60 protein-coding genes and 2 riboswitches (1 of these 62 running past the window's edge) are annotated in these 57,671 nt (G+C 39.3%); of the genes, 9 read left to right on the top strand and 51 right to left on the bottom strand.

Annotated elements, in window-relative coordinates; translation table 11 throughout:
* The 3 genes from VCHSUH04_RS02760 to yedE all read right to left on the bottom strand — a co-directional run.
* On the bottom strand, positions 1-779 hold the start of the coding sequence (locus VCHSUH04_RS02760) for a 1-deoxy-D-xylulose-5-phosphate synthase (protein WP_105085246.1). It extends 979 nt beyond the left edge of the window; only the first 779 of its 1,758 coding nucleotides appear in the window; it begins with the start codon at positions 777-779; its stop codon lies off the left edge, out of view.
* A gap of 194 nt (positions 780-973) precedes the next feature.
* Entirely contained in the window at positions 974-1,222 is a 249-nt protein-coding gene (locus VCHSUH04_RS02755) for a DUF3343 domain-containing protein (protein WP_105085245.1), read from the bottom strand.
* A gap of 17 nt (positions 1,223-1,239) precedes the next feature.
* Complete coding sequence (yedE, locus tag VCHSUH04_RS02750) at positions 1,240-2,301, bottom strand: YedE family putative selenium transporter (protein WP_105085244.1); 1,062 nt, start codon at positions 2,299-2,301, stop codon at positions 1,240-1,242.
* A gap of 120 nt (positions 2,302-2,421) precedes the next feature.
* Between yedE and VCHSUH04_RS02745 the strand changes: the two genes are divergently transcribed.
* Positions 2,422-3,579 (top strand): aminotransferase class V-fold PLP-dependent enzyme, encoded by a 1,158-nt coding sequence (locus tag VCHSUH04_RS02745; protein WP_105085243.1) that lies wholly within the window; start codon positions 2,422-2,424, stop codon positions 3,577-3,579.
* A gap of 48 nt (positions 3,580-3,627) precedes the next feature.
* Here the strand turns inward: VCHSUH04_RS02745 and VCHSUH04_RS02740 are convergent, their stop codons facing one another.
* The 9 genes from VCHSUH04_RS02740 to VCHSUH04_RS02700 form a co-directional block, all read right to left on the bottom strand.
* Positions 3,628-4,458 (bottom strand): radical SAM protein, encoded by an 831-nt coding sequence (locus tag VCHSUH04_RS02740; protein ID WP_105085242.1) that lies wholly within the window; start codon positions 4,456-4,458, stop codon positions 3,628-3,630.
* Between the two features lie 2 nt (positions 4,459-4,460).
* Positions 4,461-5,267, bottom strand: coding sequence for a 4Fe-4S binding protein (locus VCHSUH04_RS02735; protein ID WP_009351942.1), 807 nt, complete (start codon positions 5,265-5,267; stop codon positions 4,461-4,463).
* Positions 5,260-6,123 carry a substrate-binding domain-containing protein gene (locus VCHSUH04_RS02730; protein ID WP_105085241.1) on the bottom strand — a complete coding sequence of 288 codons (864 nt, stop codon included), beginning with the start codon at positions 6,121-6,123 and terminating at the stop codon, positions 5,260-5,262. Before VCHSUH04_RS02730 ends, VCHSUH04_RS02735 begins: the two co-directional genes overlap by 8 nt.
* A gap of 330 nt (positions 6,124-6,453) precedes the next feature.
* On the bottom strand, positions 6,454-6,684 hold the full coding sequence (rpsR, locus tag VCHSUH04_RS02725; RefSeq protein WP_004693795.1) for a 30S ribosomal protein S18: 231 nt from the start codon (positions 6,682-6,684) through the stop codon (positions 6,454-6,456).
* Between the two features lie 39 nt (positions 6,685-6,723).
* Positions 6,724-7,122 carry a single-stranded DNA-binding protein gene (locus tag VCHSUH04_RS02720; protein WP_004693797.1) on the bottom strand — a complete coding sequence of 133 codons (399 nt, stop codon included), beginning with the start codon at positions 7,120-7,122 and terminating at the stop codon, positions 6,724-6,726.
* A 19-nt stretch (positions 7,123-7,141) separates the two neighbouring features.
* Positions 7,142-7,426, bottom strand: a complete 285-nt coding sequence (gene rpsF, locus VCHSUH04_RS02715; RefSeq protein ID WP_004693799.1) for a 30S ribosomal protein S6 — start codon at positions 7,424-7,426, stop codon at positions 7,142-7,144.
* A 142-nt stretch (positions 7,427-7,568) separates the two neighbouring features.
* Positions 7,569-8,753: a multidrug effflux MFS transporter gene (locus tag VCHSUH04_RS02710; protein WP_105085240.1), complete on the bottom strand. Its 1,185-nt coding sequence runs from the start codon at positions 8,751-8,753 to the stop codon at positions 7,569-7,571.
* A 464-nt stretch (positions 8,754-9,217) separates the two neighbouring features.
* Entirely contained in the window at positions 9,218-10,393 is a 1,176-nt protein-coding gene (locus VCHSUH04_RS02705) for an MBL fold metallo-hydrolase (RefSeq protein WP_105085239.1), read from the bottom strand.
* 2 nt (positions 10,394-10,395) lie between these two features.
* Positions 10,396-11,481, bottom strand: coding sequence for a hypothetical protein (locus tag VCHSUH04_RS02700; protein ID WP_105085238.1), 1,086 nt, complete (start codon positions 11,479-11,481; stop codon positions 10,396-10,398).
* Between the two features lie 215 nt (positions 11,482-11,696).
* Here VCHSUH04_RS02700 and VCHSUH04_RS02695 point away from each other — a divergent pair, with 215 nt between their 5' ends.
* Together VCHSUH04_RS02695 and VCHSUH04_RS02690 are read left to right on the top strand one after the other, a co-directional pair.
* The gene (locus VCHSUH04_RS02695; protein WP_105085237.1) at positions 11,697-12,926 is read left to right on the top strand and encodes an LL-diaminopimelate aminotransferase; all 1,230 of its coding nucleotides are present in this window, start codon (positions 11,697-11,699) and stop codon (positions 12,924-12,926) included.
* Between the two features lie 218 nt (positions 12,927-13,144).
* On the top strand, positions 13,145-14,119 hold the full coding sequence (locus tag VCHSUH04_RS02690; protein WP_105085236.1) for a diaminopimelate dehydrogenase: 975 nt from the start codon (positions 13,145-13,147) through the stop codon (positions 14,117-14,119).
* A gap of 194 nt (positions 14,120-14,313) precedes the next feature.
* Here VCHSUH04_RS02690 and VCHSUH04_RS10420 read toward each other — a convergent pair whose 3' ends face one another.
* Positions 14,314-14,391, bottom strand: coding sequence for a putative holin-like toxin (locus VCHSUH04_RS10420; protein ID WP_227721402.1), 78 nt, complete (start codon positions 14,389-14,391; stop codon positions 14,314-14,316).
* A 245-nt stretch (positions 14,392-14,636) separates the two neighbouring features.
* Here VCHSUH04_RS10420 and ychF point away from each other — a divergent pair, with 245 nt between their 5' ends.
* Positions 14,637-15,743, top strand: a complete 1,107-nt coding sequence (gene ychF, locus VCHSUH04_RS02685; RefSeq protein ID WP_105085235.1) for a redox-regulated ATPase YchF — start codon at positions 14,637-14,639, stop codon at positions 15,741-15,743.
* A gap of 79 nt (positions 15,744-15,822) precedes the next feature.
* On the opposite strand, the gene VCHSUH04_RS02680 is transcribed toward ychF, so the two are convergent.
* The 7 genes from VCHSUH04_RS02680 to VCHSUH04_RS02650 all read right to left on the bottom strand — a co-directional run bounded on the left by VCHSUH04_RS02680 (position 15,823) and on the right by VCHSUH04_RS02650 (position 19,722).
* Positions 15,823-16,059 carry a CsbD family protein gene (locus VCHSUH04_RS02680; protein WP_024064791.1) on the bottom strand — a complete coding sequence of 79 codons (237 nt, stop codon included), beginning with the start codon at positions 16,057-16,059 and terminating at the stop codon, positions 15,823-15,825.
* A gap of 65 nt (positions 16,060-16,124) precedes the next feature.
* Entirely contained in the window at positions 16,125-16,364 is a 240-nt protein-coding gene (locus VCHSUH04_RS02675; RefSeq protein WP_009351847.1) for a GlsB/YeaQ/YmgE family stress response membrane protein, read from the bottom strand.
* A gap of 152 nt (positions 16,365-16,516) precedes the next feature.
* On the bottom strand, positions 16,517-17,227 hold the full coding sequence (locus VCHSUH04_RS02670; protein WP_105085234.1) for an NAD(P)H-dependent oxidoreductase: 711 nt from the start codon (positions 17,225-17,227) through the stop codon (positions 16,517-16,519).
* Positions 17,228-17,339: 112 nt separating this feature from the next.
* A complete protein-coding gene (locus tag VCHSUH04_RS02665; protein WP_009352053.1) occupies positions 17,340-17,597 on the bottom strand; it encodes a DUF3343 domain-containing protein in 258 nt (85 codons plus the stop codon).
* 111 nt (positions 17,598-17,708) lie between these two features.
* Entirely contained in the window at positions 17,709-18,308 is a 600-nt protein-coding gene (gene yedF, locus VCHSUH04_RS02660; protein WP_105085233.1) for a sulfurtransferase-like selenium metabolism protein YedF, read from the bottom strand.
* A gap of 169 nt (positions 18,309-18,477) precedes the next feature.
* Positions 18,478-19,509 (bottom strand): selenide, water dikinase SelD, encoded by a 1,032-nt coding sequence (selD, locus tag VCHSUH04_RS02655; protein WP_105085232.1) that lies wholly within the window; start codon positions 19,507-19,509, stop codon positions 18,478-18,480.
* A 9-nt stretch (positions 19,510-19,518) separates the two neighbouring features.
* Entirely contained in the window at positions 19,519-19,722 is a 204-nt protein-coding gene (locus VCHSUH04_RS02650; protein WP_105085231.1) for a DUF951 domain-containing protein, read from the bottom strand.
* A 603-nt stretch (positions 19,723-20,325) separates the two neighbouring features.
* On the opposite strand from VCHSUH04_RS02650, the gene rbr reads away from it, so the two are divergent.
* Entirely contained in the window at positions 20,326-20,871 is a 546-nt protein-coding gene (gene rbr, locus VCHSUH04_RS02645) for a rubrerythrin (protein WP_105085230.1), read from the top strand.
* 194 nt (positions 20,872-21,065) lie between these two features.
* On the opposite strand, the gene thiM is transcribed toward rbr, so the two are convergent.
* From thiM to thiW, 3 genes are read right to left on the bottom strand one after another with little or no spacing between them, the layout of a single operon-like run.
* On the bottom strand, positions 21,066-22,583 hold the full coding sequence (thiM, locus tag VCHSUH04_RS02640; RefSeq protein ID WP_105085229.1) for a hydroxyethylthiazole kinase: 1,518 nt from the start codon (positions 22,581-22,583) through the stop codon (positions 21,066-21,068).
* Positions 22,584-22,587: 4 nt separating this feature from the next.
* Positions 22,588-23,430 (bottom strand): bifunctional hydroxymethylpyrimidine kinase/phosphomethylpyrimidine kinase, encoded by an 843-nt coding sequence (gene thiD, locus VCHSUH04_RS02635; RefSeq protein ID WP_105085228.1) that lies wholly within the window; start codon positions 23,428-23,430, stop codon positions 22,588-22,590.
* Positions 23,430-23,909, bottom strand: coding sequence for an energy coupling factor transporter S component ThiW (thiW, locus tag VCHSUH04_RS02630; RefSeq protein ID WP_105085227.1), 480 nt, complete (start codon positions 23,907-23,909; stop codon positions 23,430-23,432). The genes thiD and thiW overlap by 1 nt, the downstream gene beginning before the upstream one ends.
* Before the next feature lie 63 nt (positions 23,910-23,972).
* Positions 23,973-24,067: riboswitch (TPP riboswitch) on the bottom strand.
* 81 nt (positions 24,068-24,148) lie between these two features.
* Positions 24,149-24,254: riboswitch (TPP riboswitch) on the top strand.
* Positions 24,255-24,306: 52 nt separating this feature from the next.
* Here thiW and cytX point away from each other — a divergent pair.
* Positions 24,307-25,500, top strand: a complete 1,194-nt coding sequence (gene cytX, locus VCHSUH04_RS02625; RefSeq protein ID WP_105085226.1) for a putative hydroxymethylpyrimidine transporter CytX — start codon at positions 24,307-24,309, stop codon at positions 25,498-25,500.
* A 262-nt stretch (positions 25,501-25,762) separates the two neighbouring features.
* On the opposite strand, the gene VCHSUH04_RS02620 is transcribed toward cytX, so the two are convergent.
* From VCHSUH04_RS02620 to modA, 3 genes are all read right to left on the bottom strand, one after another.
* Positions 25,763-26,392: an ATP-binding cassette domain-containing protein gene (locus VCHSUH04_RS02620; protein ID WP_105085225.1), complete on the bottom strand. Its 630-nt coding sequence runs from the start codon at positions 26,390-26,392 to the stop codon at positions 25,763-25,765.
* Between the two features lie 8 nt (positions 26,393-26,400).
* Complete coding sequence (gene modB / locus VCHSUH04_RS02615; RefSeq protein ID WP_105085224.1) at positions 26,401-27,069, bottom strand: molybdate ABC transporter permease subunit; 669 nt, start codon at positions 27,067-27,069, stop codon at positions 26,401-26,403.
* 119 nt (positions 27,070-27,188) lie between these two features.
* Positions 27,189-27,977, bottom strand: a complete 789-nt coding sequence (modA, locus tag VCHSUH04_RS02610; protein ID WP_105085223.1) for a molybdate ABC transporter substrate-binding protein — start codon at positions 27,975-27,977, stop codon at positions 27,189-27,191.
* A gap of 285 nt (positions 27,978-28,262) precedes the next feature.
* Here modA and VCHSUH04_RS02605 point away from each other — a divergent pair, with 285 nt between their 5' ends.
* Complete coding sequence (locus VCHSUH04_RS02605; RefSeq protein ID WP_105085222.1) at positions 28,263-29,252, top strand: AEC family transporter; 990 nt, start codon at positions 28,263-28,265, stop codon at positions 29,250-29,252.
* Positions 29,253-29,401: 149 nt separating this feature from the next.
* Here the strand turns inward: VCHSUH04_RS02605 and VCHSUH04_RS02600 are convergent, their stop codons facing one another.
* The 9 genes from VCHSUH04_RS02600 to glmS form a co-directional block, all read right to left on the bottom strand.
* Positions 29,402-29,692: a metalloregulator ArsR/SmtB family transcription factor gene (locus VCHSUH04_RS02600; protein WP_024063797.1), complete on the bottom strand. Its 291-nt coding sequence runs from the start codon at positions 29,690-29,692 to the stop codon at positions 29,402-29,404.
* Between the two features lie 180 nt (positions 29,693-29,872).
* The gene (locus VCHSUH04_RS02595; RefSeq protein WP_005387768.1) at positions 29,873-30,319 is read right to left on the bottom strand and encodes a universal stress protein; all 447 of its coding nucleotides are present in this window, start codon (positions 30,317-30,319) and stop codon (positions 29,873-29,875) included.
* A 169-nt stretch (positions 30,320-30,488) separates the two neighbouring features.
* On the bottom strand, positions 30,489-31,760 hold the full coding sequence (locus tag VCHSUH04_RS02590) for a hypothetical protein (RefSeq protein ID WP_105085221.1): 1,272 nt from the start codon (positions 31,758-31,760) through the stop codon (positions 30,489-30,491).
* Between the two features lie 8 nt (positions 31,761-31,768).
* Positions 31,769-32,527 carry an amino acid ABC transporter ATP-binding protein gene (locus tag VCHSUH04_RS02585; RefSeq protein WP_060923854.1) on the bottom strand — a complete coding sequence of 253 codons (759 nt, stop codon included), beginning with the start codon at positions 32,525-32,527 and terminating at the stop codon, positions 31,769-31,771.
* A 113-nt stretch (positions 32,528-32,640) separates the two neighbouring features.
* Positions 32,641-33,297 (bottom strand): amino acid ABC transporter permease, encoded by a 657-nt coding sequence (locus VCHSUH04_RS02580; RefSeq protein WP_005387763.1) that lies wholly within the window; start codon positions 33,295-33,297, stop codon positions 32,641-32,643.
* A 123-nt stretch (positions 33,298-33,420) separates the two neighbouring features.
* Positions 33,421-34,233, bottom strand: a complete 813-nt coding sequence (locus VCHSUH04_RS02575; protein ID WP_105085220.1) for an amino acid ABC transporter substrate-binding protein — start codon at positions 34,231-34,233, stop codon at positions 33,421-33,423.
* A 199-nt stretch (positions 34,234-34,432) separates the two neighbouring features.
* On the bottom strand, positions 34,433-34,909 hold the full coding sequence (locus VCHSUH04_RS02570; protein WP_105085219.1) for a hypothetical protein: 477 nt from the start codon (positions 34,907-34,909) through the stop codon (positions 34,433-34,435).
* 36 nt (positions 34,910-34,945) lie between these two features.
* Complete coding sequence (trpS, locus tag VCHSUH04_RS02565; protein WP_060923857.1) at positions 34,946-35,932, bottom strand: tryptophan--tRNA ligase; 987 nt, start codon at positions 35,930-35,932, stop codon at positions 34,946-34,948.
* Between the two features lie 58 nt (positions 35,933-35,990).
* On the bottom strand, positions 35,991-37,823 hold the full coding sequence (glmS, locus tag VCHSUH04_RS02560; protein WP_105085218.1) for a glutamine--fructose-6-phosphate transaminase (isomerizing): 1,833 nt from the start codon (positions 37,821-37,823) through the stop codon (positions 35,991-35,993).
* Between the two features lie 520 nt (positions 37,824-38,343).
* Between glmS and VCHSUH04_RS02555 the strand changes: the two genes are divergently transcribed.
* A complete protein-coding gene (locus VCHSUH04_RS02555; RefSeq protein WP_369819979.1) occupies positions 38,344-39,828 on the top strand; it encodes a hypothetical protein in 1,485 nt (494 codons plus the stop codon).
* Positions 39,829-39,970: 142 nt separating this feature from the next.
* On the opposite strand, the gene VCHSUH04_RS02550 is transcribed toward VCHSUH04_RS02555, so the two are convergent.
* The 13 genes from VCHSUH04_RS02550 to VCHSUH04_RS02490 form a co-directional block, all read right to left on the bottom strand.
* The gene (locus tag VCHSUH04_RS02550) at positions 39,971-41,077 is read right to left on the bottom strand and encodes a hypothetical protein (protein WP_105085216.1); all 1,107 of its coding nucleotides are present in this window, start codon (positions 41,075-41,077) and stop codon (positions 39,971-39,973) included.
* Positions 41,078-41,392: 315 nt separating this feature from the next.
* Positions 41,393-42,745 carry a phosphoglucosamine mutase gene (gene glmM, locus VCHSUH04_RS02545; RefSeq protein ID WP_105085215.1) on the bottom strand — a complete coding sequence of 451 codons (1,353 nt, stop codon included), beginning with the start codon at positions 42,743-42,745 and terminating at the stop codon, positions 41,393-41,395.
* A gap of 166 nt (positions 42,746-42,911) precedes the next feature.
* Positions 42,912-44,510: an NAD(P)/FAD-dependent oxidoreductase gene (locus VCHSUH04_RS02540; protein WP_105085214.1), complete on the bottom strand. Its 1,599-nt coding sequence runs from the start codon at positions 44,508-44,510 to the stop codon at positions 42,912-42,914.
* A 273-nt stretch (positions 44,511-44,783) separates the two neighbouring features.
* Positions 44,784-45,704 (bottom strand): YbbR-like domain-containing protein, encoded by a 921-nt coding sequence (locus tag VCHSUH04_RS02535; protein ID WP_105085213.1) that lies wholly within the window; start codon positions 45,702-45,704, stop codon positions 44,784-44,786.
* Positions 45,701-46,513 carry a diadenylate cyclase CdaA gene (gene cdaA / locus VCHSUH04_RS02530; protein WP_105085212.1) on the bottom strand — a complete coding sequence of 271 codons (813 nt, stop codon included), beginning with the start codon at positions 46,511-46,513 and terminating at the stop codon, positions 45,701-45,703. Before cdaA ends, VCHSUH04_RS02535 begins: the two co-directional genes overlap by 4 nt.
* 187 nt (positions 46,514-46,700) lie before the next feature.
* The gene (locus tag VCHSUH04_RS02525; protein WP_012863865.1) at positions 46,701-47,015 is read right to left on the bottom strand and encodes an XdhC family protein; all 315 of its coding nucleotides are present in this window, start codon (positions 47,013-47,015) and stop codon (positions 46,701-46,703) included.
* Positions 47,005-47,733, bottom strand: coding sequence for an XdhC family protein (locus VCHSUH04_RS02520; RefSeq protein WP_105085211.1), 729 nt, complete (start codon positions 47,731-47,733; stop codon positions 47,005-47,007). The genes VCHSUH04_RS02525 and VCHSUH04_RS02520 overlap by 11 nt, the downstream gene beginning before the upstream one ends.
* The gene (yqeB, locus tag VCHSUH04_RS02515; protein WP_105085210.1) at positions 47,717-48,529 is read right to left on the bottom strand and encodes a selenium-dependent molybdenum cofactor biosynthesis protein YqeB; all 813 of its coding nucleotides are present in this window, start codon (positions 48,527-48,529) and stop codon (positions 47,717-47,719) included. Before yqeB ends, VCHSUH04_RS02520 begins: the two co-directional genes overlap by 17 nt.
* On the bottom strand, positions 48,526-49,248 hold the full coding sequence (locus VCHSUH04_RS02510; RefSeq protein ID WP_105085209.1) for an NTP transferase domain-containing protein: 723 nt from the start codon (positions 49,246-49,248) through the stop codon (positions 48,526-48,528). The genes yqeB and VCHSUH04_RS02510 overlap by 4 nt, the downstream gene beginning before the upstream one ends.
* Positions 49,249-49,254: 6 nt before the next feature.
* The gene (gene yqeC, locus VCHSUH04_RS02505; RefSeq protein ID WP_105085208.1) at positions 49,255-50,013 is read right to left on the bottom strand and encodes a selenium cofactor biosynthesis protein YqeC; all 759 of its coding nucleotides are present in this window, start codon (positions 50,011-50,013) and stop codon (positions 49,255-49,257) included.
* 41 nt (positions 50,014-50,054) lie between these two features.
* A complete protein-coding gene (locus VCHSUH04_RS02500; RefSeq protein ID WP_199176429.1) occupies positions 50,055-52,349 on the bottom strand; it encodes a xanthine dehydrogenase family protein molybdopterin-binding subunit in 2,295 nt (764 codons plus the stop codon).
* Complete coding sequence (locus tag VCHSUH04_RS02495; RefSeq protein ID WP_005387739.1) at positions 52,349-52,804, bottom strand: (2Fe-2S)-binding protein; 456 nt, start codon at positions 52,802-52,804, stop codon at positions 52,349-52,351. The genes VCHSUH04_RS02500 and VCHSUH04_RS02495 overlap by 1 nt, the downstream gene beginning before the upstream one ends.
* Positions 52,804-53,586 carry a xanthine dehydrogenase family protein subunit M gene (locus VCHSUH04_RS02490; protein WP_105085206.1) on the bottom strand — a complete coding sequence of 261 codons (783 nt, stop codon included), beginning with the start codon at positions 53,584-53,586 and terminating at the stop codon, positions 52,804-52,806. Before VCHSUH04_RS02490 ends, VCHSUH04_RS02495 begins: the two co-directional genes overlap by 1 nt.
* 154 nt (positions 53,587-53,740) lie before the next feature.
* Here VCHSUH04_RS02490 and VCHSUH04_RS02485 point away from each other — a divergent pair, with 154 nt between their 5' ends.
* Positions 53,741-54,616: an epoxyqueuosine reductase gene (locus VCHSUH04_RS02485; protein ID WP_105085205.1), complete on the top strand. Its 876-nt coding sequence runs from the start codon at positions 53,741-53,743 to the stop codon at positions 54,614-54,616.
* Between the two features lie 467 nt (positions 54,617-55,083).
* Here VCHSUH04_RS02485 and yfbR read toward each other — a convergent pair whose 3' ends face one another.
* The 3 genes from yfbR to VCHSUH04_RS02470 are packed head-to-tail and all read right to left on the bottom strand — an operon-like array spanning position 55,084 to position 57,512.
* Positions 55,084-55,674: a 5'-deoxynucleotidase gene (yfbR, locus tag VCHSUH04_RS02480; RefSeq protein ID WP_105085204.1), complete on the bottom strand. Its 591-nt coding sequence runs from the start codon at positions 55,672-55,674 to the stop codon at positions 55,084-55,086.
* A gap of 26 nt (positions 55,675-55,700) precedes the next feature.
* Positions 55,701-56,558, bottom strand: coding sequence for a D-alanyl-D-alanine carboxypeptidase family protein (locus tag VCHSUH04_RS02475; RefSeq protein ID WP_105085203.1), 858 nt, complete (start codon positions 56,556-56,558; stop codon positions 55,701-55,703).
* Positions 56,559-56,582: 24 nt separating this feature from the next.
* Positions 56,583-57,512, bottom strand: a complete 930-nt coding sequence (locus VCHSUH04_RS02470; protein WP_105085202.1) for a mechanosensitive ion channel family protein — start codon at positions 57,510-57,512, stop codon at positions 56,583-56,585.
* Positions 57,513-57,671 lie beyond the last annotated feature (159 nt).

The following is a 57,671-nucleotide window of genomic DNA, read 5'->3' as shown; positions in this document are numbered from 1 at the left end:
CAGTGGAACTTTTCTTTATTTTGCTCTGCAATGGTATAGCCCTTACCTTTTTGAGTAACAATATGTAACACAATTGGGTGATCAATATCTTTTACATCCTTAAACACATCAATTAATGTTTCTAAATCATTACCGTTTGCAACAAAACGATAGTCTAAACCAAGAGCTGTGAAAATATTGGTGGAACTTTCACCATTAGTTTCACGTAATTCTCGAAGACCACGGTATAAACCACCATGATTTTCTGCAATGGATTGGTCATTATCGTTAACGATGATAATCATATTACTATCTAACGTAGCTGCATAATCGAGACATTCAAAGGCTTCCCCACCAGATAAGGAACCATCACCAATAATAGCGATAATATTTTCAGAGTCCCCTTTTAAATTACGAGCCGTTGCTAAACCAGATGCTAAAGAGATAGATGTGGAGGTATGACCAATGTTGAAGAAATCGTGCTCACTTTCAGTAGGATCTGTATAACCTGTTACATCATCATAATGATCATGGTCTAAAAATGCTAAGGCACGACCTGTGACCATTTTATGTACATAAGACTGATGAGATACGTCATAGACAATCTTATCTACAGGTGAGTTAAATACATAGTGCAAGGCCATAATCATTTCCGCTGCACCCATAGGAGGGCCAACATGACCGCCGTGTTCAGATACCTTTGTCATGAGGGCTTGACGAGCTTGTGCCGTTAAATCTGTTAATTCAGCAAGGGATAAGCCTTTTAAATCGGCTGGAGATTTTATATCAATTAAATGCATGAGTTTCCTTTCTTTTCAGCCTCCATTGGCATTTTATTAAAACCATGAGACTTTCTGTATTGCATACTCTTGATAATATATCTAATTACAATTTTATATCAAAATATGAGGAAATCCAATGACATATACAGTTGGCGAAATCGAAAAAAATACAGCACCATATAAATAAGAGGAGCTCTCCAATATGAGTCTTTTTATTTGTTTGGACTTTCATATATAGTTTTATAACCGCCCTCTGTAACAGCTACAATTTGTTCAATTTCATCCGTTGGATCTTCTGTAAAAGTAAAACTTTCACTAGCATCAAAGGATGCACTCGTTCCACAAGAGGAACTCAAATCGCGCGGCACCGGACGGAGTTCTATATTTGTTACCCCTTCAGGGGCTTCACGGTTGAAGCGAATCGCTCCAAAATGAGAGTAAAAGGTTGCAATATATTTCATAGTCACTCATTTCTAATCTACGCATTTGCCCGTTTTGTATTAACGATAGCAATGATGAGAGCCACTACAAAGCCAATACCTACTGCGATTTGACCATTTAATGTAGGGCCAGCACCAGAGGCAGCTAAACCAAAATTATGAGCGAACGCCGCACCAGCTGCAAGACCAAGTACTGTTACAGCAGAATCAGAATTACCTTCACCAGTCATAATCAATTGACGTAATGGACAACCACCAAGCAACACGCTACAGAAACCGGCAAGCGCCATACCTAGGAAGTTCCACAACCCATCTGTATGTGCAATCGGTTGGTTTTCAAAGCCAAGATGGAAGTTACCAAAACTAATATTTACAACAAATACACCTACAAGCACTGCAAGGTACCCAAAAATAAGAATAGATTTTTTAAACAAGAATAAATCTCTAAAGCCCCCAACGGTGCAAAGACGGCTAAACTGAGCTAAGCCGCCTACTACGAGGCCTGCCGCCAATGAAATCAACCAAGGTGCATGCATGGCCCCAGGGCCTTTTTGGCTAAAGAAGATAAATGCTGGTGCTGTTACAACAAGTACGAGCAAACCAACTTGAATAGCAGGCATCATAGCAGATTCTAATTTGCTCAATGCATAGGTGCGTTGTAAAGAATAGCCTTTTTTCAAGAATATAGTACCAAATCCAATACCACCTGCAAAGCCAGCAATGCCGAACAAAGCATTTAAGTCACCGCCGCCAAGTCGTAAAATCATACGAATTGGACAGCCGAGGAACATCAAAGCACCAATCATAACAAAGAAGCCAAGAATAAATCGAATAATTGGGGATGAACCACCTTTACTTTGGTGCTCCCCACGAATCATGGACAATACATAAGCCCCTAATATAAGACCAATAATTTCTGGACGAATGTACTGTACCAGCGCAGCACGATGTAGACCTAGACCACCGACAGTATCGCGAACAAAGCACGCAATACAGAATCCCATATTACCTGGATTTCCAGCTAATACGAGGAAGCCCGCGATAGCACCAATAATAAGGCCTGCAATAATTAAATTCCGTTTTTCATGAGACCCACTCATAGTAAACTCCTTTCAAACTACAAACACAAAAACTCTATGAGTACATGCTCCGATTCTAAGTAACATGCTACTCATGATATAATAGCCATAAATATACATTGTTATTTATGGAGATTATCTATGGACTATATCTATTTAGACAATGCAAGCACTTCATTTCCCAAAGCACCAACAGTTGCCACTGCTATATCCGACTATATAACGAACCGGGGTATAAACATCAACCGTGGTTCCTATTCCCTCTCCTATGATGTAGAGGATACGATCTATACAACGAGACAACGACTGCACACCTTATTTAACGGTCATGATCCATCCCATGTCATCTTTACACAGAATGTGACGATGAGCTTAAATATGGTCATCAAGGGCCTATTGAAAGCAGGAGATCATGTGCTCGTTAGCTCAATGGAGCACAACGCAGTCATGAGACCGCTTACCCAACTGCTAGATAAAGACATTACCTTTGATACTATTCCATGCGACTCCACAGGATACATCCAAATGGAATCTATCGAGCCATTAATTCGTCCTAACACAGTAGCCCTAATTATCAATCACGCTTCCAATGTATGTGGAACCATTCAACCGCTCGAATCAATTGGCTCAATCTGCAAGGCTCATAATCTACAATTTATTGTAGACGCAGCCCAAACGGCAGGTGTTATTCCTATTGATGTGAAAGCATATCATATCGATGCACTTTGCTTTACGGGTCATAAAGGCTTATTGGGACCTCAAGGTATTGGTGGCATTATATTGACCAAAGAAATGGCTCAGACCTTAGTCCCTCTTATCGCTGGTGGTACAGGTAGCTTCTCACATTTAGAAACGATGCCTACCCATATGCCCGACGCCTTTGAAGCAGGTACGTTAAATCTACCTGGCATCATTGGGCTCAATGAAGGCCTCTCCTATATTGAGTCACAAGGAATGGAGAACATTCACAACCACGGGCTAGCGTTAACACAAGCCTTCCTAGAAGGATTACAATCAATAGATGTTGTTAACATCATTGGTAAACAAGATATCCAAGATAGAACTGCCGTTGTATCCATCACAATCGATAGTATGGACCCAGCAAGTATTGCTTACGAACTAGAATCTGCTTATCACATCATGACACGTGTTGGTCTCCACTGTGCCCCGCGAGCACACCAAACGCTAGGAACCTATCCAGAAGGAACCGTACGCTTCTCCTTTGGCTATGCCAACACACTTAAAGATGTGGAATCGGCATTATCGGCTCTACAAAGAATCGCTAAAAATACTAAATAATACATAACTATTAAGGCTATATACTTCGGTATATAGCCTTTTATACTTCTACGCTTCACACAAACGACCGATAGCATCAGCTCTGCAGCGTTTGCAGTGTGTCATTTGCGGCACATAGTGACCAATAAATTGACGCATGTTATCGATTTCTTCTGAAGTCGGGCCTCGGTGATTTTCAAAGGCTGTATCATGAACAGGAATCATGGCAATACAGTTCATCAAATCGACACCCCATGCTTCCGCTTGTTTAGCGATAGCTGGTACATGGTCCATATTTACATCAGGCACTACTACGGTGTTAATCTTAACAATGATGTTCTTTTCCTTTAACTTCCGGATACTTTCAGCCTGACGTTCTAATAAAATACGGGCCCCATCGATTCCCTTGTAGATATTACCCTCATAGCGAACCATGGAATATACTTGTTTTGCAATCTCAGGATCAATAGCATTCGCCGTAATCGTTACATGAGTAATTCCTAAGTCAGCAATTTCATTAACATAATCAGGCACTGCTAAGCCATTACTAGATAAACAAAGCATGACATGGGGGAAATCTTTTTTTACGAGGCGGAAGGTTTCTAGCGTCTTGTCTGCATCACACATAGGATCTCCAGGCCCTGCAATACCTACTACAGAGATATCCTGACGAGCATCAAACACCTTGCGCACAAAGGCAGCTGCCTCTTGTGGCGTATAGACATGCTGCGTCACGCCCGGTCTATTTTCATTGGCACAGTCGTACTTACGATTACAATAGTTACATTGAATATTACAATTTGGCGCTACTGGTAAATGTAAACGACCCCAATTAGCAGAAGCGGCCTTGTTATAACAAGGATGATTTTGTAGGAAACTTTGTCCTTTAATTTCTTTCATAATTAACCTTTCCGACCAAATCTAATAGCATCTTTATGGCAAACATGTAAGCAATCGCCACAGTTGGTACAATTCATTTCATTTGGTCGTGTTCCCATTTCACATACGCGTAAGCACGCATCACAGTTATCGCAATCATTTGTTTTAAAAATTCTAAAAATAGAAATTTTGCGAAGCAACTCCATTACGCCTCCAAAAGGACATACAAAGCGACACCAAGCATTAGCGATAATAAGGGAACCAGCAATAATAGAAACGACCGTTATAGTACGAGCCGCCCAATACCATTCGGAAAACTGCATAGATAAAATGACGGCATTAAAATATTCATCACTGGTCCGAATGGGGATCATAATACGAGGATTACCAAATTTAAAATAAACTACGAGACCTAAAATTATAGTTGCTACCATGCCGAGTTGAAGGAAACGCATATAGTTTTTACGATTTCTTAGTGGTCCCATAGATATTTTTCCCAGCATTTGGTTAACCCACCCACTTGGACAGAACCAGCTACAGAAAGCACGTCCAAAGAAGACGACCATAATCGGCAAGATAATCCACCACGCATAAAAGTACGTCGTGATGCGGCCCCAGCAGGTAATTATGGAACAGCTTTCACAGTTTACGAATGGAACAATATAAGGGCATCGGAATATGCCATAGTATACCCATTTCCCCATAATAAAGAGGAAGATAAACTGTACAATCCGACGCCAAAGGGTTAAATTCTTAGGGGCTTGTTTCCCAGATACACCAGAACTAACTTGAGTTCCACAGGTTGTAGATGACGGACAATGATTACACATCTTTTACACCAAACCTTTCTATCAAATCGAGACCTCTCGCACTATGGACGGATGTGAACCCGTGATTTTCTAAGATTTGTTGTCCTTCTTGGGATCGTGTAAATTCAATATAATCGGCAGCCAACGCACGATCTTGTACATATTTCATCGTGTTAATAGTGAAAGTAAGCGGTGCAGGTGGCACAAATTGTGCAGGTATGGAGAAGTACTCTATACGATCCTTGAACCGATCATGTGTGGTAAGGCGTTTTTCAATGATGGATACATCTGCTTTACCTTCTACGAGGTCACACATCATGGAGATTACACAAGCATTTTCAGCTATCATGTTTTTCATAATGCCATCGGTTAATCCTGACAGTTTCATAATCCCTTTTACAGAGGCACTACCAGGAGGTGATGCACCTAATGGCAACATAACGCGTACACCGGGCTCTGCCATATCCTTTAAATCCCTAATTCCTGCGGGATTTCCCTTAGGTGTAACAATGACATAATCAGTAAAACATAATGGTTCAAAAGCAATACTTACGCCCTTTTTGCGCATGTTCTTTGCTAATTCTAAGCCGCGGGCACCAAAGACTTCGGTACGACTCTTCTCAGCAAGCAACGATTTACCAATAGCACCTGCAAAAGCACCAGTGTACTGAATATTGTGCCCTGTGTGCATCGTATAGACTTGGTTTAAATCGAGAAATGCTTCAGATAATCCTCCACAAGTCCATACTTGCAATGAATCAGATTGTGTTGGCTTATAGGCACCGCGTATAAATGACGGTACCGCTGATGCGGCCGCTAACGCTAAAGCACCACCAATAAACTGGCGACGGGATATATCCTTTTTCAAAAATCCCATGTACTTACCACCTTTCACTGAACTTTACAGTACTAAGCATATACTCACATTATAGTATAAAAACCATAAGCTTTTCTGATTATATGCATAAGTTTGATTAATTCACTTATACAGATTAATCATATAAACTCTATTTTTAAAGGTATTATTATAAATTTTCATCATATATTTCTACATCTATTATATTGAATATTTATTAAATTCAGTAAATATGATAATCCCTGAGAATCAAAGGAATATAAAAAGAGACTATGCATTAAACGCATAATCTCTATTCATAAAAGCAAAAAGGCGGCACAACCAAATGGTTGTACCGCCTTGATTCATCAATTATTCAGCAGTGAATGGCAATAAAGCGATTGCACGTGCACGTTTGATAGATGTAGTCAATTTGCGTTGATGTTTTGCGCAAGTACCGGAAATACGACGAGGTAAGATTTTGCCGCGTTCAGTCGTGAAACGACGAAGTTTAGCAACATCTTTATAGTCGATTTGATCGATATGGTCTGCACAGAAAACGCATACTTTTCTTCTTGGCTTTCTGCCTCTATCTCTTCTCATTGCGAATCCTCCTTTTCGAATTAGTAGGAGTCCCTGACACTAGAACGGGATGTTTTCGTCATCGCCGCCTGTACTGAAACTATCAAAATTGGACCCACCTTCGAAAGAATTAGTATTCATATCAAGGGATTGGCCCACAAAGTTCGCTACTACTTCAGTAACGTACCGTTTTTGACCGTCCTGAGTCTCGTAAGAACGAGTTTGCAAACGACCTTCTACAAAGCAACGACTGCCTTTACGAAGATTGCCTGCCGCTTCACCAAGTTTACCCCATGCAACACAGTTGATGAAAGCAGTTTGTTCTTTCGTCTCATTTGTTGTGGAATCAATATAGGTGTTTGTTGCAGCTACTGTGAAAGTTGCTACCGCACGACCAGTTTTGGTATAGCGTACTTCAGGATCACGAGCTAAATTACCTAGAATTTGTACAGAGTTCATGTTTTCCTCCAGGCTTTAATTATGCTTCGTGTTTTACAATTAGATGTCTTAGGACTTCATCGTTGATTTTCAATACACGATCGATTTCTTTGATTTCAGCCGGAGCTGCTTCAAAGTTGATCAATACATAGAAACCGTCAGTGAATTTCTTCACAGCGTAAGCAAGACGACGCTTGCCCCAACGATCTACCTTTTCTACTGTGCCGCCTACACGAGCAATTAAAGCTTCTACTTTTTCAATAACAGCGTTAGTTGCTTCCTCTTCAGCTGGTTTCACAATAAACATGACTTCGTATTTGTTCATACAAAATCACCTCCTCTTTCGGACTAATGCCCCTATCGACACATAGGGGTAGGAAGTGCTTACCATCAATAAGCCTTACTATTATAACCTAAAAAAAGAATGAAAGCAAGAGTTCAAATTTAAACCCTTGCTTTCACCAATATTATATACGATTATATTTTTCATCCTCAGGAAAAGCGATAATAGCGCAGATAATAACAAATAATGTAATGACCCCCATCATAGGATCTGCCGTATCGTTTGGTAAGAAGGTAAGTATCAACGATGATACAATACCACTACCATATTGCATAGCCCCTAGTAATGCTGCCCCAGAGCCAGCCATTCTACCTGCTCTATCTAAAGCTAATGCATTCGTTACAGCCGCAATGATGCCGTTCATAGAGAAGAATAAAAAACAACCAATAACGATTAACCACAGCGAATGGTAGCCTAAGACAATCAGGCCCATTACAACGGATACACAAATAGCAGCAAATAAGGTGGCAAATCTCAATAATCTATCGAGACGTATAGCACTTACAATGCGTCGATTGATGGCGCTTAATAACATGACGCCAATAATATTAACAGAAAAGAGATAACCAAAGTACTCTTTTGGTACCTCATAGACATCAATATATACATAAGGCGAACCTGTTAAAAACGCATAGATAGCAATATAAAAGGAACTGACACATAGCGTATACTTCATAAAGCCTTTATTGCGCAATAAAATCCAATAATTATTATAGGTATGAGCTATAGACTTTTTACTACGTTTCTCTACAGGATGTGTTTCAGGAATGACTAATACGGCAACGAGCATCAAAATGCCGATAGCAACTAATAACCAAAAGATTGAATGCCAAGTATACCACACGAGTAGATGCCCTGCTAGCATCGGCCCTGCAATAGGCGCTATAGCCATAACAATAGCCAAGGTAGATAACATTTTTGCGGCCTCAGTCCGACCGTATAAGTCGCGAATCATAGCCCGTGATAACATAGGCCCTACGCAGGCACCAAAAGCCTGGAAGACGCGCCAAGCTAGTAATTCCAGCATAGACGAACTTAGGGCACAGCCTACTGAGCCTATGATAAATAAGACTATCCCCATAATCAAAGGCTTCTTACGACCAATTTTATCGCTAACCGCTCCCCAAAAAAGCTGAGCTAGCGCAAAACCTATTAAGAAACCAGTCAACGTTAATTCTGCATCACCATTGAGATCACGCCCCATCTCTGGCATGGCAGGCAAATAAATATCTGTCGACAACGACGTAAACGCCATCAAAGCACTTAATATAGAAGTAAAAAGCCATCCTTTATTGCTAATCGTCAGCATAAAGACACCACTTTCATATAAAATCGCACTATAATATGTATTTATTTAGATTATATCAAAAACAAAGTTAATCCTATATAGTTTTGATATTTTTCAATAAAAAAGCGTAGTAAAATACTACGCAAAAATTGATCTATAGGCAAATGTCAATTCTATTTTTCCTTAAATTACCTTGCTATACTAATATTAAGAGTCATCACGTGAGTTAGGCTCATCACCGAAAGGTGGTGATACTATGAGTAAATTCGAAAAGTACTACTTAATTCTTTTTGTAATTTCCATAGCAATATCACTCTTTGCACTATTCAAGTAGTGTAAAGACAAAAGCCTAACGCAACAGAGTATTCAAAATACTCGCACGCTAGGCAATCATAAAAAGATTTGTAAGATGAGCCTAACGCTACCACACGTTGATGGCTCTCTTTTTATTTATTATACATCAAAAATAGAATTTCTAAAAGAAACTATAAAATAAATGGCTCGTTATCATCAATAATATAAACATTTCTTTCAGGTACTAGTTCCTCTAATTTTTCAGGACTATCGGTATGAACCGGAATAATAACATCAGGATTCACTAAATCTATAAACCGAACTAAATCATTCTTCGAAACATGACCACTTGCATGGCATATATAAGATGGATATGTATCTAGTAAATTGTTCAATGCAAGATTCTCCTCAATATATCCGGTCCACATAGAATATATAATACGTACATCGTCCTTAGGAAACTCTTGTATGTGAGAAATATAATTTTCGGTTGCTCTTACTAAAGATACAAAGCCGTTATCCATATAGTATTTAGGATACTTTCCTTTATCAAGAACCAATGGGCTAGTATGTCTACGATACAAAGAACTTTCATAATATACATTATTAATGACAGTATCTAAAATCTTTTTCTGATAAGCATCACAAATTAAGACTTTATCAGACGGCATATTCTGCCATATTCCCATAATACGGTCAATATTTGTAGAGGAACACATAACAAAAACATATTTCCCATCTTGAATATATGAAGAAATATCATCTAATACTGCTAATTCAGATATACAATCCTCTGTTGCTCTAGATAATGATGTACCCTCTGTAATCAATACATCAATTTCACCTATATAAGTCTTAACTAACTTCTCTAATACATGATGGCGTAATCCATGCATCCGGAAATCACCTGTATATAAAATACGTTTACCGTCTGCTTCAATAAGAAACATATAACTATCAGCAGCACTATGATCAACAACCAGCGGTCTGATACATATATCACCGATAGTAAAGACTTCTCCGCCCCGAAATGTATTAGCACCTAATAATCGTAAGTATAAATCTTTGTCTTGATATTCAGCACCTATTAGAGCGATTTCCTTACCTAACTCACCCATATATAATGGAACTTCTGGTATTGTAGAGGTTAATTGGCCTAAATGATCCATATGATAATGAGAAATCACAATACCATCACAGTTAGGTATCCCTTTCGTAACCCCATCAATATCTAGTTTATTAGGTGTGTACATTTCATCTAACGTTAATTCGTTACCAAAATCTAATATAATACGAGTAGATTCTGTACTAATTTCTATAGCACTACCACCAATCTGATGAGTGCCACGGTGAACAACAATATTCATATTTAATCGATAATAAATTGTTCTTGAATATAATACTTTCCAATATGCCAGTCAAAATCTACAGGAATGTTTTTTTCTTTATCTTCCATAAATTGAACTGCTTCAAATTTTTCATTAGTGCTATCTTCTGAACGTGCTAATTTACAAAATCTGAAAACAATATCTTCTTTACTAGCAATCTCTTTACAGAGCATATATAAGTATTTCTGACCTAAGTTTCCTTTCAACTCCAGAAACTCTATAAATTGTTTTGAGTAATTCGCTTGATTTGGGTAATAAATATCTAGTGGTAACAAAGGGATTTGCTCATCATTAGCATATTCAGAAATATCTTTAGCTCCATTATCAAACAAAATAATAAGTTCAAATTTAGCATTAGAATCAAAAGCCAATTCATCTCTATCAGATGCATGCCCTTTTAAGTTATGTGGATAATTCTCAATATAATCATTTATAAATCGTTCTTTATTTAAAAATTTATAATATGTATAAATCTCTAATACACATCTAAGTAAAGTTTCATGACTACCAGCAGGATGATATTTTAATTCAATCAAGGAAAATCGTCTATTTTCTTCTGAATACCCTACTAAATCAATTTTACCAATTTTATCAGATTGTTTACCCTTTAAAGGAACTTGATAATCAATAATATTTCCCAAACCAGGAATACTATCATTCAAATATAGTAACTTGGCAAGATTCTCTTCATTTCTACTTCCTATTTTTCCAGAATATAACTCAAAATACTTTTTCTTGTTATGATCAGCTGTAAAATATGACTTATTTCTTAAAGGTTTAAGCTCATCCCAAAAATCTATAGGTCGTTTATATTCTTCTTGCCCCTTAGTCTTAATAGGACAAAGAAGCTGTGCTGCGATCCATTCAGTCATAGCCAGTGGTGTTTTACCCATGGCACTATCCCCTAAAGAATTTAGAATTGAGTCACTATAAAAACCTTCTGGACCTTTCTCATAAAAAGGAGTCCACATATCAGCCGATAATGGAGCCCCATTAACACTTTCTAAGAAATACTCAAAGTTTCCAAAAACATCATCCACCCATTCCGAAAATAAATTTTGGCTCATAATTGCCTCCTTATAAAACACACCACAAACTTCATTTCTTTCTCATCTAAATTATATCAAATCTTATGGGTATTTTTTGCTACATAAATAAATAATTTTATATTACTATTACATTCATGTATCTAAACCCTATAAAATTCTATAGAAAATCCTTGCGTCATTATTCTATATAATTTACTATATATAGAGAAATCTGATTATAAAAAGGAGTCATCATGGCTAATATTAATGAAAACTATTTAAACCTACAAGGTTCTTATTTATTTGCTAATATCGCTAAAAAGGTTGCAGATTATCAAGCAGCACATCCAGATGCAGATATCATTCGTCTTGGTATCGGCGATGTTACATTACCACTTGTTCCAGCAATTATCGATGCTATGAGCAAAGCAGTTCAAGAAATGGGTAAAGCTGAAACGTTCCGCGGTTATGGTCCTGAGCAAGGCTATGACTTCTTGCGTCAAGCTATTGTTGATGGCGACTACAAACCATTAGGCGTAGACATCGCTATTGACGAAGTATTCGTTTCCGACGGTGCAAAATCTGATGTTGGTAACATCCAAGAGTTATTCAGCGAAGATAACATCATCGCTATTACTGATCCAGTGTACCCAGTATACCTAGATTCCAACGTTATGGGCGGTCGTACTGGCGAAGCTGTAGACGGTATTTTCCAAAAGGTTGTATACCTTCCTACTTACGCTGAAAACAATTTTTCTCCAGAATTTCCTTCTGAACGTGTAGATATCGTATATCTTTGCTCCCCTAACAACCCAACTGGTACTGTTTTAAGCCGTGCTCGTTTAGCAGAATGGATTAAATGGTGTAAAGATAATGATGCGATTTTGATGTTCGACTCCGCTTACGAAGCTTTCATCAGCACAGAAGACACTGTAAAATCCATCTATGAAATCGAAGGCGCTCGCGAAGTAGCCATCGAATTCCGTTCCTTCTCCAAAACTGCAGGTTTCACAGGTACACGTTGTGCTTATGCAGTAGTACCTAAAGAAGTGACAGGCAAAACTAAATCTGGTGAACGCCAAGCCCTCAATCCTATGTGGAACCGTCGCCAATGCACTAAATTTAACGGTGTACCTTACATCATTCAACGCGGTGCTGAAGCAGTATACACTAAAGAAGGCCGTGAACAAACTCGTGCTAACATTGCATACTACAAAGAAAATGCTCGCATTATCAAAGAAGGTCTTGAATCCATCGGCCTTACTGTATATGGTGGCGTAGATGCTCCATACATTTGGCTAAAAACACCTGGTAACATGACTAGTTGGGAATTATTCGACATCTTGCTCGAACAAGTTCAAATCGTATCTACACCAGGCTCTGGCTTTGGTCCTCACGGTGAAGGTTACCTTCGTCTAACAGCTTTCGGTAGCCGCGAAAATACAATTCGTGCCGTTGACAGAATCAAAACATTGAAATTCTAAATTAAAATTCTAATAGGATATCCCGAATATCGAGTTTATCCACTATAGGAATTAATATCTATAAAAACAAACGGCCGATTGTGCTCCTATAATAAGAGTGCAATCGGTCATTTATCTCTCTCATCATTTGATTCTATAGAGAAATATTAAATCCCCTAATTTTGTGCTATAATAAAAATGTTAATTATTAAACTTCTCGATTTATATAGGAGGCTAATATGAGCAAAATTCGTATTGGTATCGTTGGCTACGGCAACTTAGGTCGCGGCGTTGAAGCATCCGTAAAATTACAACCTGATATGGAGCTTGTTGGTGTATTCTCTCGTCGTAAAGGCTTAGAAACAGTTTCTGGTGTTCCTACATATACTATGGAAGATCTACCAAACTTCAAAGGTAAAATCGATGTTATGGTTCTTTGCGGTGGTTCTGCAACAGACCTTATCGAACAAACTCCAATGGTAACTAAATACTTCAACTGTATCGATTCCTTTGATACACATGCACGTATTCCTGAGCATTTTGCTAATGTAGACAAAGTAGCTAAAGAAGCTAAAACTGCTACATTGATTTCTTGCGGTTGGGACCCAGGCATGTTCTCTTTACAACGTGTATATGCTGAAAGTATCTTGCCTCAAGGCAAATCTTATACATTCTGGGGTCGTGGCGTTTCTCAAGGTCACTCCGATGCTATCCGTCGTATCGATGGCGTTCTTGACGCTCGTCAATACACTGTTCCTAAAGAACAATACCTTGAAGCCATCCGTAATGGTGAAACTCCAGACGTTGATGGCTACAAAGGTCACCTTCGTGAGTGCTATGTAGTAGCTGCTCCTGATGCGGACAAGGCTAAAATTGAAAACGAAATCAAAACTATGGAAAACTACTTCGTAGGTTATGAAACTGTAGTAAACTTTATTTCCCAAGAAGAACTTGATCGCAACCACAAAGGCATTCCACATGGTGGCTTCGTTCTTCGCTCTGGTGAAAGTACAGAAGGTACTCGTCACGTTGTCGAATATTCCTTGAAACTTGATTCTAACCCTGAATTCACTGGCTCCGCACTTGTTGCTTACGCTCGTGGTATCTACCGTCTTGCTAAACACGGCGGCACAGGTTGCTACACTGTATTCGATATTCCACCAGCTTGGATTTCCACTCATTCTGCTGAAGAATTACGAGCTCACTCTCTATAAGACACAAAATAAAATCCCACACATCAGTGTGGGATTTTATCTACTTCTATGGTATACTACTTAGAAGAAGTGAGGCGTAGATGTTTTCCGGCGTCAGCTCTCACATCTCTTACTAGTTTGAAAATGTGGCCTGACGACAAAAGGGTCCTTTTCAAAGCCCTGCTACATAAAAGCTAACCTGAGTTAGAAGTCAATTATCTTGCTGCTATGATAATGGTAGCAACTAACATACCAAAAGCTATCATTAAAGATAAAACTTCGTAGGTCTTCATGCTATCACCGCCAATCCTCGAGAAATTGGCAAGACCTGACACATCTAGAGGCCTCGACATCAATATATAATTTGTCGATTTCTATGTAAAGGGATTTAGTGGCACTATTAGTCACCTATGTGACTAATAGTGTCACTTTTTTAGTACAAATTTATAGCATCTATATGATATAATATTTATTTGATAGAGTTTCTACGGAAGCTTTCACAAAGAACGAAATCAATTAGTTAATAAAAGGTGGTACCATGAGCACAAATTTAGAAGTAGGCATCGTAGGCCTTCCAAATGTTGGTAAAAGTACATTATTCAACGCCATTACAAAAGCAGGCGCTGAAGCTGCCAACTATCCATTCTGTACAATCGAGCCAAACGTAGGTGTCGTTGACGTTCCAGACAATCGTTTAGCGGTATTGGCTGAAATGTTTGGTTCTAAACGCATCCTCCCTGCAGCTATGCGCTTCGTAGATATTGCAGGCCTTGTAGAAGGTGCGTCCAAAGGCGAAGGTTTAGGTAACAAATTTCTTAGCCATATTCGCCAAGTAGACGCCATTGCTCAAGTTATCCGTTGTTTCGATGATCCTAATATTACTCACGTTGCAGGTTCTATCGATCCAATCCGCGACATCGAAATCATCAATACTGAACTTTGCCTTGCTGACCTTGAGTCTGTAGAAAAACGTAAACAACGTATTGAAAAAATCGCTAAATCTGGCGATAAAGACGCTCGTGCTGAGTTACCATTACTAGAACGCATCATCGAAGGTCTAGGTGAAGCAAAACCAGTTCGTGCACAAGGTCTCGAAGAAGAAGAATTAGAAATGATCAAAGAGTTGACATTGCTTACAGCAAAACCATCTCTTTATGTAGCTAACATTTCTGAAGATGAAGTATCTGATTACTCTTCCAACGAATATGTAAAACGCGTTGAGGAATATGCGAAAAACGAAGGCGCTGGTATCGTTGTTGTGTCCGCTCGTATCGAGTCCGAAATTGCAGAGTTATCCGAAGAAGAATCCGCCGCATTCCTCGAAGATCTTGGTCTTGAAGAATCTGGCTTAACTAAACTTATCAAAGCAAGTTATGCACTATTAGGTCTTATCAACTATTTCACTGCTGGTGAAATGGAAGCTCGTGCTTGGACAATTGTAAATGGCACAAAAGCGCCTCAAGCAGCTGGTAAAATTCACTCCGATATCGAAAAAGGCTTCATCCGTGCTGAAATCGTATCCTTCGATGACTTACAAGCTTGCGGTAGCCAAAATGCGGCTAAAGAAAAAGGTCTTGTACGCCTAGAAGGCAAAGACTACGTTATGAAAGACGGCGATGTAACACACTTCCGCTTCAACGTATAATACAAATTAATAACAAAAAACCAGTAAATCGGTCGATTTACTGGTTTTTTTAATGCTACAAAATAGCTTTTATTTAATTTTATTTGTCATCATTGCCCAATGCATTTTTAAGGCCACTAATAGCACCTTCTACAGCATCTTTAGCATCATCTGCAGTCTTTTTGATATCATTAACAACACTATCAGCAGCATCTTTTACTTTTGCTACTGTATTTTCAACAGCGCCTTCTGCTTGCATTTGTTTGTCATCAGTTAATTTACCTGCATTTTCTTTTACTGCACCTTTAACTTGATCTAATTTATCATCTAATGCCATAATTGTGACTCCTTTCATGTAAAATCACGTTTAACCATATAAAATCTACTTTTATAAGTAAAGGGCTATCCTTTTTTTCCGAAGAAAAATGAGACTACAGCAACAACAATTACTGCACCCAATACAGATGGAATTAAGGACATTCCTGCTAAGCTAGGACCCCAAGTACCAAATAGGGACTGACCTACGGACGAGCCAATTAAACCAGCAACAACGTTAGCGATAACGCCCATTGCACCGCCTTTGTTAGTGATGGCACCAGCTAGGAACCCGATAAAACCACCAACAATAATTGACCATAACATACAATCACTCCTTCCTATTCAATCAAAATATTCATAAATCCTTTCAAATAATACAGTATTTATAAATATTTTAGAATTTGTGTATATTAATAATATACCATTCATTTCTAAAGATTAAATGAAGAATTTCGATTTAGTTCTACATATATGATCTACTCAACTACTGTTACAATTTCGTCTAAAGTACGGCGCGTTTTATTACGATGTGGTTCTTCGTCTCGGTAACCAAAGGCAGCCATTACAGCTATGCCAAAGTGTTTAGTATCGAATAGGCCAAGTTCATCACCTAAGAGTTCTGTCATGTCATCTTGATTGAAGCCTTCTAAAGCACAAGAATCTAAACCTTCATACGCCGCCATAGTCATCATATTCGCCATTACAATATATGTTTGTTTAGATGCCCAGTCAAAGGCTGCACGTTCAGACTCAAAGGTTTTATAGTCTTCTTTTGTAAATTGAGCATATTTTTCACGATATACCGCATCTATTTCTGCAGGCAATTGCTTAACTGTTTCTTGAATGTAACGTACATAAGAGGAGTCAAATTCTAAGTCCACTTTTTTACGTGTTAAGAACACCACAAAATGACTTGCTTCAAGGCCCGCATGAATGCCCCAGCCATGAGCTTTCATTTTTTCCCGAATTTCTGGATTTTGAATAACTAGCAATTCAAAAGGCTCAAAACCAAGGGATGTAGGTGCCAAACGAGCTGCTCTTAAAATAGCATTCCAGTCTTCTTCAGAGATTGTCTTATTGCTATCAAACTTCTTACAAGCATAGCGATAGGTCATAGCGTACTCTAAATCGTTACGATCCAATTTAGGGGCTGTTAATTTTACATTTTCTATTTCATACTTGCTCATATATACCTCCATAATGATAAAAAATATCATATATTTATAGTACCATAGTTAGCCGTTAAATTACAGAAGAATGAAAATTTTAATAAAAAACAAGAAAAAGCCTAGACGATGTCTAGGCTTTATATGGTACAGCTAGCTCACCTTTTTCATACCAAAAGAGGCCAGATGTACTAATCTTATGTTCTTTTAAAATAGTCTGAACCTGCTCTACAATACTTGGATCTATTTGCACAGATAAACCACACATATCGTAAAGCTCTGGAGGTGTAGCCATCAATTGATGAGGCACCGCTAATTCTGTTAGTATCTTGTCTGCTTTATCGCCAAAATAATAGGACGTAAAGACGACAAGTAATTTTTTATTTTCCAATGCCTCACCTCCTACCATAGCATATACCATTCCATTGTTATAACATTAACGATCCGTTTAAAGCTAAGACGTTCCGTCTAAACCTGTCAGTTAAAATGCTAGTGCTAAGAATTATAACTTAACTATATTCTCCCCAAGAATAGAGTCCGTAATAGCGTACATATTTGTAATGCTACCTACGCCAAGTTCTTCTTTTACCCCAAAGTAATCGAGACAAATGCCACATGCTGCAATTTCAACACCAAGATCAGCTAGTTTTTTAATATTTTCTAAATGAACAGAATCCTTAGTTACCATCTTAACACTGCTATTAATGAAATAGATCTTTGATGGTTTTATATCAGCTTCTACCATGCACACCCAGAAGGTTTTCATCAAATTTCTACCGAGCTCTTCACTACCTTCACCGAGATAATCTTTTGTCATCAAGATAACTCGGTTACCATAGTTCATCGGTTCGCAACTCGCTTCTGTAACAGGATTTGCATTTGGCGTCATAGTGAGGTAGAAATCCTTACCATCTTGGCGAATAGCCACACCATAACCACGAGACTTGCCAAACTTTTCTACATTATCACGACTCACTTCATTATCTACAATAGTAGTAATAACAGCATCTGGATTCGCATCGCTAACCTTCTTAGTTTCAATCACAGGTTTTGGACACAAGCTACCACGCACATCTACAGTTAATTCATTTGTATTGCTCATCATACACCTCTATATTATATACATTAAATATTTTGTAAAAGTATTACCTATCAGCTATCAGCTATCAGCTATCAGCTATCAGCTATCAGCTATCAGCTATCAGCTATCAGCTAATGATATTGTAATTAAATATCGATAGCCAATAATAGAAAACTTGTTTTTTATAAAACTATTCTGTAACACGTACCGCTAGCCCACTGAAACTTTCAACAGTACCAACAATACTAGCACAGTCAATGCCAGATTCGTGTAAGGCCTCAACCAATTTATTACCTTCACTAGCAGGCACGGAGAAAAGTAAGCCACCAGAAGTTTGGGGGTCAAAGAGAATATCCGTCCACACAGGGTCCAAATTCTGATCTACTTGAACGTCTGTTATAGCTTTTCGATTCCCATAGGATGCAGCTGGTACTAATCCCATTTGAGCCGCTTCGATGACATCATCAAAGAGAGGAATGTCGTAAGCCTTGATATGTATTGTCACATCAGAGGCACTAGCCATTTCTACAGAATGTCCCATTAGACTAAAGCCTGTTACGTCTGTACAAGCATGCACAGTAAAGTTGTGAGCCACCTCTGCTCCCACCCGATTTAACGTACTCATACTAGTGACGGCCTGCTCAGTACCTACAGGAAATAAATCACCTTTTAGAGCATTATTCATAATCCCTGTACCAATTCGCTTAGTTAATATCAGCACATCCCCTACTTGAGCCCCTTTGTTTTTCCAAATTCGATTTGGATTCACTTGCCCTGTTACAGACATACCAAAGATAGGCTCTTTATTTTCTATGCTATGGCCACCTACGATAGCTGCACCAGATTCAGCCACGATGGATCCCGCTCCATTTAATACATCTGTTAATATACCTTGTTCAACAAGAGGCACAGGGAACCCCACAATATTCATAGCTGTTAAAGGCGTACCGCCCATAGCATATACATCACTCAAAGCATTAGCAGCCGCAATTTTACCAAATAAAATAGGATCATTAACCATAGGCGTAAAGAAATCTAATGTTTGCACTAATGCTAGTGTATCTGAAAGTTTATATACCCCTGCATCGTCAGCACCTGTCATATCTGCTAGTACGTGTTCATTGGTAATAGGTGTCACTGCTTTTAATACACGATTTAATATATGAGGCCCAATCTTACACGCACAGCCCCCACTTGTTACGTAATCAGTGAGTCGTACCATACGTCCTCCTTATTCATTCTCGGGCAATCGAGATACGATTTTCTTAACTGCCTTTTCAAATTTCGGGCGCGGCATCAATAGTTGATGACCACAACCATTACATACGATGAGAAAGTCTGTGCCAATCCGCTTAACTTCCCATTCATCACTGCCACAGGGATGTGACTTTTTCATTTTTACCACATCGCCTATATAATATCTAATAAATGCCATAGCGCCTCCTTTTACATCGTTCAGTATTTATATACTTATTATACAAAAAATACAATGTTCTATAAACATATCAGAATTCTATATTTATATAGTTATTTTATGAGGAGTTATTAGTACATTTAACAAAAAGATTATTAATACGTAATCAATAATGATTTTTCATTTAGTTATCATTCTCAATATCAAAATCAGATTATTTTATAAATCCTATACTATCCTGTCTTTAAAAAACCGCATTTTCACTGCATTGATAATATTTATCATTTAGAAAATTTTCGAAATAAATTTTACAAAAACACTTGCATTTCTCATTTAGTATGTTACAATATAGTCAACAATGATTATTCGTTAAGTATACGGATAGCACATTGTATATAAAACTGTTAAGACGGCAAGTGCCGAAAAACACAAACAAGTAAGTACTATTTTAAGAGTTAGGCAAGTGTCTATTTGATTTAAGAATAAGTTTTCTTACTAAGGCGAAGTCGCCCACGAAAATTGTAGAATAAGTATTCTATTATTTGAATTCACAACCAAGTGGTTATGAATATATAAGTTAAGTAACAAATTTGAAAATTATCGTAAGTACAAAGGAGTATTAAAATGGCAGAATTAAAAGGTTCTAACACTGAAAAAAATCTTCAAGCAGCATTCGCTGGCGAATCCCAAGCATTCCAAAAATATACTTTCTACGCAGCAGCAGCTCGTAAAGCTGGCATGAACGAAATCGCTGATTATTTCGAAGAAACAGCTCACAACGAATCCGCACATGCTAAATTGTGGTTCAAAGCTCTTCATGGTGGCGACGTATCTTCCGATATCGAAGCTAACCTTCGTGATGCAGCAGCTGGCGAAAACTACGAACACACTACAATGTACAAAGATTTCGCTGACGAAGCTGAAAAAGAAGGCTTTGCAAAAATCGCTTACCAAATGCGCGAAGTTGGTAAAATCGAAGCTCGTCATGAAGCTCGTTACCTTGCATTAGCAGCTCAAGTGTCTGGTAACAAAGTATTCCACAACGACGAACCAGTAGCTTGGATCTGCGCTAACTGTGGCTATGTACACGTTGGTGAAGAAGCTCCTAAAGTTTGCCCAGTATGTGCTCACCCACAAGCTTTCTTCCACCGTTTCGTTGAATCCATCTAATCTGTAAGTACGACACTAACTAAACTAACAACCTGTAAGTACAGATTTAAATTAAACATACCTGTAAGTACAATATAATCTTACAGTAAGTACTAACAACTTCCTTAACAAAAAGACGATGACTTAGGTCATCGTCTTTTTTTGTGTTCTATTCGCTATTAAGGTTGTGTTTTGGTTGTGTTTTGTAAGAGCAACTATTTAGTACTATCTACTAAATGCTTAAACTGTTGTACCGCCTCATAAGGGTTATCTGCATGAGCAATAGCAGATATGATGGCAACACCACAAGCTCCTGCTTCCAGTATAGGCTTCGCATTGTCTAAAGTAATTCCCCCAATACCAACACATGGTAAGGTCAAGCCTTCTGCCTGTAGTTCAGCGACACGCTCCGGTCCACATGGCTCTTGTGCATCAGGTTTACTACTTGTAGCATACATAGGACCTACACCTACACAGTCAGCATAGATTATATCAGTCTTATGAAGTTCCTCTACGGAATGAATAGAGATGCCAACCACCTTATGGCCTACAAGATCACGAACTGCTTCTAGGCTCATATCCTCTTGCCCTACGTGAACGCCATCAGCATTAACAGCTACTGCTAAGTCTACATCATCGTTGATAATATACAGCACTTTGTACTTAGCACAGATTTGTTTTAACTGTTGGGCTAACTCTAGTTTCTGTTGCCCTACTAAGGTACCTACACCCTTTTCTCTAAATTGGAAACAAGTCACACCACCACGACAAGCCTCTTCTACGACAGATAGTAAACGACCTTCGTTAAGATCTACATCTTGAGTACCACTGATGAAATATACTTGTAATTGATCTGGCACAACTACAGGGCGTATACGATTCTCGGACTTAAGCACCTTATCATCAAGAGAATATAAGGCATCCATAAAGGCTGTACTAAAACTACCAGGTTGTACGCCACTTACCTGTACGGCACTTTCACCGGCTAAACCATAGTAAGCCAATGCATAAGCGAGAAACTCACCAATAGATAATCTGTTTTTACACGGATAATAAGCGCTAAAGAAAGCCGCCAATACAGCCCCTAATAGACAACCCGTACCCGTTACAGCCGTCATGATAGGGTGTCCGTGTGGCACTGCAAATACTCGAGTTCCATCGGACACATAATCCTCTTCACCAGTAGCTACAACAGGGCAGTTAATAAGGCGCGCTAGACGATACACAATAACAGCACTATCATCGACCTGTCCTCCATCTACACCTTTACCGGTAGTGGAAGTATTTGCCTGATTATTAGGGCTTAAAGCATCGTAGATAGCTTTAATTTCACTTTGATTGCCTCGCAATAATGAGATATCACCAGTCTTAATCAAGTCTAAAACCACAGATAAACGGTAAGCCCCTGCATGACAACCTACAGGATCTAAAACGATAGGAACCTCATGTTTCTTCGCCAGCACTATGGCATCTTTGTAGTAACTAACCTTATCTGGCGTAAGAGTGCCAATATTGATGAGTAACGCTGATGCATGGACTATGAGGTCTTTCAAATCTTCACTACACTCACTCATCACCGGTGATGCACCAATAGCTAGTAACCCATTTGCCGTAAAGGTCCTCACTACATCATTGGTAATACAAATAACGAGAGGGTTTCTCTGGCGCAAGATTTCTAATATATTTAGTTCAGGCCAAATTTGACCATTCATATATGGATTTTCATAGGGCATATCACTATCTCCTCTCGTCATTTTTTAAGAGCTCATCCATCGTTTCAGGTCCATTAGATAACAATCCATACGCCATATGATTAACGGGACCACAGCCATTTCCCAATCCGGGATTATGTTTAATAGCAAGTGCAATATAGTCCTTGGCAATACCAATGGCATCCATTACATCGCGGCCCTTTGCGAGCTCCGCCGTAATCACTGCGGAGAAGGTACAGCCCGTACCATGTGTATGCATCGTATCATATTTAGGGCTTGTCCAAGTACGGACGCTACCATCTTTAGTGAAAGCATAATCCGTTGCATCTTCGCCGATGTGGCCACCTTTAATGATAACAACTTGAGGTCCTAAGTCCTGTAAGATACGATTCGCCGCCGTTGTTATGTCGCTTTCACACGTAATAGCCATGTCCGCTAAAACCTCAGCCTCGCTACGGTTCGGTGTGATAACAGTGGCGGTAGGAATGAGTTTAGATTTTAAGAAATTTACTGCCTCATCTGATACAAGTCGGTCACCGCTAGTGGCAATCATAACGGGATCCATTACATAAGGAATTTGTTTACTCACATAAGGATAGATGAGATCCATCATCTCCGGCAACGCAATCATGCCCGTTTTAACGGCTTGCGGTTCAATATCGGAATACACATCGTGTAATTGTTGTTCAATACTCTCTAGCGATAAATGCTCTACATGGTGGACGCCCGTCGTATTTTGGGCTACCACAGAGGTTACAACGGCCATGCCGTATACGTGGCGACTTTGGAAAGACTTCAAATCCGCCATAATACCAGCACCACCGCTAGGGTCGGTACCAGCAATTGTCAATGCAGTATGTAGTTTCATTATGCCTCCTTATGTAATAAATGACGACGAGATAAGATTTGTAATACTATGAAACCAATGCAAGCACCTGCCACAGAGCTCATGGAAAAAGACGTAATTAAAGTCAACAATGCCAAAGGTTTACCTAGTAGGAAATGGGCTATTGGATAACTCACGAGAGCACCGATAAGTCCGGTACCAATGATTTCACCAAGAGCGGCTGCCCATAGAGCGTTATATTTTTTATACAAATACGCAGATAACCAAGCACCGATCATACTGCCAGGGAAGGCTAGCGGAGAACCTAGTGCCAATACATTCCGTAAACAAGATGTACTAAAGGCAGCACCTACTGAAAATCTTGTCCCCACCACAACGGCTAAGATAACATTTATCATATGTTGAAACGGAAAAATACGAGCTGGTCCAACAGGAATTGATGTAGTAGATAACACTACGCCTAAGGCCACACATATGCTAGCAATAATCAGTTTTTTCATAATACCTCCAAACATATAAAAACAAGACCACTCCAAATGGAATGGTCTCGTAATAGTTTAGTATTATGTTTCACTCCACTTCCCTACGCCAGTATTATCTGGATCAGGTCTAGGGTTTTGAATGGTCAATCTCAGCTAAAGCACCCCTAGTGGCAATATATTTTTATACTCTAGTTATAACATTATTATACAATCTATGCAACAAAAGAATTGACGGTTTCCTATTATCCGCATATAATGAAGCCATAACGGGGTGCTCACAAGAGTGGGCTGAGAGTAAGCTAACGCTTTAACCCATAACCTGATTTGGATAATGCCAACGTAGGGAACATAGAGGATTAATAGCCGAGTTCCTATGAACTCGGCTTTTTCTATGACTTCCTGGCAAGGAGGACGTATGAAAGATGCACACATTACACAACCACAGTTTGCCATGATATGGTTCGGTGCTGCTCTATCTATAGCGGAAATTATGACAGGCACCTATCTGGCCCCCTTAGGGCTCACCCAAGGTCTATATGCTATCATATTGGGACATATCATCGGCGGTATATTACTCTTTGGAGCTGGTCTCATCGGTGGCCGTTTGCGGCAAGGCAGTATGAATACTACCGCCTTCAGCTTTGGCCCACTAGGGGCAAAAGGCTTTGCCTTTTTAAATATGCTTCAACTCATCGGCTGGACTAGTATCATGATCTACGATGCTATGCTAGCCTTACAAGAGCTAGCACCCCTGTCTCCTATGATTTGGACGATAGCTATCGGAGCGCTTGTCATCCTATGGCTTTTCATCGGCCTCCACAATACGGGCTATATTCAAGCCATCGTATCTGTGCTATTGCTAGGCCTCACCCTCTACATGGGCGCTCACATGATATCCCAGTGGCCTAGTGAAGCTAGCCTTCTAAGTAGCGGAAACATGAGTTTCATCGCTGCTCTTGAATTATCTATTGCCATGCCACTATCTTGGCTACCTCTCATCAGCGATTATACCCGTGAAAGCAAAAATCCTGTGTCCGCATCACTTACAAGTGCTACAGTCTACACTATAACAAGTATCGTTATGTACGCCTTAGGTCTTAGTGCTGCTATCTTTGGCGGTGGCGACTCCATCATTACAATCATGATGAATGCAGGACTTGGCCTTGCGGGCCTCATCGTTATCATCTTTTCTACCGTTACTACAACCTTTATGGACGCTTACTCTGCAGGCGTATCTAGCACGACTATCTATAACGGTGCATCTAGCAAAGGCATCGCCGTCATCGTTACTATGGTGGGTACTATTGCAGCTATTCTATATCCAATGGATGATATTACAGACTTCCTATATCTCATCGGCTCTGTATTTGCACCGATGATTGCCATCTTATTGGCGGACTACTTTATCAATCGCCAACCAGTACAAACAGTATCGGCTTATCTCGTACGAGGTCTTATTTGGGCCGTATCTGTTGGTTTATACCACTATATGTTACATAGTGAAAGCACAATAGGTGCTACATTACCAGCCTTTACAATGGCATTTGTCGTTACAGCTATCGTTGGATTTATAAGTAAAACAGCGCACATATCTACAGAAATTAAGTAGCATTAGCAAGTAACATCTATTATAAACGTACTAATTCAATGCTAAAGATTAAAGATAATAGTAAGTACACTGCTATCATTGCTATCAACTATCTAAAAAGAAAACACCTTCACAATCCACTAGTTACTGAACTATACATCTCAAAATTGTGTCCAGTTTTTGGCATGTAGTTCATAGGATTATGAAGGTGTTTTATGTATCTCTATTTAATTTTAAAGTATTTTATCACTGTATCAAAACCATACGATTTAAATGTTTATCATCATTCAGCAATCGTAATAAGCCCGTTTTCACAGGTCCAGTGTCTATCTCCTACGCTTTCTGCTTCGCTTTCATCATGGGTAACCCATACGCAAGGTACATCCCATTCACGGATGATAGATACGAGATCCTCACGAACTTGCTTTCTCAAGTTCCAATCGAGTGCAGATAATGGCTCATCGAGAAGCAACACAGTCGGTTTAGAGTAGAGCGCACGGCCTAATGCAACCCGTTGTTGCTCACCACCGGATAAACTACCTGCCTTTATATGTCTATATTTTTCAAGACCTAAGCGATTTAATAAACTATCGCACATATCCGGTGTGCCACGTTTACTATAGGTAACATTATGCTCTACAGATAGGTGAGGAAATACAATATTACCTTGTGGCATATAGCCTACTTGGCGTTCTTGAGCAGGCACCCAAAGTTTTTTATCTCGATCAACCCATGTCGTTTCATCACATTGAATGCGGCCAGTTGTGGGTTTTACGAGGCCCGCGATACATTTGATAAAGGTACTTTTACCACTACCAGACTGTCCTGTAAGCACAGTAATACCAGACGGCAGTGCCCCATCAGCTTTCACAGTCACAGAAGGTCTAGCTACAGTAAAGGAAAATGTAATCATAGAACCTCCTAATTATTATCTGTATGGCGGAACAAGGAACCTTTTGTAATAAGGTGAATCCCGCTCAGTAACGCCAATGTAAGAACACAAATATAAATAACGAGCTCAAAGGCATCCATGTACTGTCCCGCCTCTACATAGGAGTAGATAGCTAATGGCATAGTACGTGTTACCTTTGGAATATTACCAGCAATCAAGATGGTAGCACCAAACTCGCCCATGGCACGACAGAACGCCAAAATACTACCAGTTAAAATACCTTTCCATGCGAGCGGTACAGATATGGTGAAGAAAATACGTAACTCTGAAGCACCTAAGGTGCGCGCTACATCCTCCATATTATGATCTACGGACTGCAATGCAGAACGTACTGTTTGATAAAACAGTGGAAATGCAATAACAGAAGAGGCTATGACGGCACCGGAAGCTGCAAAAACGACACTCATGCCATGAGCTTCAAGCCAAGCCCCAAAGGCATAACCCGGTGTAAATACCATAAGCAGCGCAAAACCAACAACGACTGGCGGTAAAACAAGGGGCAACGTAATTAAAGCATCGAGAATGGCAATGCCGCCCCATTTACAGCGTTTCATCCAATAACAAGTTGCTAAGCCACTTAAAATAACTATAATAAGAGCAATACTTGCCACCCACAGCGATAACCAAAATGGACTCATGCTATCCCCCCTTTCTATTTAATAATGCTGAAATCATATATTTCCAGCTAGGACTAACAACAATAATATATATATTGTACCATAAGAAAACGCTAGCCATGAGAGCTAGCGTTTTACTCTTATTTAGAAGTGGAGAAACCGTATTTCTCTAATACTTTTTGTCCCTCTGGGCTCATTACATATTGGTAGAAATCTTTTGCCAATGCATTGTCATATTTTTTAATGATACCGATTGGATAGATAACTGGATCATGAGAATCTGCAGGTGTTACTGCGGAAATTTGAACGGCATCACCTGCCGCAATAGCATCAGTTTTATAGATAAAGCCTGCATCACCAGCACCTTGGCTAATAGATGCTGTTACTGCTTTTACGTCTTTAGCATATACTACATTTGGTTCAACTTGTTCCCAAACACCTAATTTTGTTAATACTTGTTTACCATAGTTACCAGCTGGCACTGTTTCAGGGTTTCCCAATACAATGCGTTTCACACTAGCAATTTGATTTAATTCAACTTTAGGTTGACCTTTTGGAACTACGAGAACGAGTTCATTTGTAACGAACGGTTTTACATCACTTACAAGGTCTTTTTCTTGTAACATTTTCATATTTTTTTCGTCAGCAGAGATGAATAAGCTAGCTGGTGCACCTTGTTCAATTTGTTGACGCAATGTGCCAGAACCAGCAAAGTTAATAACAATTTGATCATCTGCTAAATTATGGCTTTTTTTGTAAGCATCAGCCAGTTCTGTAAGAGCCCCTTTAAGACTAGCAGCTGCTTGTACAGTAATCTTTTCGGATGTACTCGGTTTAGCAGATTCGGTTGGTTTGCTTGCATCGTTACCACAGCCTACTAGAAAAGCAAGCATAAAAACGCTCATTAATACTAATAGAATTCGTTTCATAATTCCTCCTGTGCATCCCTTTGGACTCCACACTGTGAAAGCTATGGTTACTCACCGTAGAGACACCATCAAATAACAAACTAAAATATACGATATATTCACATTATACTATAAGTTTGTTCATTAAGATGTATGTAATAACTCACATTTTGTATATATATTTCTGATAGAAACCATAAGAAATCATAATGGATAAAACTTTTAAGCCCCAAATAATACATACTATGGTATCATAATATTATGATTAACTATGCTATATATTAATGAGAAACTCTAGGTGAGATGATGAATATATTCGAATTAATAGGCCATATATTTATGAACTCTATGGTTCCTATCTTCATGCTTATAGGCGTAGGCTTTATATTAGATAGAAAATTCAAACTAGATCTGTATACGCTGAGTAAACTAAACTTCTACATATTATTACCAACCTTTGTATTTAGGGCCATGTATGAAGCTAAATTTACATCCGGTACGTTAGAAATTGTATTTTGTGCACTAGTTGTACTCATACTGAACTCTATACTTTCAGGTGTGGTCGGCAAAATACAAGGTTATGATGTAGCAAAAATCGCCACATTAAAGAACTGCGTTATGTTTAACAATGTCGGCAATATGGGCATCGCCCTTGCTATCTTTGTTTTTACCAATGTGCCCTACGTCATCGATGGCGCAACCCCCTATGCTGATTTAGGTCTTGTCAGCGTTGTATCCATTATGATTATACAGACCATTACGAGTAACACCTATGGTTTCTATCAAGCTGGTGCTGGCCGATTGAGTACAAAAGATGCCTTAAACGTAGTGTTCCACATGCCTATGGTATACGCCATTCCTCTCGCTTTGATTTGTCAGCTCTTACCATTTGATTTACATGGCCTCTTCTTCTTTGCACCTCTTAAGATTTTTGCTAATGCCTTCGTTGGTGTTGCGATGATTGCCTTAGGGGTACAAATTAATAGAACACCATTAAACTTCTTTAAAGCCGATGTTATGCTCGCTACATCCTTACGACTCATCGTAAGTCCTCTTATCGCAGCAGTTATCACTATACTCTTTATTATGTTCTACGGCCCAATGCATCCTATAGCAGCACAGACTATAGTCATTACCTACAGTGTCCCAACAGCTATTAATATGGCTCTCATTGCTATCGAAATGAAAAACAATCCAGAGTACGCTACGCAAATTGTAATGGGTACAACCATACTATCAGCAGTAACCATGCCACTATTCATTACTATAGCCTATTACCTCTTCCCATTATATTAATACTAGTATACCTATACAAAAAGGAGCCGTATAAACGGCTCCTTTTCTTATGTTTTAAATTTATATATCTTTAGAAGATAGGTATATCATAACTATTGTTGTATATCCCTAATCGAGTTAAACAAATAGTATGTAATACAGATATATAACTATTGATGAGATACGTGTTCCATACCCATTCTTACTAGACCTTCTACATGATCATCGTTTAGAGAGTAGTATGCAGTTTTTCCTTCCTTACGATAGGTTACAAGGCGTGCTTGACGTAATACACGTAGTTGGTGTGAAATAGCAGATTGACCCATTCCCATTGTTTCTGCAATATGATTAACACACATTTCATTTTCTAATAATAATTCTACTATTTTAAGGCGTGTAGGATCTCCCAAGATTTTAAACAGTTCTGCTAGCTTTAGCAATGATTCTTGTTTGTCGCTCATATAATCCCCCATATCTTAAATCACTATTCATGTTTATGTATCATTCTTATATTACTTATGTTCTTACTCATTTGTAACCCCGTGGGCATACATATAAATATTATATCATTTTTATTATATTAAAAAAGAGACTTTGTTTAAACAAAGTCTCTTTTATATCATATCTATACAGGATATGAATTATTTAATGATTAATACAGGGCAAGTGGAGTGACTAGTTACATAGCTACTTACGCTACCCATGAACAAGCCTTTCAATGGACCAAGGCCACGGCTACCCATTACGATAAGATCAGCATTGTATTTTTTAGCTACTGCTAACAATGCAGGACCAGGGGAGCCAACTTCGAATACGCTTTTAACTTTTACGCCTGTAGGAATTTCTTTCACTACATCGTTAAGAATTTCTTTACCAGTTTCTTCCATATCTTCTGCAATTTGTTCAGATACGTAACCACCGGAAATTGGTGTTTGATCGAAATTGGAAATAGCAGACACGATATTTGCAACGTGAACAACAATCAATTCAGCATGGTTGCGGTCCGCTACAGCGAGAGCATGTTCCAACGCACGTTTAGCATTTTCAGAACCATCAGTAGGTACGACAATAGTTTTGTAGGTAACCATAATAACCCCTCCTATTTCTAATCCCTCAAAGGGGATATGATCAAAGATCGTTTAGCCTATATTATTATATTCTAGACCATCAAGGAAAACTCCTCTTTTTCTAGAGGATTTCTTTTATTATAGCACAAATTATACAGAATTATACAAATAAAAGAATATTATGTGTATATTACAACACTTGTGAAGATTGGTTCGTATTCAATGTAGTAGTCAACTTAAATCCATCGAGCACATCGATAAGCTCTGGTGTGCTAAGGCTTGTGCCTGCTGGGCCAATCATACGAGCCACAGCTACATTGCCTTCATTACCTAAGATAATAGTAGCTGCGAAGGATACCGGTGCCGCTGCGGATGTATCAGCTGTATTAGGATTCTTCATATGACCTGCCAAGTAGAACATAACATTACCATCAATAATATGTGTTTCATAACGAGTGATGGTTGCCTTATTCACCTCAACCAATTGTTTAAGATAGTAATCACCTAGCATTTGTTTGCCCATCATCGTAGGCATGCCTGTGCTAACTGCTTGTACTGGAATTGTAAAAGATTCAATATCAAGGCGTATATTATGCTTAGTGAAAGCAATTTTCCCCTTTTCATTAAGACGGGTAAATCCTTTTGGATAATTAAATTTGATGCCTTCATCTACGCTAATGTCACTAGTGCCAGAGATAAATTGTTTAACACCTTTAATCGTACTAGAACCAGTTTTATTTAATAATTCAAAGGACGGAATCGTATGTTCCATCAAACCTTGTTCCATAAACTCCCCTTGAATAGGAGCATAAGTACTAGCTAAATTATAGCGATGTGTTGGGTCCTTATCCATGATGAATTCCGCTTCAAATACGGATTGAACAGGCTCTGTAGAGGTCATTTCAGCATACGATTTTGGTGTCGTCTTATCCCAACGCGCTGATATAGCCCCTTTCTTGTTAAAGAAGCCACCAACAATATCATTATTTTCAAAGGCATTACTATGTTGACGCCAAATGCTCAAGTATTCTTCATCAGACATGCCCTTGATTGGCACACCATACCAAGTCGTATTCCATTCTTTTTGAGATACCCCGTCTTGCGGTGTATTATTGCGCTTTGTGAAAGACACTGTATAGGAATCATCTTGAGTTGGACCGGCTAAGTTGAAAGAATAGCCTTGAATATGCTCACTTTCACTGCGCACATCCATATCCAGTTTAACACCATCTGCTACACGCCAAGGAAGCGTAAAGGTATAGCCATTTTTATAATCCTTAACCACTGTATTCATCGTAGTAGCATAGGACTTATATTGTTCTGGCAAGATAGATACAGAGTCTTTTTGTGAGTCTACAATAGCTATTGGTGTGCTAGGTGTCCCCTGCAAACCTTCCGCCATAATAGAGGTCGTGCCCATAGCCATTACAGCTAATGTAGCGGCAATAAAACGTAACTTCATAAGACCTCCTATAACATATTCTCCAAGAACGCTTTCGTTCTATCGTTCTGTGGATTATTGAAAATTTGCTCTGGTGTGCCTTCCTCTTGGATGACACCGTCGGCCATGAAGATGACACGGTCAGATACTTCACGAGCAAAGTTCATTTCATGAGTTACGATAATCATCGTCATGTGATCATCAGCCAACTGTTTAATAGTCTTTAGAACCTCACCTGTTAACTCTGGGTCAAGAGCAGATGTTGGTTCATCAAAGAGCATAATTTCTGGATTCATCGCCAATGCACGAGCGATGGCCACACGTTGTTGTTGGCCCCCAGATAAACGGGATGGATACATATCCCGCTTTTCCCATAGGCCAACTTTATTAAGTAATCGCTCTGCAATCGGTAAAATCTCATCATCTTTCATACCTTTTACCATACGCGGTGCAATCATAATATTATCAAGTACCGTCATATGAGGGAATAAATTGAAAGATTGGAACACCATACCCATGCGTAATAGCAAGTCATGTTGTGTTTCTTGGCTTGCATAGTTTACAGTGCCATTAGCATCAGTGCTAGCAAGAACAGTGCCATCTACAGTAATAGAACCACCGTCGATAGTCTCTAATTGACCTAAACAGCGCAAGAATGTAGATTTACCAGACCCAGAAGGACCGATAATAGAAACGATTTCCCCTCTATTCATTTTGAGCGATACATCGCGCAATACAGTTTGATTGTTAAAGCGTTTTTCAATACGCTCCATATTTACAAATGTCATAAGTACCTCTTAAATCGTCGCATCCTTTTATCTAAACATACTAATCATTGAGTATTAGTCCACTATATGAACAATAATTGGATGTAAAATACGACAAGCAACTACAGAATAGATTAATCTTCGTATACAGCAAATCTTCTTTCTAAGTAGTTGAAGATATTTGTCAAAATAAAGGTAAAGATCAAGTAGAACAAAGCTGCCACCAAGAAGGCAGAGATGTCAAAGTCACGTTGTACGATAGATTTTGTAATACGCAAGATATCGTTCATAGCCAATACGTATACGAGAGAAGTATCTTTCAACAAGTTAATTGTCTCATTCGCAAGCGGAGGCAATACGCGTTTAAACATTTGTGGCAAGATGATCTTACGCATCGTTTGGGCATAAGTAAATCCAAGAACCTTTGCCCCTTCGTACTGACCACGAGAGATGGATTGAATACCACCGCGGAAAATTTCACATAAATACGCTGCGTAGTTTAATACGAATGTAAGCACCGCTGCTGTAGCATCATCCATTTGGACAGCACCATCTGTAATGATAGGTAATGCATAATAGACGAATAAAATTTGAAGCATTAGTGGTGTACCGCGCATCAAATATACGAAAGCTTCAACGATTTTGTCGAGCACTGTAAATTTAGATAAACGTACCAAAGCAAGTAGAATACCACCAGGAATGGATAAGATCCATACAATACAGAATAGCGATACGGTTACCTTCAAACCATCAGCAATGGTTGGGATAATCTGCAATAAATAATCTAACATGGAATACTCCTTCAAAACACGACTAGAGAAGAGGCATCTGGCCTCTTCTCTAGTGTACATTTCGTTCTTTAATTATCTGTTGTACAAACTGACCATAGTACTATTAGTATATCACGAATTGTACTATTTAGCATCGCTCTTATCTAGGTCTGCGCTAGAGCCCAACCATTTTTCAACGATTTTATCAGCAGTACCATCTTTTTTCATTTCAGCTAAGATACCATTGATTTTATCACGCAATGCAGTGTCATCTTTACGGAAGCCAACAGCGAAGTTATCAACACCGTAATCTGTACCTTCTACGATTTTGTATTTACCAGGTTCTTTTGTCATGAGGTAACGAGCGATAACACCATCTGCGATAACTGCATCAACACGTCCAATACCAAGATCCATGAAAGCACTTACAAAATCAGCATAAGATTTAGTTTCTTTCACAGTTTTACCGCTTGGATCGTTTTGCAATGCAGATTCACCAGTACTTGCTTGTTGAACACCTACTACTTTGCCTGCAAGATCTGCTTTAGATTTAATGGATTCATCTTCATTACGAACAACGATGTATTGTTTATCCTTCATATATGTGTTGGAGAACAAAATATTCTTCTCACGTTCAGGAGAAACTGTTAAGCCATTCCATAAAGCGTCGATTTTTTTAGATTTCAACTCAGCTTCTTTACTAGACCAGTCGATAGCTTTGAATTCCACATCCATGCCAGCGCGTTTAGCTGCTTCTTTAGCCATATCGATATCAAGACCTACGATTTCGCCTTTATCATCTTTAAAGCCCATTGGAGGGAAGCTATCATCTAAGCCGATAACGATTTTTTTAGGTAATTCTTTATTAGCCGTTTTAGTATCACTACCACAACCCGTTACAAATACCATCATAGATACTGCTGCAAGGCCAACGGCCATTATCTTTTTCCAATTCATAACTATCCTCCACGGTGTATTACACCTTTAACTACTTGCTAATATATGCTGTACAGAACTCATGTCTGTACCCGATGATTGTATTATACTTTAGTTCATTAAAGTTGTAAATAGCTAATTTGATGAATTTTAGAATTTTTTAGTTCTCTCATGGTTCATACAGGATTATAGTACTAAATCCTTTGTATATACGCATACATTATGTATCTGAATGCTTATGAATCGCTTCAATCATGGCCATTTTGTCTTTATACCCTACCTGTGCGAGATCTAATGGTATTACATAAATCCCACCATGACCATTCATAGCCTGCAACTCACGCCAACCTTCAGTAAATCCAATGATATGCTCATAATCGACAAAGACAAAATATTCATCGCCATGAAAGAGGCTGTGAAAGTATTCCTTCACAGAAAAAGGCCTTCGCTTTAACACGAGGCCCTTTTCACAGATAAATGCTTGACTTTCACCTAATCTATGAAGGGTCCACAATATTACGAGTAACAACAGATAATACCATATACGCTCAGCCCAATCGGAGGGCATATATTTTACAATTAAAGCGCAAACCAATAAACCGATGATACGACCGGCCCACTGAATTCCACGATGTATTTCTAAGCTCTGTTGTACGGTACCTGATGAAAAGCGTTCCATCGCCTCTTGTTTCGTCATGGCTTACCTCACAAATTGAAAGTCTACTATATGATTTTATTTACGGCACAAGCCCATAGCCTGCTCTACTTTACGATACATTTGACTTGCTTTAGCATGAGCCTTAGCAGCACCTTCATCGAGAATAACATCGAGTTCAGGGCTTGTAATCAACTCATTGTAACGTTGTTGAATTGGCTCAAGAGTTGCCACCAATAGGTCTGCGATATCGGATTTGAAGACACCATAACCTTTACCGGCATACATTTCTTCAATAGCTTCATAGCTGTCTTTTGTGATAGCACGGTAAATACCCATCAAGTTAGAAATGCCAGGTTTGTTTTCTTTATCATAACGCACCGCGTTATCAGAGTCAGTTTGAGCGCGTTTCAATTTTTTCACGATCAAGTCTGGTGCATCCAAAAGACGAATTGTAGCATTTTGGTTATCATCAGATTTACTCATTTTCTTAGTTGGCTCTTGTAAGCTCATAACGCGAGCACCACCTTCGCCTACCTTGATATCAGGTACTACGAAAGTTTCGCCAAATCTACGGTTAAAACGCTCTGCCAAATTACGAGTCAACTCAAGATGTTGTTTTTGGTCCTCACCTACTGGAACATAGTTAGTACCATATAACAAAATATCTGCCGCCATCAATGGTGGATACGTAAGCAACGCTGTAGGGATAGAGTCACCTTGCTTTTGAGACTTATCTTTGTACTGTGTCATACGCTCTAATTCGCCAACATAGCTGATAGATTGCATAACCCAACCGAGTTTAACATGCTCAGGCACTTCGGATTGCACAAATAATGTTACCTTTTTAGGATCGAGGCCAACAGCGAGGTATAACGCAGCCAAATTACGAGTATTTTGGAATAACTCTTTTGGATCTTGCGGTACAGTGATCGCATGTTGGTTAACGATGCAATAATAACATTCATCAGTATCTTGATACTCTAAGAAATTACGTAAAGCCCCCAAATAGTTGCCAAGTGTTAATTCCCCACTTGGTTGGATGCCGGAAAATATAACTGCCATAATAGTCTCCCTATATTGAAATAAACCAACAGTGCCGAAGCACTGTTGGTTATATATATTATTCTACGGTTACAGATTTAGCCAAGTTACGTGGTTTATCTACATCTGCGCCGCGTGTAATCGCTGCGTAGTACGCCAATAATTGCAATGGTACAACCGCAAGGATTGGAGCGATGAATTTATTTGCACGAGGCACATAGATTGTATGGTCTACGTGTTTAGATAATTCTTCGTCACCTTTCATACCAATACCGATTACAACAGCTTCACGAGCTTTTACTTCACGGATGTTGCTGATCATCTTATCGTACACATCTTCTTGTGTAGCCAATGCGATAACAGGTACGCCTTCTTCAATAAGAGCCAATGTACCATGTTTCAACTCACCACCAGCATATGCTTCAGCATGGATGTAAGAAATTTCTTTCAATTTCAAAGCACCTTCCATCGCTACTGCGTAGTCGATAGCACGGCCCAAGAAGAACGCATCAGATTTGAAGCCATAATGTTTTGCAAAGGCTTTCATATCTTCGTCTACTTCAAAGATTTCATGAATCAATGTAGGCAAGCTTTTAACACCACAAAGGATTTCTGCGCCTAAAGCCGGATCCATTTTACCATTCAATTGGCCAAGGTATACAGCGAACAACAAACCTGCTACTAATTGAGTAGTATACGCTTTTGTAGACGCCACAGAGATTTCAGGACCTGCCCACGTATATACAGTGTTATCTGCTTCACGGGAAATACTGGAACCTACTACGTTTGTAATTGCCAAGGATTTAGCGCCATGACGTTTAGCCTCTTTCAAAGCAGCCAATGTATCGGATGTTTCACCAGATTGACTGATAACGATACATAATGTTTTATCATCAGTCAACGGATTGCTATAACGATACTCAGATGCGATTTCCACATTTACAGGAATGCGCGCCAAGTTTTCAATATATTGTTTTGTTACAAGACCTGCATGGTATGCAGTACCACATGCAACGATGAGGATTTTATTGAAAGCTGCTACATCGTCAGCTGTCCAGTTCAATTCCTCAAAGTGTACAGTTTTACCATCTTCGGAGATGTGTGTACCAAATGTATCGCGAACTGCTTTAGGTTGGTCATGAATTTCTTTCAACATGAAGTGTTCATAACCACCTTTTTCAGCAGCCTCTGCATTCCAGCTTACGTGGAATACTTCTTTATCAATAGCATTACCTTCACGGTCAAATACGGATACATTATCACGAGTTACGATAGCTAATTCACCATCGCTCAAGATGTATGTATCACGTGTGTAGTTAATAATTGCTGGAATATCGGAGGCAACGAAGTTTTCGCCTTTGCCAAGACCGATAACCAATGGATTTTCTTTTTTAGTACAAATGATTTTGTCTGGCTCATCAGCACAGATGATTTCAAGAGCATACGCACCGTCAACACGAGCGAGCATGCGGCGTACAGTACTTACGAAATCGCCATCGTACATATCCTCTAATAAATGAGCTACTACTTCTGTATCAGTTTCAGATTTGAAATGGTACCCTTTTTCGATGAGCTCTTCTTTTAAAGGCATGTAGTTTTCAATGATACCGTTGTGAACAACAGCAAATTTACCATCTTCAGAGGAGTGAGGATGGGCGTTCATATCGGATGGACGACCATGAGTAGCCCAACGCGTATGACCAATACCTACAGTTCCTTCATTAGGATCTGCTTTTACAATCGCCTCAAGATTAGCTAGACGGCCAACCTTTTTTTGAATTTTGATTGCATTTTCAGCACCAATAATAGCGATGCCTGCAGAGTCATAACCACGGTATTCTAATTTCGCCATACCGTCCAATAAAAAATCAGATGCTTGATTAAAGCCAATGTATCCTACGATACCGCACATAAATATATCCTCCTATAACTGGGGGTATTCTAGCCCCAGCCAACAACTAAGGCTAACAAATTAATGTTCTAGATTAATGTTCTAGATTAATGTTTCAATTATGTATTAATTATTACTTTAATACAATTCATTCAGATACACTTTGTCTCCATTGTTACCAATGGGCTTTTTAGTATCTGTTACGACATGAATGTGCCGGAAGAGCATCCGCTGATTATTCGATCACTCTTCACCTCGTCTACCCTAACGACTGCCTTCGCGGGTACTTGCGCTATTCGCCTTTACGAATTCGGATCTCCTTTCTATGATATACGGCAGAATTAGTACAAACATGTACTGAACACTATTATACTAAAAAAATCGATAAGATGTAAACTATCTCAGACAGGTCATAAGCAATAAAAAAGATTTTTTCTATACTTCACGGTATTTTCATTGTAAGAAATTATACTGCTATCAATCTAAATTTTACGCAATTAGATTTTGTTATATTCCCAAAATATATTTATAGAATTTGGAGATGATTATTATGAATAAAACAACTATAAAAAAGAAACATTCAACACATAAAAATAATATACAATACAGAAAATTACGTCGTTGGGTTCTACCCGCAGTATTAGGTGCAGCTCTTTCCACCTTGGCAATGCTTCCAACCTTTGCAGCAGAAACACAAACGAATGCTAACGTAGCTACTGTAACTACAACAGCACCATCTGCACAAGGAAGCACTCCACAAAACAGTGCTCCTCATGGCAAACCACCTGCGGGGCAACCACCAACAGCGCCTCCAAATGGACATCAAAACGGAGCCCCTCCTGCAGATATGCAAAATGGAGCACCTGGTGGCATGGCACCACAAGCCGAAGTAGATCCTAGTACTTTCACAGCCACAACTGTAGTAAGCGAAAATAAATCGATGGCTCACGAATTGATTGCCAATACAACAGCTGATCAAAATGCTTTCATCGGTAAAAATAAGGCAGTCGTAAATATTGAAAATAGCGTATTCGATAAAACAGGCAATACTACAAGCGATGACAATAGTAATTTCCGAGGGCAAAACGCCGTAGTTTTAGGTATTGATGGTAGCCAAATCAATATTAAAGGTAGCAATATTACATCTAACTCTAATGGTTCCAATGCGGTCTTTGCTACCGGTGAAGGCTCTGTTATCAATGTAGAGAATACTAATATTCACACTAAAAGCGATTCCTCTCGTGGTCTAGATGCTACGTACAAAGGCACAGTAAATGGCAAAAATCTAACGATCACTACTGAAGGTGCTCACTCTGCGACCCTTGCTACAGACCGTGGCGAAGGTACGATTACTGCAGAAGCTGCTAAACTGACAACCTCTGGTGCAGGCAGCCCTGTTATCTATTCAACTGGTAATATTACAGCTAACAATGTGAATGGCGTAGCTAATAACAGTGAAATTGGCGTTGTAGAAGGCAAAAACTCCATTACCCTTACAAACTCAAACGTAACTGGCTACAAAGATAATGGTTTCATGCTCTACCAAAGCTTCTCCGGTGATGCTGAAAGCGGTATTGCACGCCTTAAAGCAGAAAATAACACGCTCACAACACACTCCACAGGTGCATTCATCTATGTAAACAACACCACTGCTGAAGTAGACCTTACAAGCAATACAATCTTAATGCCAAATACTACGACTCTAGTAAAAGCAGCAGCTGACTCCCGTTGGGGCAATACTGGTGAAAACGGCGGTCACCTCACACTCCGTGCATCCAACCAAGCACTAAGCGGTAACATCGTAGCTGACTCCATCAGTACCATCGCACTAGACATGACAAATGGATCTAGCCTTGTTGGAGCTATCAACACTGACAACACAGCGAAAGAAGCTACAGTAAAACTCAGCAAAGACTCTAGCTGGACACTTACTGGCGATAGCTATGTAAAATCCTTAACTAACGAAGACACAACAAGCAGTAACATTCACTTGAATGGATACAAACTAGTTGTAGCTGATAAATAATGATAAAAACACTACTTTGAATCTTACAATTCAAAGTAGTGTTTTCTTTTTGTAATCAAAATTATATAATCCTTCAGAGATAATGCTTTTTAAAATTCATCACATTTAAATTAGCGTAATTCATCGCATTTAAATTAGAGTACTAGAAGTTATGAGTTAGACAATCTATCAAATAACAGCCATATAGGGGCCACAATTTTAGTTTCACCGTAGGTTTGAAGTTTTCATGTTTAATCTTATGTACCATGGTACTTAAAGCTTCTAGATCATCTTCCCAGCTTTGGATATAACTTTGCTTTTCCTCTTCACTATCAAAGTCTTCGTCCGTTTTTGCATCTTCAATACATGCCAATATTTCTGTTCGTTGTTTGTTCACTTCATGATAGAACTGGTCATGTTGATTCATAATCCAAAGACCAAAGTAGTAAGGGCCATCACTTAAACCACAGTACTCTTTAGCCTTTTCACATTCTTCTAAGAATAGACCGTACTCATCTAATATATAATAGGCGTCAATGATATCAAACTCACTAATATCATCGTTATTTAAATGATATGCTGGATCTACTCCAATCTTAATTTGCTTCAAACAATTGAGGGCTTGCTTCTTATTACTTAAATACACATCACAATAAGCTATACACAACAATAACCGCATTCTATTTGGGTAATCTTTTAATAACTCTTCAAAGTTAGTCTTTGCTTTATCATATTCCTTACATTCAAATAAACATACAGCACGACCAAAATTCATTTCATAATCGTTGGCTACGGTTACCCCTTTTTCAAAGGTATGTAAACTTTTAGTTAAAGCCTCTATCGATCCATTATCTTCGTAAGCTGAAAAATGATATAATGCCAAACCTCTATAAGTCTCTATATATGGAGAATGTAACTTTTCAGCTTTTACTAAATAGTTACATGCCTCTATCTCCCCATTATGATAAAAAGCCAAATTAGTGTAAACTCTTGCTTTGTCCGTATCACTCAGTTCATCACTGTACATTTCAAGGAAATCTTCCAATAGTTGAATTGAATTTTCCTCATGCCATAACACCTGTTCAACAGTGGCTAAAGCACAAACAACATCTACGTTATTGGGATACTCACACATTAAAGAAATTAAATACACTCTAAAACGCTCTGCATATTGCTGCAATACATCAGAATTACTAAATATAGACACGTTATATGCAGCTTCATATTCTGTTTTAAGATTTTCCCAATATTCTTTTATAGCAAGCTTCATATTATACCTTTACTATCGAATATATTTTAGATTATATGGCTATAATTATACCAGAAATAACTCTTATGAGTAGAGATGGTTCAGTGTAGAAATATCCGCGCGATAGAGTGGTTCCATTCGGTAATCATCCTAAATAAATATAAAATAAATGCCCTCCTATATATGTTCTTGCAGCGACTTTACGTAGGATGGAGCAAAGGGACATATATAGGAGGGTATACCTTTAATATAAAAGTTGTTAAATAGAATTAGTTCTCACAAGAACAGTAGGTTTAATCTTAGTAAAGATGGTTCCTCGCTGTGGGTTTACTCCTTTTATTCCGCCAATCCTTGTTCTCTACCAATAATATCAGCGATTTCTTGGCATAGTGCTTGTAGTTCTTCTTGGTTAGGGCCTTCAGCCATTACGCGAATGAGTGGTTCTGTACCAGATGCCCGTACTAAAACGCGGCCTTCATCACCAAGTTCACCTTCTGCTGTTACGATAGCAGCTTTGATAATATCATTATCTTCCCAACCTGTTTTTGTAGCAACGCGAACGTTTACTAACACTTGTGGGTATTTCGTCATGATGCTAGCGAGCTCAGAAAGTGGTTGGTTTTTCTCTTTCATAAGAGCCGCTACTTGAACAGCTGTTAACATGCCATCACCAGTTGTATTGTGATCTAAGAAGATTACGTGACCAGATTGTTCACCGCCAACGGAGAGGTCATGTTCACGCATGTATTCCAATACATAGCGATCACCAACAGCAGTAGAAACTGTTTTCATACCGAGCTCTTCTGCCGCTTTATGGAACCCAATATTACTCATAACAGTGCCAACTACTGTATCGCCTTTAAGTTTGCCTTCTTCTTTTAATTTAAGAGCACATAATAGCATGATTTGGTCACCATCAAGAACTTGACCTTTTTCATCTACCAACAAGCAACGGTCCGCATCACCATCGTTAGCGATACCAAGGTCTGCATTGTGTTGTTGTACAGCTACTTGTAAGCCTTCGATATGTGTAGAACCACAGTGATGATTGATATTCAAGCCATCTGGATTTACGTTGATATTGATTACTTTAGCACCAAGACCAGATAAAATTTCAGGACCTACGCTAGATGCAGCACCGTTCGCACCATCATATACAATAGTCAAACCTTCAAGGGATGTATCGATTGTGTGACGAACAAAGTGAGCGTAGAAATGAGCTAAATTGCTATTGTACTCAATTGTACCGATGCCATCACCTGTTGGACGTGGCAATTCATTATCTGCACTTTGACGAACATATTGTTCTAATTGATCTTCTACTTCATCTGGCAATTTATAGCCATTACCATCAAAGAATTTAATGCCATTATCAGGATATGGATTGTGAGATGCAGAAATAACGGCACCTGCATCAAAGCCTTGTTGACGTACAAGGTAAGCTACTGCTGGAGTTGGGATAACACCGGCAATGACAACATTACCACCAACAGAGCAGATACCGGATGCTAAAGCACTTTCAAGCATAGAGCCAGAAATACGTGTATCACGACCAATCAAGAATGTTGGATGTTCTTTTTCTTTACCAAAATATGTAGCCGCTGCACGGCCTAAATGATAGGCTAATTCAGGTGTTAAAAATTCATTAACAACACCACGTACACCATCTGTACCAAATAAACGAGCCATAATTATCCTCCTCTAGGGATTGTGAAAATCACAAGTCCTCATATATTCACTGTTGTGTATTATATCACAATATATACACTACACATATATACAATACAGATATACTATTTTACAGTACCAAAATGAACCTATACTGTAGTTTACTTTACAATACATTTACTACTAACTAGTTAGGTTTTGCATATTTTGCCATGCATATAATGGCAGTTTCTGCCCCATCGAGTGCTGCGCTCATAATACCGCCAGCATAGCCTGCACCTTCCCCCATAGGATAAAATCCACCTACAGTTGGAGAAATACGTTCTTCATTACGCCCCATGCGAAGCGGCGCAGAGGTGCGTGTTTCAACGCCCGTCATGCATACCGCAGGATCATCAAATCCATGAATGCGTCGTCCCCAATACGGCAATGCCCGTTCCAGCACGGACGTTACGAATGGTGGCAAGCAATCATGTAAATCGCAATTTACTACACCTGGTTCATAGCTATATGTGCTATCTTGTACACTTGGTGCTTGTGAAAGCCCCAAAAACTGGCCTACGGTCTGAGCTGGTGCATGGAAGTTAGAGCCACCTAATTCATAAGCTTTACGCTCCCATTCACGTTGGAATGCTACACCATCGAGTGGATGGTTACCAAAGTCATCAGGCCCTACATTAACTACGATAGCACTATTCGCAACACCGCTATCACGAGCATATAAACTCATGCCATTAACAACAACGCCCCCATTTTCGGACGCTGATGCTACAACTTGACCACCTGGACACATGCAGAAGCTATACGCTGTACGGCCTGTTTCTTTATCGTGGTACACAAGGGAGTATTCTGCGGCACCAAGGCCCAAGCTGGATGGTTCTACACCATATTGGGACTCGTCAATAACAGCTTGATCGTGCTCTATTCGAACACCAATAGCAAATGGTTTTGCCGTCATTTCTACATTGCGTTTATGTAACATTTCGTACGTATCGCGTGCACTATGACCTACACCAGAAAGGACAACCGTCGTATCAATGCGTTCGTTACCGTTAACTTCAACACCAACGATGCGGTCATTTTCAATAAACAAATCAGTTACTTTGGCACCGAATCTAACCTCACCACCCCATTCGATGATGCGTTCACGCATAGCTTTTACCATGGTGCGCAACTTATCTGTACCTACGTGAGGTTTATGTTTATATAAGATTTCTTCAGGTGCTCCAAATTCAACAAAGTATTTGGAGATTTCATGCAATCTTGGATGTGTAACGCGAGTTGTCAGTTTGCCATCAGAGAAGGTACCTGCACCACCCTCGCCAAATTGTACATTAGATTCAGGCTTGAATACGCCCTCCTTCCAAAACGTTTCTACATCTTGGCTACGAGTATCAACGTCTTGACCTCGTTCAAGAACGATTGGACGATACCCTTCACGAGCTAAATAAAAGGCAGCTAGCATCCCAGCCGGACCAAAGCCCATCACTACAGGACGATGTGCTAAAGGTACATTACCATAAACAATAGGTTCTGGATCCTCTGGAGTAAATACAGATACATCCTTTTGTTTACCTAGTTTTTTCATGATTTGAGTTTCCTTATGAACCTCAACAAACAAGGTATACACAAACACGATATTCGGTTTTTTACGAGCATCTACAGCGCGTCGTACAACGTGAATCGTTTCAATAGCGCCTCGCAATTGGGGATATTTCTTTTCTACAATATCCTTTATATCCGACTTGACCGTAACGGCCACGCGGAGATTTATTATTCTAATCATATCTTTCCTTATTTAAACTATCCTTTTAGGTTAGCAAATTTCTTTCTTATTTGACCTAAATCCTTCAAATTGAACCTACTAGAAATTGGTCATACAATATTATTATACAATATTACTGTAAAAGCTAATACATAATAAACAGAGTATCCCAATAAAGCATTAAAATAGACCCTAATAGAGTTTAATCTTATCCTCTATTAGGGTCTTATTTTTAATTTAGGTTTTTAGTAATAACAATTTTAAAAACTACTATTATCTCTTTAATCTCATGAACTACGTAGTTTTCTTTTGTATATCTACCTTAACATGTACCGTTGTAACATTACTATTAACACCGCTTGGCAATACTAAGTTGTAATTACCTTGAATGTCCTTCGTTGCACCGGTAAGATCAATGGGTTCTGTTTGAATTTCTGAAACAGAGTCAATCATTTCTTCTCGACCAGTCACAGTTAATTGAGTTGGTGTAACGGATATAGACTTAACTTCATACCCATCAGCTACCGTTCCCGCCGTTGGTACTGTAATGGGAACGGCTTTATCTTTACGCAATAAGTTTAGTTCATATTGAGCTTGACCTTGGCTCGGATTGATGTGTACATCTAATACATTACCAGATATATCCCAGGCTTCTAACGTACTAACAGCACTAAAGTTCTTGGTTTGACCAGCGATATTGACCTTCATAACAACCTTATTTACAGCGTTAACAAGCTGTTTACGTCCAGATACAGTTACCTCTTTCGGTACAATGGTTACTGACTTGAGAGCGACATCGTCGGAGAACTTACCAATTGGTACAATTTCAACCGGTATTTTCCTCTCTGCATATTCGTCTACATTAATTGTTATAGTTTCAGGCTTAACCTCAACAAGGCTCATCCCCGCTGGCGGTGTAAATCCAATGGTTACATTATTTTGACCTGGTTTCACACCAGATGCATCAATATATGCACGAAGATTATCTGCCTTTATAGACATAATCATATCTCGAGGGCCCGAAAGGACAATGCGTGCTACATCAGGTGCATCTTCTATAATATAATGTGAATCAAGATTTTGGACTTGAACAGGTACTGTATAGGTTACCTCCATCACAGGGTTCTGATCTCGCATGATAAAGAACCACATGACGATAGCCGCTAGCAATGATAACAACTTAGCTGGCCAATTGCGTTTCAAATGTATCATCATTTTTTTGCCCCCCATTTCCACATACCAGTAATGGTTTGACGAGGGCGTTCCATAAATGTACGCAACGCTTCTTTAATTTGATCTTCCGGTAAATGGCGATAAATATGACCGCCATAGGCGTAGGAAATTGTCCCCGTTTCCTCACTGACTACAACAACGACAGCATCAGTTTGTTCAGACAAACCGATGGCTGCACGGTGACGTGTACCAAGTTCAGTACTCAATGTACGATCCTCAGTTAGTGGCAACAAACACCCTGCTGCACGAATACGTCCATCGCGGATGATCAGCGCCCCATCATGAAGTGGTGTACTAGGAACAAAAATATTTTTAATTAGTTCACGGCTCAACACAGCATCAATTAAAATGCCTGTATCAACGAAGTCATTGAGGCCCACTTCACGTTCAAAAACGATGAGTGCCCCAGTATGCTCACGAGACATAACGCGAGCCGCCGCCATCACTTCATTGATAGCCATATCCATTTCCTCTTCGTTGACATTCTGCGCCTTACTGAAAATTCGACCACGGCCCAATTGTTCTAACGCACGACGCAATTCTGGTTGGAATACTACAGGTAATGCGAAAAGAAGAACGGTCATACTTTGTTGCAAAATCCAATTGATAACATATAGATTCAGCAAATGACTCAATAAATTTAGAATTGCTAGCATAACGAGACCCTTTAAAAGAGCAACGGCCCGTGTATCTTTAAGCAATTTATATAAGTAATAAATACCTACGGCAACGATTAAGATATCAGCAATATCAAGAAGCCTAAAGGTATGTATAAGTGCGTCAATATGCATAAAATAGCTCCTTATACCAAAAATAAGGTACAGCCAAATCTTTGACTGTACCTTATATTTTAACTCATTTTGAAAGTACTGTAAATTTAGAAACAGCCCCTCCATGAGATTTTTGTCATATTAACCTATATTAATTTATAAATACAGATATCATATATATGCATTTCAATGAAATTTGCTTGAAACCTTAGATATTTTGTGTTTCAATCCACACATCCATTTGACCGCCGCAAACCATACCTTCTTTGACAGCTACATCATCATCGAGTAAAACGTCGATTCGACGGTGTGCTTCTTTTTTATTCAAAGAATCAACTGCACTGAGACGAATTTCATTTTCTGCTCGGCCACCACCGATAGTGCCAAAGATGGACCCATCAGGGAATACAACCATAGAAGTACCTGCTTTACGAGGTGTAGATCCACGAGTATACAAAATAGTAGCAACAGCTAATGTTTCGTTTTTACGTTCACTAAGATATTCAATAAACTCACGATTCATGGCTCACTCTACCTTTCCGCAATGAGCCGCCTTTTTTACCACGCACCACTGCCAAATATTCACTAACAATAGATAATGCAATCTCTTCTGGTGTTTGTGCACCAAGATCTAGACCGATTGGTGCATATACCATATCTAACTCCTCTTGCGTCCAACCTTGCTCACGCAACACCTCAAATGCATAATGAATGCGCTTTTGACTGCCCATAACACCCATATAGGTTGGCAAGTAGTTGCGCAATTGTTCTAAACATACATTGTCATACTCATGAGCACGAGTAACAATGATAAAACCATTATACTCATCAAGAGGTAGATCATTTTTAAAGTTTTCTAACGGCAAGCATTTACGAGTTACTCGTTCGTCAAAGAATTCAGGAACTACATATTCTGGACGGTCATCTACAACAGTAACACGACACCCAATGAATAGTAATAAATCTGTAATAGCACGGCTCACATGACCAGCGCCTAATACAAGAACAGACGGATCATTTTCTACAGGTTGCACGAAACATTCAACTTCGCCTACCATACATAAAGAATTAAGCTTTGCTTTATCTACCATAAATCCTTCGATTGGTGTACCATACAAAACACTACCATCTTCAGCATAAATTGTCTTATCCCCTTGACGAGGGCCAGACAATACAGTAACCATCAGCGTAGTTTCTGTAATCTGAAGACGGTCTTTCATCACATCATAGATCGTTTCCATCTTGATTCCTTTCATACTCCCATGCAGTAACAGCTTCTAAAACACCGCCACCAACGGCAAGGGATTTATCTGAAATACTATAACAATGAGACTCTTCACAACGAGCATCTACATCGGCCAATTTAAAATGGTCCGATACAATGAGCCCACTCTTTAGAATGCCTCTAAGAATACCTGTAATTTTTGCCCGTACCGGCTCTTCATCGACATAACCAATGACCTCATTAGCTTGTACAGAATCACCAATATGACGCTTTGCCGTAAATAGACCAGCCTTTGGTGAGTGTATTACACGTTCATGAGTATAGCCACCTACATTACCAGGAATGCCGGTATTCGGTTGAGCAGGACCATCATAGATACAGCGCCCCAAAGAATGACCACGCATCGTTTCGATGACTACATCTACATCATCCCCTGCGGTAAATCCAGGCCCAACACCTATAACAAGCTCTGCATCGTCACGTTTTGTACCTAGATTCTTCTTACTTAAAATACCATCTACTACAATAGCTGGTTTCAGTGTATCTAATAACTCTTCGTACGAACTGGTCACAACGGGAATTATCCCTTGTGCCAAAATATCTTTCACTTCACTAAGGGCAACATGACGGGCTACAAAGCGTTCCAAAATCATTTCTCCACGATGTACAGCATTGCCATAACATACTTCACGGCGAATCATGGTAGGAATGGCGATTTCGTTAATCACCACAGGATAGCCTGCACGTTTCAATCTATATACAGCGCCAGAAGCAATATCTCCGCCTCCGCGCATAAGTACTAATGGTTTCATAATGCCTCACTTTCACGTTGTTTCAAACGCTCAAAATCATCGGGTGTATCAATATCATATCCAATATCGTCACGAATCCATAATTTGATAACATGGTCTTTACCACTACCGCGAATGATAGTTTTGCCACCTTGATCGCCTTGGATATGTTGCAATGATTCAAACCAATGCGAACCAAATAGAACAGGATTTCCCGACTGATAATTCGCCCCATAATGCGGGACGATGATAGTTTTCGAATGAAAGTTTTCACTAAATGCACTAATGACCTCATGTACAACGGTACTCGTCAGAAGAGGCTGATCCCCTACCGAGCAGAGAATACCATCAAGCGGTAAAGGCGATGTTTCTACTAAATGACGCACCCCCATTGCTATGGACGCACCTTGCCCAAGATCCGGATGCTCATTTCGAATCGCTTCAAAACCGTACTTTGTGACAATAGGTTCCAATTTTTTATAATCATCACCTGTAACGGCCACAAAAGGTAGTTTACACGACATAGTAGATACTACGTCTCCGCCCCATCCACATTGAAGAGCCCCACAAACCGCATCTAAAACAGTTTTACCACGCCAAGGCAAAAGCTGCTTATTACATCCCATGCGCTTGGATTGACCTCCTACGAGGAGGACAATGCCAATATGCAAAGGACGACGGTCTATGGGGTCTTTCATGGGACTGAAAGCGGTATTACAATTTGCTTTCACATAAGTCATGAGTACCTACCGACATTGAATAATACGACGGATTTCGCAACTTGCTTTGTATCCATCAGCTAAGATGATAGCAGCGATATCGCTATCTACAATATGATCAATAAAATCATCGATAATGCGATGTTGTACCGTTTCATAACCAGTACAAAATAGGATTTTTTTCCCTTTGCTGTATTGGAACAAACCTTGCTTATGTAATACAAGATCAGCCAACATGCGTGGCGTTACAATGGCACCCATATCGCGTTTCACAATATCTTGAACGAGCTCGATATTATGTACGTGCTCATCATCAAGGGGAGCCCCTAGCATTTGTAGATTCACAAGACCAATCGTAGTCTTTGTGAGAGATGGGATGACTGGCTCAGTCGTCTTAGGCGCCTTAAGCCATTTTTCCTTTGCCCCATCTGCTTCCACTACAATTTGCCAGTTCGGATGCAATTTTGCTAAACCATCAATAAGATCACAATCTAAGGAGTCCACTTTTGTTCCTGTAATGCCAGAGAACCACGCACCACAATATCCACGCAAAATACGATCAGTACAATATTCATCAGCTTCATTAATATTTCGAGTATAAATCGGTTCATAATGAGCCACTTGAGATTCATAGAGTCGAGTCGTAGTCGTAACTACGATGGGCTGACCTTTCAGCCTTCCATATTCTACTAATTTTGAAAGCACAGTCGTTTTACCGCCTGCCCCAACAAGGGCCACGATTCCCGGCTGAATCAATCGATTCCAATAGGATGTTTGTGATGTCATAAAACCAGGCCTCCTTAGAAAGGAAAAGTAAATAGAAGTCTCTATACTTTATATTTCTCGTCCATAGCCATAAATACCTTCTCAGGTGTCATAGGTAATGTACGAACATCCGCACCAACTGCATTTTTAATAGCATGTTGAATAGCTGGACTAGCCGTATTAATAACAACTTCACCAATAGATTTGGCACCAAATCCGCCTGTCGGTTCATAAGACTCTACAAAGTCTACATGTAACTCACCGATATCTTGACGGGTTGGAATTTTATAAGTCATAAGGTTATTAGTCTCTAATCGACCATTATTAGAATAGCGTACATCTTCATATAACGCCATGCCGATAGCTTGTACTACACCGCCTTCAACTTGAACACGAGCCAATTTAGGATTGATAACAGTACCGCAGTCGATACAAGAGTACGTATGAAGAGGGATAACCTTACCAGTTTGTTTATCTACTTTCACCTCTGCAATAGTAACCATAAATGGAGGTGGGGATGTATGACTGCCCCATGTAGCGAAACCAGATAATTGTTCAGCTTTAGGGCCTACTAATAATTTTGGAGCTAATTGATGAATATCCATAGTTTTGGATCCATCTTTTGTTGTCGCTACAACACCATCGAAATCAACGTTTTCAACATCGGTTTCAAAGAACTCTGCAAATTTAGCAATAATCTTAGCGCGCAACTCTTCTGCAGCCATCTTAGCCGCCGTACCAGTTACATATGTCGTACTAGATGCATAGGAACCTGGATCAAACGGCACAATATCTGTATCGGATTCAACAACCGTCATGTATTCCATAGGACAGCCAATGATTTCACAAGCCATTTGAGTCAATACAGTATTAGCCCCCATGCCCATATCGGAAGAGCCAGTGTACAACGTGTAGTTACCATCATCGCCAAGACGAATTTCTACAGATGCTACGTCGATATTAGCAACGCCAGAACCTTGCAACGCTAATGCCATGCCAAGACCGCCGCGGTAACGCTCATCGATATCCCAAGAATGAGGACGTTCATCCCAACGAGCCATTTCTTTTACGCGGTTTACAGTATCTTGGAATAGACCAGAATCAAGGTATTCATCAGGAGCATATACTAAGCTTTGCTCACCTTGAGCAATCAAGTTCTTTTGACGCAATTCAGCAGGGTCAACACCCATTGTATCCGCTAAATTATTAACAGCACACTCTAATGGCCATAACGCTTCGGTAGCACCATAACCACGGAATGCACCGCCTGGTGTATGATTCATGTATACGCCTTCTGTACCGTAGTGGATAGCTGTCGCTTTATTGTATAAAGGAATGGACTTATGCTCACCAGCTGTAGTAGTAGTGAAGCAATGAGTTGCATGAGCACCTGCATCAGTAATGGAGTCCATATCAATTACTTTGATAATTCCATCTTTTGTAGCACCTACACGGATTTTCCATTCACGAGCATGACGTGTAGTGGAACAAGTTTGTGCTTCAGTGCGATCGTATAAGAGGTAGCAAGGTTTCTTCAATGTCCACGCCACAAAAGCTGTCATAATTTCTGTACAAGCCGTTTGTTTAGAACCGAAACCACCGCCGATACGAGGTTTGATTACGCGAACCTTTGTAGCCGGAATTCCTAATGCACGCGCAATATGACGGCGAACATGGAATACGATTTGCGTGGAAGATACGATAACTACGCGGCCCAATGCATCTATATAACCAAAGCTTTGGAACGGTTCCATCGCTGTTTGGCGTGTAGCCTGGTCAAAGTAAGTACCGTCTACTACATAATCACATTTTGCAAGTTCAGCCTCAATATCGCCTACTCGTTTATGATAGGATACGCAAATATTGCGTTTATAATCTTGACCTACAGGGATATTATTGTGAATATCATCTTCAGGGTGAACTACAGTTTCATGGTCGATAGCCGTATGCATATCGAGTACAGGTTTTTGTACTTCATATTCAACCTTGATTAGAGGCATCGCTTTAAGTGCTGTAGCTTCATCTTTTGCCACAACAAGAGCCACTTCATCGCCTACATAGCGAACTACAGGATCCAAGATGAGAGCATCATAAGCAGATGGCTCTGGATAGGTTTGACCAGCCAATGTAAATCGAGTATTCGGCACATCTTCATGTGTGAAGATTGCTTCAACGCCTGGAATCAATTTAGCTTTAGATGTATCAATAGATTTAATACGCGCCTGTGCATGAGGGCTACGAAGTACCTTAATAACGAGCGCATCTTTTGGAACAAAATCACCTGTATAAGATGGTTTACCAGACAAGATACCTTTATAGTCAACTTTGTCATAGGACTTACCGATGTGCTTATTCATTATTTCAGGCCTCCTTCTAAGAATTTACGAACCCCTCGAAGTTGTGATTCATAGCCAGTACAACGGCATAAGTTACCGATGAGGTACTCGCGGATTTCATCATCACTAGCCTTTGGATTTTTACGTTTCAAGTTGATAGCACTCATCATCATGCCAGTTGTGCAGAAACCGCATTGGTCAGCGCCTTCGCTAGCAATACAATCTGCTAATAATTCAGCCTCTTCTTGTAAGCCTTCTAATGTAGTAATTTTATGACCTGGCGCACGGAATGTAGGATATGCACAAGACAAGATAATTTCGTCATCTACCCATACAGTGCAAAGGCCACAGTTTGTTGTGTCACAGCCACAACGTACACTGTAGTACCCAAGATTACGCAATGTATCCAACAACATTTCATCAGTTGGCACATTAACAGTTACATTTTTATTATTAATATTAAGTACGAGTTCCATTATTGTGCCACCTCCTTAGCCAAGCGTTGAACCATAGCTTTTACCATTTCCATTCGATATTCTTTGGAAGCATGAGAGTTAGATTGGTAAACTAATTCTTCAGATGCTAATTGACCTGCTTCTTTTGCTGCAGCCAATCCTTTTTCTGAAAGCAAAGCACTTGCTTTTTCTGCTAATTGAGGCACGCCAGGTCTTGTACCAATGTACAATTCAACGCCTTTATCATCACGGCGAATAGCACCTGTCAACACTGGGAAATCGCCACGAGAGATACGAAGAGCTTCTACAGCTACAGGTACCTCTACTTTAGGAATGCGAATTTCCACGAGGATATCACGTTCTCTGTAGTTCATATAGTCTTGCATGGACATGCGACCGCCTTTAAAAGTAACGATGTCTGCATGTACTGCTAATAGAGCTGGAATTATATCAGAAAAGCCGAATTTACTTGCTACAGATCCACCCATAGTAGCAGTGTTGCGGAATTGAATGCCAAGAATTTCTTTAACACCTTTAACAACAGCACCACCACAGAATTGTTGTAATGGCTCAAAACGTTCCACATCCCCTTGCGTTGCCATAGCACCAATGGCAAATTCGTTAGCCTCTTCGCGAACATAACGCAAGTCAAGACTAGCCATATCGATCACTGCAGGCCATGTGCGTCGACCTAAACGCAACCAGCAGCCGCCAGCTAGCATTGGGGCAGTTTTGTTTTTTGTGGCTAATTCATAAGCCTCTTCCACCGTCTTCGGTTGTAATACTTTCATAAATGCTAACATAATCTGTCCTCTCAATGGTATACTAATACTAACAGAACTGGATGATAACCATAAAAATTCAGATATCATCAAACTACAAACCTAGCAGGAATCTATAGAATTCCTCACGTTTCTTATATTTTTATTTTACCAATTATTCGCCACTAAATCTATGATGAAAGATATAAATTTACAGGAATTTTGCAAAGAATTACATATTTATGAATTTGGGATTGCCCCTTGGCCTCTACCTGAGAATGCAAAAACCATTTTGTACGAAACTAATCCCTGTCCATTTACCGCTGCAGATGTGGAGGAACGGCTACTAGGAACAACTGAGTTCACGCCTAAAAGTGCTATTGTCTGTCTCTTTCCCTACTACGTAGAACATAACGGTCCATCCAATCTATCCCGCTATACATGGGGCACAGATTATCACCTGGTCATTAATGAATATTTAGAAAAACTTATTGAAAAATTACAAAAAATGAATACTTCAGCTCAGTTTTCTATACATTGTGACACCTCTCCCTTGGCAGACCGTTACATGGCATACTTAGCAGGCCTCGGGTTTTACGGCAAAAACAATTGCTTCATCAGCCCTAGATGGGGTTCATATGTGGTTATTGGCACAATTTTGACAACCTTAGAACTTGAACCCAATACACCTCTCGACCTGTCCTGTATGGGCTGTAATCGATGTATCACAGCATGTCTAGGCCAATGTTTAGGCCACGAGGAGTTTAAATATGAAACTTGTAAAAGCTATTTAACGCAGAAAAAAGGAGATTTAACGGATAAAGAAAAACATATCATCGCTAAAACTCCATTATTGTTTGGCTGCGATGTATGCCAAGAGGTGTGCCCTCATAATCAAGGTATTCCCACAACGCCAATTCCCGAGTTTCAACGAGTAGAACCGTACATAGATATTAACGAACTAGAGACCCTAACAAACAAAGAATTCAAAGCTAAGTATGGTAATCGGGCATTCTCGTGGCGGGGGAAGAAAATATTAATGAGAAACCAAAATATTATTGAAGAAAAATAGATATTATAATTTGTTATGCTTTATAATATCTTTGTAAGCTTTACAGGCTTTGACATCTGTTTAGCAAAAACTTATAATAATATAACAGAGATAGCTAGATGCCTAGGAACGTCCAGCTCATCTCTAAAACTTTATTTGAGATGTAAAATGGCTGTGACGTCTATTAAGATGTTATGGCTATTTTTCGTTTTTACGGCAAATAAGCACTACGAATGCGCCACAAGTGAATAATAAGCTGATGATGCTTACCACTAGGGACAATATTTCAAAATCACTCATAGTCTCACCTTCTCGAACGAGAGAGATGAGCAGAACAACATCTAACTACCTCCTACACTAAAGTATAAATACAAGAAATTACGAAGTATAATGATTAATTGATATGCCACTAATAGTCACATACGTAGGAGATTTGGTATTTTTGCAGAATAAAAAGAGACGACCATCCGTCGTCTCTTTTTTAATCATTATTTGATTTCATAGTAATTTAGCTCATCTAAGCTTTTACCAAGAGCAGGCATATAAGTCTCAAGGAACATATCTACCTCTGGCATGTTGAATGCTTTCAGTTTAGCCAAAATGGAGTCATGTGCTTCTTTAAACTCATCGTTCCCTGCCTTGAGTTCGTTTACACATTTCATATAAGCCGAAATTATATCTGCCGCCTTAACGATAGGCCACTCAGGATTAGCCTCTGCATCGACTATGAAAGGCTTATAAACAGCTTGTAATCGTTCTGGCAAGGTAGATAACATTTTCTCTTGTGCTAATGTTTCAACTTCACCATACAGTTCACGAAGTTTTGGATCAAAATATTTAATCGGTGTTGGCATGTCGCCTGTGAAGATTTCACTCACCTCATGATACATGGCAATGACCGCCACCTTATTAATATCTACATTGCCACCGAAATATTCGTTCTTCAAAGCTGCTAAGTTATGAGCTACCATAGCCACTTCAAGGCTATGCTCTTGAATATTTTCAGTTTCTGTATTACGCATAAGGCTCCATCGATTGATAAAGCGCATGCGTTTTAAAAATGCAAAGAATGAACTCATATATCCCCCATTACACAATAGTTCCCCTAAATAACTCCACGAAGTTTAAAACCGTAATCAAGGAATTGTACTGCTTCATCCCAACGGTTATCATCGTTAAGCATAACTACAATCATAGTATGACCATTACGGGTAGCCGATGCAATCAAGCATTCTCCGGCAGCATTCGTAAAGCCAGTTTTTAAACCATTAGCACCGGGATATTTATTGCGAATGAAATGGTTTGTGGTGCGAATTGTTTCTGGCGTACGGTTTTGATAAGGCACCTTATAATAATCATTGGCTACTTTATCGCGGAACATTTGGTATTTCATACCATACGCTGCAATCATCGCCAAGTCACGAGCCGTAGAGTGATGGCCCATTTGTGTCAAACCATGAGGATTTAAAAATACGCTATTTTTTGCCCCTGCTTTTGCAGCAACGCGATTCATGTCCTTTGCAAAGTTCTCTACAGAGCCACTTACATTTTCTGCTACTACAACGGCCGCATCATTACCGCTGGCAACCATCATGCCTTCAAGAACGCCTTCCAAGGTAATTTGATCCCCCACGCGAACCCCCAGATTGGATTCCTCCATACTAGTGGCATAACTACTAATAGTCGCCAGTTCATCAAGTTGTGTACCTTTGAGTTCTAGAGCTGTTAGCAATGTAACCATTTTCGTAGTACTCGCAGGATGCATCCACTTATCAGGATTCTTTGCAAATAGGATTTCCTTTGTATCCGCATCAATGAGAACAACAGCCTCACCTATCGTAGATGGCGGCGCAATATACGCCGCATGAGAAACACTAGTACTGAAAATAATAGCGCCTATACAGGCTATCATCAAAATAAGTCGTTTCCAAACTATACAAACATTAGTTGTTAAAGATATCATATATCTCACTTTCTGTATCACATATTAACTTTCAGGGTTATCATCAATGGCAACATCCGTTCCACTTGCTTTTTTCTTAGTTCCCTTAATTTCACCAGTAGAGTTATCTACATTTTGAAGATATACAACACGTTGAGGATATGGAATGTCGATACCATATTTATCGAACGCATCTTTTACATCAGACATAATTCCATATTGCACATCTAAGAAGTCTTTCGACTTAACGCGTGCATAGGCAGCAATGCGTACAGAGTTATCGCCAAATTCAGAAATACCAATTTCCATATTTTTAGGATTGAGTACACGTTTATCAGCAGCAAATATATTTTTTAAGATTTTAATTGCTTCATGATGATTATTGTTATAACCAATATCAAAGACGAACGGAATAACCCTTTCGTGGGTATAAGCAATATTAGTTATGGCTTGGGAGGTAAGGATAGAGTTTGGTATATACACATTTTTTTGATCTTTAGTAGTGATAATAGTATACATAAATTGAACAGACTTAACACTACCTACAGTATCTCCAACTTGAATAACATGACCTGCTCTAAAAGGCTTAAATATAAGAATTAATAAGCCTGATGCCAAGTTAGATAAGTTGTTTTGTAAGGCCAAACCAATACCTAAACCAAAGGCACCAAAGGCAGCTACAAAGGATGTAGTAGGGACACCAATTTGATTTAAGCAAATCAATATTAGACCTACTAGCAATGCATAATTGATGATCTGCGTAATAAAGCTCATCGCAGCAGAGTCATAAGAGGCCTTAGTCATAATACGGACAGCAAAGGTTTTCACCCATTTAATAGCATAACGACCTACCCAAAATATAATAAGAGCTAATAATATATTGCCTGCTTGAGAAAAGAACCAATCTCGAAATTGAATCAATACATTCGCATCTTTAAACAGTAATTCAAAAGCCCTATTTAAAAGATCACTCATACTAACCTCCATGAATAAAATATAACGCTCATTCGGTAGAATCGGAAATATATTCGAAATAAACATATGTGTTATAATCTAACATATGTATTTTACAATAATTTAGTAAAACTATTATATCCTTATATTATATATATAACATGTCTCTTATACACATCT

This window comes from Veillonella sp. T14073-2 (genome assembly GCF_002959875.1).
GTDB classification, from domain to species: Bacteria; Bacillota; Negativicutes; order Veillonellales; family Veillonellaceae; genus Veillonella; species Veillonella infantium.
The sequence above is the reverse complement of the archived record's forward strand: the minus strand, read 5'-3'. Positions and strand labels throughout refer to the sequence as shown.

Excerpts from the sequence above, each read along its gene's own strand:
- VCHSUH04_RS02755 (WP_105085245.1), bottom strand. The coding sequence starts at position 1,222 with ATGAAATATATTGCAACCTTTTACTCTCATTTTGGAGCGATTCGCTTC.
- yedE (WP_105085244.1), bottom strand. The coding sequence starts at position 2,301 with ATGAGTGGGTCTCATGAAAAACGGAATTTAATTATTGCAGGCCTTATT.
- VCHSUH04_RS02745 (WP_105085243.1), top strand. The coding sequence starts at position 2,422 with ATGGACTATATCTATTTAGACAATGCAAGCACTTCATTTCCCAAAGCA.
- VCHSUH04_RS02740 (WP_105085242.1), bottom strand. The coding sequence starts at position 4,458 with ATGAAAGAAATTAAAGGACAAAGTTTCCTACAAAATCATCCTTGTTAT.
- VCHSUH04_RS02735 (WP_009351942.1), bottom strand. The coding sequence starts at position 5,267 with ATGTGTAATCATTGTCCGTCATCTACAACCTGTGGAACTCAAGTTAGT.
- VCHSUH04_RS02730 (WP_105085241.1), bottom strand. The coding sequence starts at position 6,123 with ATGGGATTTTTGAAAAAGGATATATCCCGTCGCCAGTTTATTGGTGGT.
- rpsR (WP_004693795.1), bottom strand. The coding sequence starts at position 6,684 with ATGAGAAGAGATAGAGGCAGAAAGCCAAGAAGAAAAGTATGCGTTTTC.
- VCHSUH04_RS02720 (WP_004693797.1), bottom strand. The coding sequence starts at position 7,122 with ATGAACTCTGTACAAATTCTAGGTAATTTAGCTCGTGATCCTGAAGTA.
- rpsF (WP_004693799.1), bottom strand. The coding sequence starts at position 7,426 with ATGAACAAATACGAAGTCATGTTTATTGTGAAACCAGCTGAAGAGGAA.
- VCHSUH04_RS02710 (WP_105085240.1), bottom strand. The coding sequence starts at position 8,753 with ATGCTGACGATTAGCAATAAAGGATGGCTTTTTACTTCTATATTAAGT.
- VCHSUH04_RS02705 (WP_105085239.1), bottom strand. The coding sequence starts at position 10,393 with ATGAATATTGTTGTTCACCGTGGCACTCATCAGATTGGTGGTAGTGCT.
- VCHSUH04_RS02700 (WP_105085238.1), bottom strand. The coding sequence starts at position 11,481 with ATGAGCCAAAATTTATTTTCGGAATGGGTGGATGATGTTTTTGGAAAC.
- VCHSUH04_RS02695 (WP_105085237.1), top strand. The coding sequence starts at position 11,697 with ATGGCTAATATTAATGAAAACTATTTAAACCTACAAGGTTCTTATTTA.
- VCHSUH04_RS02690 (WP_105085236.1), top strand. The coding sequence starts at position 13,145 with ATGAGCAAAATTCGTATTGGTATCGTTGGCTACGGCAACTTAGGTCGC.
- VCHSUH04_RS10420 (WP_227721402.1), bottom strand. The coding sequence starts at position 14,391 with ATGAAGACCTACGAAGTTTTATCTTTAATGATAGCTTTTGGTATGTTA.
- ychF (WP_105085235.1), top strand. The coding sequence starts at position 14,637 with ATGAGCACAAATTTAGAAGTAGGCATCGTAGGCCTTCCAAATGTTGGT.
- VCHSUH04_RS02680 (WP_024064791.1), bottom strand. The coding sequence starts at position 16,059 with ATGGCATTAGATGATAAATTAGATCAAGTTAAAGGTGCAGTAAAAGAA.
- VCHSUH04_RS02675 (WP_009351847.1), bottom strand. The coding sequence starts at position 16,364 with ATGTTATGGTCAATTATTGTTGGTGGTTTTATCGGGTTCCTAGCTGGT.
- VCHSUH04_RS02670 (WP_105085234.1), bottom strand. The coding sequence starts at position 17,227 with ATGAGCAAGTATGAAATAGAAAATGTAAAATTAACAGCCCCTAAATTG.
- yedF (WP_105085233.1), bottom strand. The coding sequence starts at position 18,308 with ATGAGCAATACAAATGAATTAACTGTAGATGTGCGTGGTAGCTTGTGT.
- selD (WP_105085232.1), bottom strand. The coding sequence starts at position 19,509 with ATGGTACGACTCACTGATTACGTAACAAGTGGGGGCTGTGCGTGTAAG.
- VCHSUH04_RS02650 (WP_105085231.1), bottom strand. The coding sequence starts at position 19,722 with ATGGCATTTATTAGATATTATATAGGCGATGTGGTAAAAATGAAAAAG.
- rbr (WP_105085230.1), top strand. The coding sequence starts at position 20,326 with ATGGCAGAATTAAAAGGTTCTAACACTGAAAAAAATCTTCAAGCAGCA.
- thiM (WP_105085229.1), bottom strand. The coding sequence starts at position 22,583 with ATGCCCTATGAAAATCCATATATGAATGGTCAAATTTGGCCTGAACTA.
- thiD (WP_105085228.1), bottom strand. The coding sequence starts at position 23,430 with ATGAAACTACATACTGCATTGACAATTGCTGGTACCGACCCTAGCGGT.
- thiW (WP_105085227.1), bottom strand. The coding sequence starts at position 23,909 with ATGAAAAAACTGATTATTGCTAGCATATGTGTGGCCTTAGGCGTAGTG.
- cytX (WP_105085226.1), top strand. The coding sequence starts at position 24,307 with ATGAAAGATGCACACATTACACAACCACAGTTTGCCATGATATGGTTC.
- VCHSUH04_RS02620 (WP_105085225.1), bottom strand. The coding sequence starts at position 26,392 with ATGATTACATTTTCCTTTACTGTAGCTAGACCTTCTGTGACTGTGAAA.
- modB (WP_105085224.1), bottom strand. The coding sequence starts at position 27,069 with ATGAGTCCATTTTGGTTATCGCTGTGGGTGGCAAGTATTGCTCTTATT.
- modA (WP_105085223.1), bottom strand. The coding sequence starts at position 27,977 with ATGAAACGAATTCTATTAGTATTAATGAGCGTTTTTATGCTTGCTTTT.
- VCHSUH04_RS02605 (WP_105085222.1), top strand. The coding sequence starts at position 28,263 with ATGAATATATTCGAATTAATAGGCCATATATTTATGAACTCTATGGTT.
- VCHSUH04_RS02600 (WP_024063797.1), bottom strand. The coding sequence starts at position 29,692 with ATGAGCGACAAACAAGAATCATTGCTAAAGCTAGCAGAACTGTTTAAA.
- VCHSUH04_RS02595 (WP_005387768.1), bottom strand. The coding sequence starts at position 30,319 with ATGGTTACCTACAAAACTATTGTCGTACCTACTGATGGTTCTGAAAAT.
- VCHSUH04_RS02590 (WP_105085221.1), bottom strand. The coding sequence starts at position 31,760 with ATGAAGTTACGTTTTATTGCCGCTACATTAGCTGTAATGGCTATGGGC.
- VCHSUH04_RS02585 (WP_060923854.1), bottom strand. The coding sequence starts at position 32,527 with ATGACATTTGTAAATATGGAGCGTATTGAAAAACGCTTTAACAATCAA.
- VCHSUH04_RS02580 (WP_005387763.1), bottom strand. The coding sequence starts at position 33,297 with ATGTTAGATTATTTATTGCAGATTATCCCAACCATTGCTGATGGTTTG.
- VCHSUH04_RS02575 (WP_105085220.1), bottom strand. The coding sequence starts at position 34,233 with ATGAATTGGAAAAAGATAATGGCCGTTGGCCTTGCAGCAGTATCTATG.
- VCHSUH04_RS02570 (WP_105085219.1), bottom strand. The coding sequence starts at position 34,909 with ATGACGAAACAAGAGGCGATGGAACGCTTTTCATCAGGTACCGTACAA.
- trpS (WP_060923857.1), bottom strand. The coding sequence starts at position 35,932 with ATGGCAGTTATATTTTCCGGCATCCAACCAAGTGGGGAATTAACACTT.
- glmS (WP_105085218.1), bottom strand. The coding sequence starts at position 37,823 with ATGTGCGGTATCGTAGGATACATTGGCTTTAATCAAGCATCTGATTTT.
- VCHSUH04_RS02555 (WP_369819979.1), top strand. The coding sequence starts at position 38,344 with ATGATTATTATGAATAAAACAACTATAAAAAAGAAACATTCAACACAT.
- VCHSUH04_RS02550 (WP_105085216.1), bottom strand. The coding sequence starts at position 41,077 with ATGAAGCTTGCTATAAAAGAATATTGGGAAAATCTTAAAACAGAATAT.
- glmM (WP_105085215.1), bottom strand. The coding sequence starts at position 42,745 with ATGGCTCGTTTATTTGGTACAGATGGTGTACGTGGTGTTGTTAATGAA.
- VCHSUH04_RS02540 (WP_105085214.1), bottom strand. The coding sequence starts at position 44,510 with ATGATTAGAATAATAAATCTCCGCGTGGCCGTTACGGTCAAGTCGGAT.
- VCHSUH04_RS02535 (WP_105085213.1), bottom strand. The coding sequence starts at position 45,704 with ATGATGATACATTTGAAACGCAATTGGCCAGCTAAGTTGTTATCATTG.
- cdaA (WP_105085212.1), bottom strand. The coding sequence starts at position 46,513 with ATGCATATTGACGCACTTATACATACCTTTAGGCTTCTTGATATTGCT.
- VCHSUH04_RS02525 (WP_012863865.1), bottom strand. The coding sequence starts at position 47,015 with ATGAATCGTGAGTTTATTGAATATCTTAGTGAACGTAAAAACGAAACA.
- VCHSUH04_RS02520 (WP_105085211.1), bottom strand. The coding sequence starts at position 47,733 with ATGGAAACGATCTATGATGTGATGAAAGACCGTCTTCAGATTACAGAA.
- yqeB (WP_105085210.1), bottom strand. The coding sequence starts at position 48,529 with ATGAAACCATTAGTACTTATGCGCGGAGGCGGAGATATTGCTTCTGGC.
- VCHSUH04_RS02510 (WP_105085209.1), bottom strand. The coding sequence starts at position 49,248 with ATGACTTATGTGAAAGCAAATTGTAATACCGCTTTCAGTCCCATGAAA.
- yqeC (WP_105085208.1), bottom strand. The coding sequence starts at position 50,013 with ATGACATCACAAACATCCTATTGGAATCGATTGATTCAGCCGGGAATC.
- VCHSUH04_RS02500 (WP_199176429.1), bottom strand. The coding sequence starts at position 52,349 with ATGAATAAGCACATCGGTAAGTCCTATGACAAAGTTGACTATAAAGGT.
- VCHSUH04_RS02495 (WP_005387739.1), bottom strand. The coding sequence starts at position 52,804 with ATGGAACTCGTACTTAATATTAATAATAAAAATGTAACTGTTAATGTG.
- VCHSUH04_RS02490 (WP_105085206.1), bottom strand. The coding sequence starts at position 53,586 with ATGTTAGCATTTATGAAAGTATTACAACCGAAGACGGTGGAAGAGGCT.
- VCHSUH04_RS02485 (WP_105085205.1), top strand. The coding sequence starts at position 53,741 with ATGAAAGATATAAATTTACAGGAATTTTGCAAAGAATTACATATTTAT.
- yfbR (WP_105085204.1), bottom strand. The coding sequence starts at position 55,674 with ATGAGTTCATTCTTTGCATTTTTAAAACGCATGCGCTTTATCAATCGA.
- VCHSUH04_RS02475 (WP_105085203.1), bottom strand. The coding sequence starts at position 56,558 with ATGATATCTTTAACAACTAATGTTTGTATAGTTTGGAAACGACTTATT.
- VCHSUH04_RS02470 (WP_105085202.1), bottom strand. The coding sequence starts at position 57,512 with ATGAGTGATCTTTTAAATAGGGCTTTTGAATTACTGTTTAAAGATGCG.